Origin of the sequence: Rothia nasimurium (assembly GCF_928391935.1) — a bacterium.
GTDB lineage: Bacteria > Actinomycetota > Actinomycetes > Actinomycetales > Micrococcaceae > Rothia > Rothia nasimurium_D.
Window position 1 is genome coordinate 1 of the sequence record NZ_CAKMTD010000012.1, and the last position, 57,671, is coordinate 57,671.

47 protein-coding genes and 1 tRNA gene (1 of these 48 running past the window's edge) are annotated in these 57,671 nt (G+C 61.7%); 18 read left to right on the forward strand and 30 right to left on the reverse strand.

Annotated features, from left to right (window positions below; all coding sequences use genetic code 11):
- Nucleotides 1-337 precede the first annotated feature (337 nt).
- Nucleotides 338-1,735 carry a mycothione reductase gene (locus tag L7A15_RS09910; protein ID WP_237208980.1) on the reverse strand — a complete coding sequence of 466 codons (1,398 nt, stop codon included), beginning with the start codon at nucleotides 1,733-1,735 and terminating at the stop codon, nucleotides 338-340.
- Between the two features lie 215 nt (nucleotides 1,736-1,950).
- On the opposite strand from L7A15_RS09910, the gene efeU reads away from it, so the two are divergent.
- The 3 genes from efeU to L7A15_RS09925 are packed head-to-tail and all read left to right on the forward strand — an operon-like array spanning nucleotide 1,951 to nucleotide 5,504.
- A complete protein-coding gene (efeU, locus tag L7A15_RS09915; RefSeq protein ID WP_237208978.1) occupies nucleotides 1,951-2,862 on the forward strand; it encodes an iron uptake transporter permease EfeU in 912 nt (303 codons plus the stop codon).
- Between the two features lie 56 nt (nucleotides 2,863-2,918).
- The gene (efeO, locus tag L7A15_RS09920) at nucleotides 2,919-4,175 is read left to right on the forward strand and encodes an iron uptake system protein EfeO (RefSeq protein ID WP_237200924.1); all 1,257 of its coding nucleotides are present in this window, start codon (nucleotides 2,919-2,921) and stop codon (nucleotides 4,173-4,175) included.
- 36 nt (nucleotides 4,176-4,211) lie between these two features.
- Nucleotides 4,212-5,504, forward strand: coding sequence for a Dyp-type peroxidase (locus L7A15_RS09925; protein ID WP_237208977.1), 1,293 nt, complete (start codon nucleotides 4,212-4,214; stop codon nucleotides 5,502-5,504).
- Here the strand turns inward: L7A15_RS09925 and L7A15_RS09930 are convergent.
- Together L7A15_RS09930 and L7A15_RS09935 are read right to left on the reverse strand one after the other, a co-directional pair.
- Nucleotides 5,501-5,731, reverse strand: coding sequence for a hypothetical protein (locus tag L7A15_RS09930; RefSeq protein WP_237208976.1), 231 nt, complete (start codon nucleotides 5,729-5,731; stop codon nucleotides 5,501-5,503). The genes L7A15_RS09925 and L7A15_RS09930 overlap by 4 nt on opposite strands.
- A gap of 115 nt (nucleotides 5,732-5,846) precedes the next feature.
- Nucleotides 5,847-9,296, reverse strand: coding sequence for a pyruvate carboxylase (locus L7A15_RS09935; protein ID WP_237208975.1), 3,450 nt, complete (start codon nucleotides 9,294-9,296; stop codon nucleotides 5,847-5,849).
- A gap of 245 nt (nucleotides 9,297-9,541) precedes the next feature.
- On the opposite strand from L7A15_RS09935, the gene L7A15_RS09940 reads away from it, so the two are divergent.
- Nucleotides 9,542-10,381 carry a ParA family protein gene (locus L7A15_RS09940; protein WP_237188658.1) on the forward strand — a complete coding sequence of 280 codons (840 nt, stop codon included), beginning with the start codon at nucleotides 9,542-9,544 and terminating at the stop codon, nucleotides 10,379-10,381.
- A 99-nt stretch (nucleotides 10,382-10,480) separates the two neighbouring features.
- Here the strand turns inward: L7A15_RS09940 and L7A15_RS09945 are convergent, their stop codons facing one another.
- The 5 genes from L7A15_RS09945 to L7A15_RS09965 all read right to left on the reverse strand — a co-directional run bounded on the left by L7A15_RS09945 (nucleotide 10,481) and on the right by L7A15_RS09965 (nucleotide 16,906).
- Entirely contained in the window at nucleotides 10,481-11,074 is a 594-nt protein-coding gene (locus L7A15_RS09945) for a MerR family transcriptional regulator (RefSeq protein ID WP_237188686.1), read from the reverse strand.
- Between the two features lie 216 nt (nucleotides 11,075-11,290).
- Nucleotides 11,291-12,061: a MerR family transcriptional regulator gene (locus L7A15_RS09950; RefSeq protein ID WP_237188656.1), complete on the reverse strand. Its 771-nt coding sequence runs from the start codon at nucleotides 12,059-12,061 to the stop codon at nucleotides 11,291-11,293.
- A 2-nt stretch (nucleotides 12,062-12,063) separates the two neighbouring features.
- Complete coding sequence (locus L7A15_RS09955) at nucleotides 12,064-12,465, reverse strand: FHA domain-containing protein (protein ID WP_237188655.1); 402 nt, start codon at nucleotides 12,463-12,465, stop codon at nucleotides 12,064-12,066.
- A gap of 381 nt (nucleotides 12,466-12,846) precedes the next feature.
- Nucleotides 12,847-13,233 carry a glycine cleavage system protein GcvH gene (gene gcvH / locus L7A15_RS09960; protein ID WP_237188653.1) on the reverse strand — a complete coding sequence of 129 codons (387 nt, stop codon included), beginning with the start codon at nucleotides 13,231-13,233 and terminating at the stop codon, nucleotides 12,847-12,849.
- A gap of 187 nt (nucleotides 13,234-13,420) precedes the next feature.
- On the reverse strand, nucleotides 13,421-16,906 hold the full coding sequence (locus tag L7A15_RS09965) for a proline dehydrogenase family protein (protein ID WP_237188651.1): 3,486 nt from the start codon (nucleotides 16,904-16,906) through the stop codon (nucleotides 13,421-13,423).
- Between the two features lie 180 nt (nucleotides 16,907-17,086).
- Between L7A15_RS09965 and L7A15_RS09970 the strand changes: the two genes are divergently transcribed.
- Nucleotides 17,087-18,013 carry a LysR family transcriptional regulator gene (locus tag L7A15_RS09970; RefSeq protein ID WP_237188649.1) on the forward strand — a complete coding sequence of 309 codons (927 nt, stop codon included), beginning with the start codon at nucleotides 17,087-17,089 and terminating at the stop codon, nucleotides 18,011-18,013.
- A gap of 3 nt (nucleotides 18,014-18,016) precedes the next feature.
- Complete coding sequence (locus L7A15_RS09975; protein ID WP_237188647.1) at nucleotides 18,017-18,952, forward strand: hypothetical protein; 936 nt, start codon at nucleotides 18,017-18,019, stop codon at nucleotides 18,950-18,952.
- A gap of 15 nt (nucleotides 18,953-18,967) precedes the next feature.
- Here the strand turns inward: L7A15_RS09975 and L7A15_RS09980 are convergent, their stop codons facing one another.
- The 5 genes from L7A15_RS09980 to L7A15_RS10000 form a co-directional block, all read right to left on the reverse strand.
- Nucleotides 18,968-19,696 (reverse strand): CDP-alcohol phosphatidyltransferase family protein, encoded by a 729-nt coding sequence (locus L7A15_RS09980; RefSeq protein WP_237188645.1) that lies wholly within the window; start codon nucleotides 19,694-19,696, stop codon nucleotides 18,968-18,970.
- 194 nt (nucleotides 19,697-19,890) lie between these two features.
- On the reverse strand, nucleotides 19,891-20,544 hold the full coding sequence (locus L7A15_RS09985; RefSeq protein WP_237208974.1) for a hypothetical protein: 654 nt from the start codon (nucleotides 20,542-20,544) through the stop codon (nucleotides 19,891-19,893).
- A gap of 12 nt (nucleotides 20,545-20,556) precedes the next feature.
- Nucleotides 20,557-21,936, reverse strand: a complete 1,380-nt coding sequence (locus tag L7A15_RS09990; RefSeq protein WP_237208973.1) for a 6-pyruvoyl tetrahydrobiopterin synthase — start codon at nucleotides 21,934-21,936, stop codon at nucleotides 20,557-20,559.
- A 491-nt stretch (nucleotides 21,937-22,427) separates the two neighbouring features.
- Entirely contained in the window at nucleotides 22,428-22,880 is a 453-nt protein-coding gene (locus L7A15_RS09995; RefSeq protein ID WP_237200914.1) for a type II toxin-antitoxin system Phd/YefM family antitoxin, read from the reverse strand.
- Nucleotides 22,881-22,951: 71 nt separating this feature from the next.
- The gene (locus L7A15_RS10000; protein ID WP_336603520.1) at nucleotides 22,952-23,896 is read right to left on the reverse strand and encodes a sugar-binding transcriptional regulator; all 945 of its coding nucleotides are present in this window, start codon (nucleotides 23,894-23,896) and stop codon (nucleotides 22,952-22,954) included.
- Nucleotides 23,897-24,004: 108 nt separating this feature from the next.
- On the opposite strand from L7A15_RS10000, the gene L7A15_RS10005 reads away from it, so the two are divergent.
- The 4 genes from L7A15_RS10005 (at nucleotide 24,005) to L7A15_RS10020 (ending at nucleotide 28,902) form a co-directional block, all read left to right on the forward strand.
- A complete protein-coding gene (locus L7A15_RS10005) occupies nucleotides 24,005-25,768 on the forward strand; it encodes a glycerol-3-phosphate dehydrogenase/oxidase (protein ID WP_237208972.1) in 1,764 nt (587 codons plus the stop codon).
- 76 nt (nucleotides 25,769-25,844) lie between these two features.
- Complete coding sequence (locus tag L7A15_RS10010) at nucleotides 25,845-26,642, forward strand: MIP/aquaporin family protein (RefSeq protein ID WP_237208971.1); 798 nt, start codon at nucleotides 25,845-25,847, stop codon at nucleotides 26,640-26,642.
- Nucleotides 26,643-26,724: 82 nt separating this feature from the next.
- Entirely contained in the window at nucleotides 26,725-28,278 is a 1,554-nt protein-coding gene (gene glpK / locus L7A15_RS10015; protein WP_237208970.1) for a glycerol kinase GlpK, read from the forward strand.
- Nucleotides 28,279-28,392: 114 nt separating this feature from the next.
- Complete coding sequence (locus tag L7A15_RS10020) at nucleotides 28,393-28,902, forward strand: methylated-DNA--[protein]-cysteine S-methyltransferase (RefSeq protein WP_237208969.1); 510 nt, start codon at nucleotides 28,393-28,395, stop codon at nucleotides 28,900-28,902.
- An 87-nt stretch (nucleotides 28,903-28,989) separates the two neighbouring features.
- On the opposite strand, the gene L7A15_RS10025 is transcribed toward L7A15_RS10020, so the two are convergent.
- A complete protein-coding gene (locus tag L7A15_RS10025; RefSeq protein ID WP_237212480.1) occupies nucleotides 28,990-31,185 on the reverse strand; it encodes an HtaA domain-containing protein in 2,196 nt (731 codons plus the stop codon).
- Nucleotides 31,186-31,441: 256 nt separating this feature from the next.
- Here L7A15_RS10025 and L7A15_RS10030 point away from each other — a divergent pair, with 256 nt between their 5' ends.
- The 3 genes from L7A15_RS10030 (at nucleotide 31,442) to L7A15_RS10040 (ending at nucleotide 34,610) form a co-directional block, all read left to right on the forward strand.
- Nucleotides 31,442-32,296, forward strand: a complete 855-nt coding sequence (locus tag L7A15_RS10030) for a VOC family protein (protein ID WP_237208967.1) — start codon at nucleotides 31,442-31,444, stop codon at nucleotides 32,294-32,296.
- Between the two features lie 2 nt (nucleotides 32,297-32,298).
- A complete protein-coding gene (locus L7A15_RS10035) occupies nucleotides 32,299-33,528 on the forward strand; it encodes an Mbeg1-like protein (RefSeq protein WP_237208966.1) in 1,230 nt (409 codons plus the stop codon).
- 179 nt (nucleotides 33,529-33,707) lie between these two features.
- Nucleotides 33,708-34,610, forward strand: coding sequence for a hypothetical protein (locus L7A15_RS10040; RefSeq protein ID WP_237204439.1), 903 nt, complete (start codon nucleotides 33,708-33,710; stop codon nucleotides 34,608-34,610).
- Nucleotides 34,611-34,726: 116 nt separating this feature from the next.
- On the opposite strand, the gene L7A15_RS10045 is transcribed toward L7A15_RS10040, so the two are convergent.
- Nucleotides 34,727-36,382 carry an L-lactate permease gene (locus tag L7A15_RS10045; protein WP_237208965.1) on the reverse strand — a complete coding sequence of 552 codons (1,656 nt, stop codon included), beginning with the start codon at nucleotides 36,380-36,382 and terminating at the stop codon, nucleotides 34,727-34,729.
- 415 nt (nucleotides 36,383-36,797) lie between these two features.
- Between L7A15_RS10045 and L7A15_RS10050 the strand changes: the two genes are divergently transcribed.
- Nucleotides 36,798-36,911, forward strand: coding sequence for an S-layer homology domain-containing protein (locus L7A15_RS10050; RefSeq protein WP_237208964.1), 114 nt, complete (start codon nucleotides 36,798-36,800; stop codon nucleotides 36,909-36,911).
- Nucleotides 36,912-36,998: 87 nt separating this feature from the next.
- Here L7A15_RS10050 and L7A15_RS10055 read toward each other — a convergent pair whose 3' ends face one another.
- From L7A15_RS10055 to L7A15_RS10100, 10 genes are all read right to left on the reverse strand, one after another.
- On the reverse strand, nucleotides 36,999-37,325 hold the full coding sequence (locus L7A15_RS10055) for a hypothetical protein (RefSeq protein ID WP_237189689.1): 327 nt from the start codon (nucleotides 37,323-37,325) through the stop codon (nucleotides 36,999-37,001).
- 357 nt (nucleotides 37,326-37,682) lie between these two features.
- Nucleotides 37,683-37,756, reverse strand: a tRNA-Pro gene (locus L7A15_RS10060).
- A 223-nt stretch (nucleotides 37,757-37,979) separates the two neighbouring features.
- Entirely contained in the window at nucleotides 37,980-39,557 is a 1,578-nt protein-coding gene (gene der, locus L7A15_RS10065; RefSeq protein ID WP_237189688.1) for a ribosome biogenesis GTPase Der, read from the reverse strand.
- 90 nt (nucleotides 39,558-39,647) lie between these two features.
- A complete protein-coding gene (gene cmk, locus L7A15_RS10070; RefSeq protein ID WP_237189687.1) occupies nucleotides 39,648-40,319 on the reverse strand; it encodes a (d)CMP kinase in 672 nt (223 codons plus the stop codon).
- 11 nt (nucleotides 40,320-40,330) lie between these two features.
- A complete protein-coding gene (locus L7A15_RS10075; RefSeq protein WP_237208963.1) occupies nucleotides 40,331-41,494 on the reverse strand; it encodes a prephenate dehydrogenase in 1,164 nt (387 codons plus the stop codon).
- Nucleotides 41,494-42,558: a pseudouridine synthase gene (locus tag L7A15_RS10080; protein WP_237189685.1), complete on the reverse strand. Its 1,065-nt coding sequence runs from the start codon at nucleotides 42,556-42,558 to the stop codon at nucleotides 41,494-41,496. The genes L7A15_RS10075 and L7A15_RS10080 overlap by 1 nt, the downstream gene beginning before the upstream one ends.
- Nucleotides 42,559-42,616: 58 nt before the next feature.
- Nucleotides 42,617-43,489 carry an SMC-Scp complex subunit ScpB gene (gene scpB / locus L7A15_RS10085; protein ID WP_237208962.1) on the reverse strand — a complete coding sequence of 291 codons (873 nt, stop codon included), beginning with the start codon at nucleotides 43,487-43,489 and terminating at the stop codon, nucleotides 42,617-42,619.
- Nucleotides 43,482-44,321 carry a segregation and condensation protein A gene (locus L7A15_RS10090; RefSeq protein ID WP_237208961.1) on the reverse strand — a complete coding sequence of 280 codons (840 nt, stop codon included), beginning with the start codon at nucleotides 44,319-44,321 and terminating at the stop codon, nucleotides 43,482-43,484. Before L7A15_RS10090 ends, scpB begins: the two co-directional genes overlap by 8 nt.
- 152 nt (nucleotides 44,322-44,473) lie before the next feature.
- A complete protein-coding gene (locus tag L7A15_RS10095) occupies nucleotides 44,474-45,334 on the reverse strand; it encodes a ParA family protein (RefSeq protein ID WP_237204440.1) in 861 nt (286 codons plus the stop codon).
- Between the two features lie 208 nt (nucleotides 45,335-45,542).
- On the reverse strand, nucleotides 45,543-47,453 hold the full coding sequence (locus tag L7A15_RS10100; RefSeq protein ID WP_237208960.1) for a propionyl-CoA synthetase: 1,911 nt from the start codon (nucleotides 47,451-47,453) through the stop codon (nucleotides 45,543-45,545).
- Nucleotides 47,454-47,704: 251 nt separating this feature from the next.
- On the opposite strand from L7A15_RS10100, the gene L7A15_RS10105 reads away from it, so the two are divergent.
- The 4 genes from L7A15_RS10105 to L7A15_RS10120 all read left to right on the forward strand — a co-directional run bounded on the left by L7A15_RS10105 (nucleotide 47,705) and on the right by L7A15_RS10120 (nucleotide 52,157).
- On the forward strand, nucleotides 47,705-48,424 hold the full coding sequence (locus L7A15_RS10105; RefSeq protein ID WP_237208959.1) for a GntR family transcriptional regulator: 720 nt from the start codon (nucleotides 47,705-47,707) through the stop codon (nucleotides 48,422-48,424).
- A 23-nt stretch (nucleotides 48,425-48,447) separates the two neighbouring features.
- Nucleotides 48,448-49,965, forward strand: a complete 1,518-nt coding sequence (locus tag L7A15_RS10110) for an MmgE/PrpD family protein (RefSeq protein ID WP_237208958.1) — start codon at nucleotides 48,448-48,450, stop codon at nucleotides 49,963-49,965.
- Nucleotides 49,965-50,876, forward strand: a complete 912-nt coding sequence (prpB, locus tag L7A15_RS10115; protein WP_237208957.1) for a methylisocitrate lyase — start codon at nucleotides 49,965-49,967, stop codon at nucleotides 50,874-50,876. Before L7A15_RS10110 ends, prpB begins: the two co-directional genes overlap by 1 nt.
- 147 nt (nucleotides 50,877-51,023) lie before the next feature.
- A complete protein-coding gene (locus tag L7A15_RS10120) occupies nucleotides 51,024-52,157 on the forward strand; it encodes a bifunctional 2-methylcitrate synthase/citrate synthase (protein ID WP_237208956.1) in 1,134 nt (377 codons plus the stop codon).
- A 138-nt stretch (nucleotides 52,158-52,295) separates the two neighbouring features.
- Here L7A15_RS10120 and L7A15_RS10125 read toward each other — a convergent pair whose 3' ends face one another.
- The 5 genes from L7A15_RS10125 to L7A15_RS10145 all read right to left on the reverse strand — a co-directional run.
- Nucleotides 52,296-53,273 (reverse strand): site-specific tyrosine recombinase XerD, encoded by a 978-nt coding sequence (locus L7A15_RS10125; RefSeq protein WP_237208955.1) that lies wholly within the window; start codon nucleotides 53,271-53,273, stop codon nucleotides 52,296-52,298.
- A complete protein-coding gene (locus L7A15_RS10130; protein WP_237208954.1) occupies nucleotides 53,270-54,016 on the reverse strand; it encodes an NUDIX domain-containing protein in 747 nt (248 codons plus the stop codon). The genes L7A15_RS10125 and L7A15_RS10130 overlap by 4 nt, the downstream gene beginning before the upstream one ends.
- 157 nt (nucleotides 54,017-54,173) lie before the next feature.
- Complete coding sequence (locus L7A15_RS10135) at nucleotides 54,174-55,853, reverse strand: CTP synthase (RefSeq protein WP_272878659.1); 1,680 nt, start codon at nucleotides 55,851-55,853, stop codon at nucleotides 54,174-54,176.
- A gap of 55 nt (nucleotides 55,854-55,908) precedes the next feature.
- Nucleotides 55,909-57,615: a DNA repair protein RecN gene (recN, locus tag L7A15_RS10140; protein WP_237208953.1), complete on the reverse strand. Its 1,707-nt coding sequence runs from the start codon at nucleotides 57,613-57,615 to the stop codon at nucleotides 55,909-55,911.
- A gap of 4 nt (nucleotides 57,616-57,619) precedes the next feature.
- Nucleotides 57,620-57,671, reverse strand: the final stretch of a protein-coding gene (locus tag L7A15_RS10145; RefSeq protein WP_237189817.1) for an NAD kinase. It continues 947 nt past the right edge of the window; 52 of the gene's 999 nt are visible here — the last part of the coding sequence; its start codon lies off the right edge, out of view; its stop codon occupies nucleotides 57,620-57,622.

Sequence of the window (57,671 nt, forward strand, 5' to 3'; positions counted from 1 at the left end):
AACGGTCTTGTCCGGTATGGCTTGAGGTTATTTGTAGAGATTTAACGCTCATATTTTTGCCGCGGGTGGGGCCGTTGTCTAGTTGGTGGGTGTGGGGTGCGTGTCTACTTTTGAATAAGCCTCACTATACGCTGCTTACACCAAGCTGCTTTTTCTAGCGTGTCTACGTTACCGCCATTAAAGTTCTCGATATCGATGAGTACCATCCGTCGCTGCATAGCTCTCAGCCTCCCTCAGTGAAGTTATTTACATAGTACACGACCAATTCACTGTGTACAACATACACAGTGAATTTTGTGTGCAGAAAATTCACTATGAGATAGAGGGTCCCTAAATCTTAGTCGAGTTCAAGCCCCAGCAGGGCGTTCTCCACAACCTCGGTGAGGGCCGGGTGGATCCAGTACTGGCCGCGGGCCATATCGCGGGCGCTCAGACCAAAGCTCATGGCCTGAATCAGGGGCTGAATCAAGTTGGGTGACTCCTCACCGATCAGGTGGGCACCCAGTAGCTCCCCGGTATCCTTGCGGGCAATCAGCTTGCAGACGCCTTCACTATCGTCCATAGCCCAGCCGTAGGCTACATCGCCGAACTTCTGCTCCTTGACGGTCACCTCAAAGCCACCGCGTTCAGCCTCTTCCCGCGCCTGGGCCTCGGTCAGGCCGACAGCGGCAATAGGCGGGTGGGTGAAGACAGCGGCAGGGACGTAGCGGTGGTCGGTAGAGCGCAGCTGGTCAGGGTGGATGATATTCCACTGGACGGTCCGCATTTCGGCGTTGGCCACATGCTTGAGCTGGTAGGGGGAGCTCACATCGCCCAGAGCCCAGACGCCCTTAACCGGCTGGCCGCCTGAGAGCACCCGCTGGTGCTCATCCACCTGGACCAGGCCCCGCTCGTCCACATCAAAGTAGGTGGCAGCATTGAGGGTATCGGAGTTGGGGGTGCGGCCCGTTGCCACCAGTACCAGGTCGGCAGGCACGGCAACCTGCTCACCGGCGTCCTCAAAGATCACCGTGACAGAACCGTTGTCGGCAGGCTCGATAGCCTTCAGGGCGTGGTTGGTGCGTAGGTCCCATTGGCGGGCGGCCTCGCGGGTGAAAATCTCAGCAATGGTGTCGTCGTGACCGCGAAGCAGGCGGTCTGACCGGACGGCCTGGGTCACCTGGGCACCTAACCCTGAGAAGACGTGGGAGAACTCGGCAGCAATGAAGCCACCACCAATGACCACCACGCGCTCGGGCAGCTCGTCGATCCGCATAACGGTATCTGAGGTGTGCACCTGGGGCAGGTCAATCCCGGGAACCTGGGGAAGGGCGACGCGGGAGCCTGTCGCCAGCACAATGTTTTCAGCGGTGAGCTGGACCCCAGAGTCGGTGGTGAGGGTCTTGGGGCCTGTGAACCGGGCGTATTCCTCATAGACATCGACATTCTCCAGGGACTTTCGCCAGGCCAAGCCGCCCTCGCTAATGGCGTCAATCCGGTCAAAAATCCGGTCCCGAATCTGCCGCCAGGCTGTGTGCTTGTGCTCAAGATCCACGCCGAGTCGGGCGGCGTCCTTGGCCCGGGCAACAGTTGAGGCCGGGTAGACATACATCTTGGTGGGAATGCAGCCCACGTTGAGGCAGGTACCACCGAAACGGCCGCCGTCGATGATGGCAATCTTCTTGCCCTCGTAGTCCTCATTAGGCAGGGAGTTACCGGAGCCAGAGCCGATGATGATGAGGTCGTAGGTACGCAGTTGATCCACGGTTTTACCTTTCACGCGCTGAAATCAGCCCTGAACACAAAGGGCTACTACCGACTATAACCGGTAGTGGCACCCCTTTATTCCACTTTATGACGATAGGGTCTTCCCGCACCTTTCACAGATGAACAAGGTTAATCTTATATTTAAATAAGATTAGGCTTACCTAATTATTGAAGTCTGCTGTTGGTTCCCTGAAAGGAGCTCCCTTGTTCCTCGCCACCTTCCTCATTGGCCTGCGGGAGGGGCTAGAAGCCGCCCTGGTCATCGGGATTCTCCTGGCCTTCGTCACCAAGGTCGGCAGGGCCGACACCCGCCCAAAAATCTGGTGGGGAGTAGGCATAGCAACGGCAGTTTCCCTCCTCGCCGGAGCCGCCCTCACCTACGGACGCTACGGCCTCAGCTTCGAGGGCCAAGAACTTCTCGGCGGCGGGCTCTCCCTCCTAGCCGTTGCCATGGTCACCTCCATGGTCTTCTGGATGGCCAAAATCGGCCCCACCCTAAAACAGGAGCTCGAAAACTCAGCCCGGCTCGCCCTCGCCGCAGGAACTGGCTGGGCCATGTTCTGGCTGGCCGCCGTCACCGTCGGGCGCGAGGGCCTTGAAACCACCCTCATGCTCTGGGCCTGGTCGTCCGCCCCCGCCGCCCTCGCCGGGGCCCTCCTTGGAATCCTGCTCGCCGTCGGCCTGGGAATTGCCATCAATAAAGGCATGATGAGGTTCAACCTCGGCCGCTTCTTTACCGTCACCGGGGCCCTCCTCATCATCATGAGCGCCGGAATCCTCGCCTACGGAATCCACGACCTCCAAGAAGCCCGCTTCCTGCCCGGGCCCTTCTCAGGGGCCCCCATCACCCCCACCAATTTCAGGACGGGCGAGGTCCTCGTCGGCTTCACCACCACCCCCTTCTGGGGAGCCTCCTTCCCCTTCGGCTGGGCATTTGACCTCCAAGACCAGATCGACCCGGCAGGCGCCCTCGCCGCCGTCCTCAAGGGAACCATCGGCTTCACTCCCCTCATGTCCTGGCTTGAACTCCTAGCCTGGGCCCTCTACCTTGCCCTAGTTTTCCCCCTGTGGAAGAGGCGACTTCGCCGGGCTACCCCTGCACAGTCGCAGGCATAGTTACCCCGAGCCCGTCCCCTCTTCTGCCCCACCCTACAGCCCAAGAAAGGCACCCCATGACCGCCCGTTCCCTCCCCCTGAGCGTCCTCACCATCGCCGGACTCACCCTCGCCCTCACCGCCTGCGTCGATAAACAAGCACAGCAGCAGGCCGGCGAAGCCATCACCGTCTCGTCCACCACCTCCGACTGTGCTCTCTCAACCAACACCACCAGCTCAGGCACCACCACCTTCAGCATTAAAAACGACGGCGAAAAGACCACAGAGTTCTACCTGCTCGGGTCAGACGGCCTGCGAATCGTCTCTGAAAAAGAAAACATCGCCCCCGGCCAAACCACCGACCTCACCGTCTCCCTCCAGCCGGGCGACTACTACACCGCCTGCAAGCCCGGCATGCGCGGTGAAAACGTAGGCACCGCAGCCTTTACCGTCACAGGCGACCCCATCGAACTCACCGGCGACCAGAAGGAACTCTACGAAGAAGCTGTTGCCAACTACGTCAACTTTGCCAAGAACGAGGTGGGAGAACTCGTACCCCGGGTTGAAGAATTCGCCCAGGCCTACATGGCAGGTGACGACGACACCGCCCGAGAACTCTACGCCTCCACCCGCGTCCACTACGAACGAATCGAACCCATCGCCGAGGCCCTGGGCATCCTCGACCCCCGAATCGACTACCGCGAGATTGACTACCTGGCAGAGGCAGAACTCCTGGCACAAGACGACCCGACCTTCACCGAGTGGCTGGGCTTCCACCGCATCGAAAAGGACCTCTGGGTCCCCGCAGCTGACAAACTCCAGCCCGACGGAAGTTCAGCCCACGAGGGCTGGCAGCCCTCCAGCGAGGCCGACCGCCAGCGCATCGGCCAGACCCTCATCACCGACGTGCAGGCCCTCTACGACGAAATCCACTCCCCCACCTTCATCGACGACCAGCAGCTCAACATCACCTCCGTATCCAACGGGGCCTCAGCCCTACTTGAAGAAATCGCAGTTGGTAAGGTCACCGGTGAAGAAAACTGGTGGAGCCACTACGACCTGTGGGACTTCCAGGCCAACCTCGAAGGCTCCCGGATCGCCTTTGACCTGGTAGCCCCCATCGCCTCTGCCGGGTCTGAGGACAAGGCCCAGCTGGTGAAGACCATCGACGCTGCTTTCACAGAGCTTGAGGCAGAACTCAGCCAGTACGGCTCCTTTGAGGAGGGCTTTGTTCTCTACGACACCGTCAGCGAAGACCAGCGGAAGCAGCTCACCACTAAGCTCGACGCCGTGCGTGAGCCCCTCTCCCAGCTCACCGCTGCCCTGGTTGATTAGCCCCTAGTAGCCCTACCGTCTTTTCGAGAGGACCCCATGACGACCACAGATTCGCCCCGTTCTTCTGGCCCAGCCGGTTTATCGCGTCGGGCTGCCCTGGCCCTGATGGGGGCAGGCTCTGGCGTCTCCCTGCTCGGGGGTATGGCCGCCGGGTACGCTGTCGGGCAGGGAGCTAGCATCCCTGCCCAGCAGCGGGACCTCGTCTTTGACTTTTATGGTCAGCACCAGGCTGGGATTATCACCGAGGCCCAGGACAGAATGCACTGTGCCGCCTTTGACCTGGCCGAGGGGGTGAGCCGGGAGGACCTGATCCTGCTCCTGCAGGACTGGACCTACGCCGCAAGCCGCCTCACCCTGGGCCTGGACGTCACCGCCGCGGGGGCTTTCGGGGGTGGTCCTGCCCTACCCCCACCTGATACAGGTGAAGCAGCTGATTTGGGGGCTTCGGGGCTGACCATCACCTTCGGTTTCGGTAGGAGCCTTTTTGTGGGTGAGGACGGCCAGGACCGCTTTGGTCTTGCCGGGCAGTTGCCGCCGGAGTTCCAGCCCCTACCCAAAATGGTCAATGACTTTATTGACCCTGCCCTGTCAGGCGGTGACCTTTTCATTCAGGCCTGCGCCTACGACCCCCAGGTTGCCGTTCACGCGATCAGGAACCTGACCCGAATCGCCTTCGGGGTTGCTACACTGCGCTGGTCCCAGCTGGGTTTTGGGCGCACCTCGTCCACCACAACAGCCCAAGCCACCCCGCGCAACCTCTTTGGGCAAAAGGACGGAACCTCCAACATCAAGGCTGAAGAAACCGACCGGTTGGCAGAGCATGTCTGGATCAACCAGGGCGTTGCCGCTGGCGGTACCTACCTGATTGCCCGCAAAATCTCCATGACCATTGAGGTCTGGGACGGGGTTCAGCTCCAGGAGCAGGAGAGGGTCACCGGGCGGGATAAGCGCCTCGGGGCACCCCTGTCTGGGGGTGACGAGTTCACCCCGCCTGATTTTTCGGCCCGGGATCAGGACGGCAACCTGCTCATTGATGAGCGGTCCCACCTGGCGAGGGTCCACCCTGACCACAACCAGGGGATCGCCATGCTGCGGCGGGGCTACAACTATGTGGATGGGAACGACGCCCAGGGCCGACTGGCCGCAGGCCTCTTCTTTATCGCCTTCGTTAAGGACCCTGCCCGTTTTGCGGTGGTTCACAAGAACATGGCCCGGGATGATCTCTTCGTTGAGTACCTCAAAACCCGCTCAAGCTCAACCTTCCTGGTCCCCCCGGGGGTGACGAAGGAGGGCGGCTACATCGGCCAGGGCTTCTTTGAGGGGACTTAGGCCTGGGGCTTTGAGTCGGTGCCCTGCTGGGCGGACGCCTGGGCGGCGGCTTCGGCGTTTTCGCGGAAGTTCCGCTGGAGCTGGCGGAAGACCAGCAGGTTACCGACCACAATATGAATGAAGCCCAGGGCCATCACGTAAATGTTCCAGCCGCCCTGCGGGGCAAGCACCCCCACCAGGAGCAGGATCGCGCCAAAACCAATGATCATCAGGTGAGTTACGTTCATGCTACCTAGCCTAACAGGTGGCTACTGGGGAACAGGAGAGACAAGGACGGACGCCCCACCCGGCAATTCCTGCCGGGTGGGGCGTCCGTTTGTGTCGTTTGACCGTGGGCTGGGGTTACTTGACCTTGACCACGATCAGGAGGTCACCGCCAGCTACCTGTGAGACTTCGTTGTAGACAACGCGCTCAACGGTACCTGAGACAGCTGAGGTGATGGAGGCTTCCATCTTCATGGCCTCAATGGTGGCTACCTGGTCACCGGCTGAAATCTCGTCACCGGGCTTGACGGTGATTGTGACACCACCGGCGAAGGGGGCTGCGATGTGGCCGGGGTTGGAGGCGTCAGCCTTCTCTGCTTCCTTGACGTTGGACTCTACTGAGTTGTCACGGACCTTGACGGTACGCTGCTGGCCGTTGAGGGTGCAGATGACCTCGCGCATGCCCTTTTCGTCGGGTTCTGAGATTGCCTGCAGGGTCGCAATGAGGCGAACGCCCTTACCCAGGGAGATGACATGCTCGCGCTTGAACATCATGCCGTAGAGGAAGTCACGGGTGTGCAGGATAGACAGGTCGCCGTACTCTTCGGTGGCCTTCTCGAACTCGCGGGTGGGGGCGGGGAAGAGCAGGCGGTTGAGGGTGGCGCGGCGGGTGGCTGAGTCCCCGTTCAGGGCTTCCAGGTCTTCAGCTGACAGCTCGTTGACCGAGGGCTTGGAGAGCTTGCGGCCCTCCAGGGCGCGGGTGCGGAAGGGCTCGGGCCAGCCAGCAGGCGGGGTGCCCAGCTCGCCGTTGAGGAAGCCGATGACGGAGTCGGGGATATCGAACTTCTGGGGGTCCTTCTCGAAGTCCTCGGGGGACACGCCCATACCGACGAGCTGCAGGGCCAGGTCACCAACAACCTTCGATGAGGGGGTTACCTTGACGATGTGGCCCAGCATGCGGTCAGCTGCGGCGTACATGTCTTCGATGTCCTCGAAGCGCTCCCCCAGGCCCAGGGCGGTTGCCTGAGCACGCAGGTTGGAGAGCTGGCCACCGGGGATTTCGTGGGTGTAGACGCGGCCGGTGGGTGAGGACAGGCCCATCTCGAAGGGCTTGTAGATGGCGCGGACGGCCTCCCAGTAGGGTTCCAGGGCACAGGCTGCCTCCAGGGAGATGGAGGGGGCACGGTCGGTGTGCTGGAGGGCGCCAACCAGGGCGGAGAAGGAGGGCTGGGAGGTAGTACCTGCCATGGAGGCGGTTGCTACGTCGACGACATCCACGCCTGCCTCAACGGCAGCCAACAGGGTGCCGATTTGGCCACCTGCGGTGTCGTGGGTGTGCAGGTGAACCGGCAGGTCGAAGCGCTCACGCAGGGCGGTGACCAAGCGGCGGGCAGCTTCTGGACGCAGCAGGCCAGCCATGTCCTTAATAGCAAGGATGTGGGCGCCGGCTTCTACCACCTGGTCAGCCAGGTTCAGGTAGTAGTCCAGGGTGTAGGTCTGCTCGTTAGGATCCAGCATGTCGCCGGTGTAGCAGATGGCAACCTCGGCAACTGCGGTGCCGGTGGCACGCACGGCCTTAATGGCCGGGGTCATCTGAGAGACGTCGTTGAGGGAGTCGAAGATACGGAAGATATCGACACCGGTCTCAGCGGCTTCCTTGACGAAGGCGTCAGTAACCTCAGTGGGGTAGGGGGTGTAGCCCACGGTGTTGCGGCCACGCAGCAGCATCTGGATGGGCAGGTTGGGCATAGCCTCACGCAGCTGGGCCAGACGCTTCCAGGGGTCTTCCGTCAGGAAGCGCAGGGCCACATCGTAGGTTGCCCCACCCCAGGCCTCCACAGAGAAGAGCTCGGGGGTGGTGTGGGCTACGGCAGGGGCTGCTGCCAGCAGATCACGGGTACGGACGCGGGTGGCCAGCAGGGACTGGTGGGCATCGCGGAAGGTGGTGTCAGTAATCAGCACTTCCTTGGTGTCGCGCACAGCCTTGGCAAAGCCTTCGGGGCCCAGCTCCAACAGGCGCTGACGCCAGCCCGCAGGGGGCTCATGGGTGGAGGCGTCAAAGGGTGAGCGGTAGGGCTCAGAGGTCTTGTCGCCGGGGAAGGCAGGTAGCTTCCAGCGGGGGTCCAGGCCCTCGATACGTTCGCCGTGGGGCTTGTTGACGGTGACGTTGGCCAGGTACTGCAGGGCCTTGGTGCCACGGTCTGCTGAGGGCTTCTTGGTCAGCAGTTCGGGGTGCTCGTCAATGAAGGGGGTGGAGACGTCGCCTGCCCGGAAGGTCGGGTCTTCCAGCACCGCCTGGATGAAGGGGATGTTGGTGGCAACGCCGCGAATACGGAACTCGGCCAGGGCGCGGGAGGCGCGGCGGACGGCGTCCTCGAAGGTTCGGCCACGGCAGGTCAGCTTGACCAGCATGGAGTCGAAGTGGGGTGAAATCTGGGCACCGGTGTAGACGGTACCGCCGTCCAGGCGGATGCCAGAACCACCGGCTGAGCGGTAGTAGGTGACCTTGCCAACGTCGGGGCGGAAGCCGTTGGCCGGGTCCTCGGTGGTGATGCGGGACTGCAGGGCAAAGCCACGCACGCGCAGCTCGTCCTGACGGATACCCAAATCTTCCAGGGTCTCACCAGCTGCAATACGCATCTGGGACTGAACCAGGTCAACGTCGGTGACCTCTTCGGTCACGGTGTGCTCCACCTGGATACGGGGGTTCATCTCAATGAAAACGTGCTGGCCTGCGCGTTCACCGGCGGTATCAACCAGGAACTCCACGGTACCGGCGTTGACGTAACCCAGTTCCTTAGCGAACTTGACGGCGTCACGGAAGAGGGCCTGACGGATCTCTTCGTCCAGGTTGGGGGCGGGCGCAATCTCAACGACCTTCTGGTGACGGCGCTGCAGGGAGCAGTCACGCTCAAAGAGGTGAACAATGTTGCCCTCAGCGTCAGCCAGGATCTGAACCTCAATGTGACGGGGACGCAGAACAGCCTGTTCCAGGAAGACGGTAGGATCACCGAAGGCGGTGTCAGCCTCGCGCATAGCAGCTTCCATGGCCGGACGCAGGTCTTCCCGCTTCTCAACGCGGCGCATACCGCGTCCGCCACCACCGGCAACAGCCTTGACGAAGATGGGGAAGCCAATTTCCTCAGCCTCAGCCAGGAGCTTGTCGACATCAGCGCTAGGCTCGGTGGACTTCAGGACGGGGATACCAGCCCTCTTAGCGGCCTTGAGGGCCTCGACCTTGTTACCGGCCAGTTCCAGAACTTCCGGGGGAGGGCCGATGAAGGTAATACCGGCTGCCGCAGCGGCGCGGGCCAGATCGGGGTTCTCGGAGAGGAAACCGTAACCGGGGTAGATTGCGTCTGCGCCGGCTTCTTTGGCGACGCGGATAATCTCATCAATGTCTAGGTAGGCACGGACGGGATGGCCTTCTTCACCAATCGGGTAGGCTTCATCGGCCTGCTGACGGTGAATGGAGTGGCGGTCTTCGTAGGGGAAGACGCCGACGGTCTTGGCGCCGAGCTCGTAGGCCGCGCGGTAGGCGCGGATTGCGATTTCGCCGCGGTTAGCGACCAGGATCTTTGAAAACATTTTTTTCCGTTCCGTCTCGTCACCTGGGAGGTACGAGACTAAGCCACAGTGCGTGTGTGAACACCTCAAATATAACCTTGAACACGAGGCAGGGTCTGCTTAAGTCCGATTTTTGAGCTGAATGGCGTAACTTTTAAATTTTATTGTGAATATAGCAACACTCAGGAAATTGGCTTGTAGGGGGAACCTTTTTCGGGGGAGGTCAGGACGCCTGCCCGGCAGGTAGCATAGACGGGTAAGTTTTGATGCAGATCAGGCAGGGGCGTATGGGCCAGGTAGTGAGCGTTTCAAGTTTGAAGGGCGGGGTGGGTAAGACCTCCGTCATTTTAGGGTTCGCTTCGGCAGCCCAGGCAGCTGGTTTGCGTTCACTCATCATTGACATTGACCCCCACGGGGATGCCTCTACAGGCCTGGGTGCCCCGTCTTCCTCCCCGGAGGTGGGCGAGCTCCTGCTCTCCCCTAACTCTGCGTCTCTTGAGGACGCCGCTGCCCCCGCCTCCTGGTCGGCTTTAGGTTCCCTGGGTAATGCCTCTGTCACCGGGCTTGATGCTGGCACCTGGGTAGTGCGCGGTTCAGCCCGCTCTATGGCCTTTGAAAACCTCCCCTACGCCCAGGCCCTTGGGGCCCTCCCCAGCCTGGTGGATCCCGTCCGCCCCCTCTTTGACCTGATTCTGGTGGACTGCCCACCCACCCTGGGCCGCCTGACTGAAACCGCCTGGGCCGCCTCCGACCGGGTGGTATCGGTTGCGGAGCCCTCCCTCTTTTCGGTAGCAGGCACCGAACGAACCTTACGGGCCATAGCCCGCTTTGAGGCGTCCACCGACTACTCCGTCGGGTCAGCCTCCGTATTGATCAATAAGGTACGCCCCACCGACCCGGAACACATGTACCGGGCCGAAGAAATGAGGGTCCTTTTTGGTGATTTGGTTGCCACCCCCACCATCCCTGAAACCCCTATTTTCCAGCGCATCCAGGGGGCAGCCTACCCGGTACACTACTGGCCTGAGGCCGCAGCCCAGCCCGTTGCCTCAGCCTTCACCCTCCTGCTCTCAGGCCTCATGTCCTCAGTGTCCTCAGCGTCCTAAGCATTCTCAGTGTCCTAGCGCCGCTGATGAGCACGCCCCCTGACAGCAAAGAACCCAAACGCTTACTAGCGTTTGGGTTCTTTGCTAAGACTAGATAGTTTAGGCGCCGGCCTTGCGGGCCCGCCGGGCAGAAAGTTCGTCATGAACCTCTGCGGTTTCTTCAACAGCGCCAGCGGTATTTTCGCCCGGAAGTGCGCTCAAAGACACCTCAAGCTCACGCCAGACACGGCCGATAGCGATACCGAAAACACCCTGACCTGCCTGGACCAGATCAATCACTTCCGTAGCAGAAGTACACTCATACACTGAGGCGCCATCTGACATCAGGGTAATCCCTGCCAGGTCCTCAACGCCACGGGCACGCAGGTGCTCAACTGAGGTGCGAATCTGTTGCAGGGACACCCCGGTATCCAGCAGGCTCTTGACAATTTTCAGCACCAGAACATCACGGAAGGAGTAGAGACGCTGGGAACCAGACCCCTGGGCTGAGCGGACAGTCGGCTCCACCAGGTGGGTACGGGCCCAGTAGTCAAGCTGGCGATAGGTAATACCAGCAGCCTTACAAGCGGTAGGGCCCCGGTAACCCAGGTTTTCATCAACCAGGGAGACGGGATCATCAAACAGGACACCCTGTTCCCCCACCGGCGAGGTACGGGGCATGACGTCCTCAAAGCCGAGCAGGGGCTCGTCCATGGGGGCAGGCACGCCTCGGAGGGCGCCAAGAGCGCCGTGCTGTTCATCGTGGCTGTTCACGGTGTAGCGTTTCCTTCCCTCACAGTTTGGTTGACTTACCCAATACTACCTGCCAGCGGCACCTTTTTCTGAGTTATTGGCACCGCCGGAACAGGCGTTTTAACGTGCTGTTTGTCATTAAGCAGAAACACCTTTTTTCTGCCCACCCTACTCCGACTAGGAGGTAGGGCCCTGCTCATAGCTAGGCATAGACCCTGCAACCAGGGCCATGTGCAGGCGCAGCAGCAGGTTAGCGATGTCCCCTGCCAAAGCAGCGGCCCGGGCCTGGGACTCTTCATCCTTCCGCAGGGCCAGGGGGCCAACAGCTGTTTCTACTAGGTCAACCTCGCGGTCAGCAGCGGCCCGGAAGGCACGCAGGTGGCGGGGGTGGAGGCCGTGGGCTGTTAGCTGGTCACTGACCCGGGTGACGGCAAGGTCATACTGGTCGTATTCTTCCTTCCCTTCAGCCAGCAGGCCGTAGGTCATCAGTTCCCGTAGTAGGGGCATGTCCACTCCTGCGGCAACTCCCAGCTCCCTCAGGGTATAGGTGACTCCGGGGTCGGCAAGGGTAGCTTCCTCCCGGGGCAGCTGGGGGGCTGAGGGGGCGGACGGCGTCGCCCCACTCCCCTGCCCACTGGCAGCCGGGGCAGCTGAAGTGTCAGAAAGAGGGAGGGTGACCCGGCCAGCATCCACGTCGTCCAGACGTTCCCGTATCACTTTGAGGGGCAGGTACTGGTCGCGTTGTAGCTGAAGCACGTAGCGAAGCCGCTCAATATCAGCGTCGGAGTACTTGCGGTAGCCGGTGTTGGTACGCTGGGGGCTCACCAATCCCTTATCTTCGAGGAACCTAATTTTTGAGGCGCTAATGCCCTCAAATTCCCCCTCAAGGGCAGAAAGAACCTGACCGATAGTCTTGTTCTTTGCTGCAGTTGATTCGGCCTGCGACATGCTTAGTTACCCTGGCCCAGGTAGAAGGCAAAGTGGAACTTGCCGATGTAAATTTCGTCGCCGTTCTTCAGGTAGGCCTCGTCAACGCGGTCGCCATTGACGTAGGTACCGTTCAGGGAGTCAGCGTCAGTCAGAATGTAGCTACCGGCATTGGGAATGAAGAGGGCGTGACGGCGGGAGACAGTCACATCGTCAAGGTATATGTCTGACTGGGGGCTACGGCCAGCGATGGTAATGCCGCTTTCGTCATCGGTGTCGGGGGTGATGAGGAAGCGGGCGCCCTTAAACTGCCCGTCAAGACCAATCAGAATAGCTGAACCTGCAGGCAGGGTTGCCAGAAGGTTACTCTCTTCGCTCGTGGGAGTGTGGGCATCAGAAACACCCAGGGTGCTCACGAGGTTCATTACACTGGTGGCGGGATGTGCGGCGTTATTCTGCGACATGGGCGACAGTTGGTCCTAGGGTTGATCGACGGCCCCAGTTTCAGGGCCGGGGGATGACTCAGGGTTCGTTGTTATTTTGTGATGGTTCCCGGTTCAAAGGTCACGAAATGGTAAACAGTGAACCGTTTGTTCAATCTTAGCTAGTTCAGCCCCATTCTGCCCAGGTTGGGTTCGTGTTCTTCCCGCAAATTTTCACGAATTTTACACATATCTCCCCGCCCAGGCTCCCGGATAGCTCCCGGCAGGCTCCCGGTAGCACGCCGTCCTGAACAATACCCCTCACACAAACTGCCCCTCCCCGCGCTGGGCGGGAAGGGGCACTAGAACAAGGGGGAGGCCAGACTAGGCGATTTCAGCCTCGTAGTCAGAAGCGGAGAGCAGGCCGTCCAGGTCAGCTTCGTTGGCAGGACGAACCTCAATCAGCCAGCCAGCACCGTAGGGGTCGCTATTGACAGTCTCAGGTGAGTCAGCCAGGTCTTCGTTCACGGCAACAACCTCGCCTGAAACGGGGGCGAAGAGGTCAGAGACGCTCTTGGTGGACTCGATTTCGCCGAAGGTGGCCTCGGCTTCAAGGGTCTCGCCCACCTCGGGCAGGTCAACGTACACGACGTCGCCCAGGGCGTCCTGGGCGTGGTCGGTGACGCCAACGCGGACGGTGCCGTCGGCGGTCAGGGCGCCTACCCATTCGTGTTCTTTGGTGTACTTGAGGTCGGCAGGTACGTTGCTCATCGGGGTTTTCCTTATCTGTTGTGGGATGACCGATCGAGGTGCGTGAAAACTCGATGTGGGGTGGGCTAACAGTTGAGGGAGGTGCCAGCCCTTAGTCACGATTATATGACACAGGGTACACAGGTGAGTGCCGCAGGTTACCTGCGTGTTGCACCTGTGTACCCTGATCGCGCGGGGTAGGTTCCGCTTAGATGACGCCCTCGGAGTACTTGTAGGGGTTGCCGAAGCGGTGGGCGGTGATGGAGACAGCCTGTTCGCGCACGAAGGGCAGCATTTCGATGCGGCCAGCCTCGGTGACGGGCTGGAAGTAGACCGCGATGTCGGGGCGGCCGTCCAGGGCCTCGTAAATGCTGGTGACGTCCTGGCCGATGTAGCGGATACGGGCGCCTTCCAGGGCGGTTCCCTCCAGCTGCTTGGAGGGGGTCTTGGCAATCTTAGCCAGGGAGGCCCGGTAGGCCTCGTCGCTCTGGGCCAGCAGGGTTACGCCTGCTGAGCGCAGGGCACCAGCGACAGCTACAGGCAGGTCCTGGCCGTGGCTGAACTCGATGGTGGCACCGGCTGCCAGGCCAGCGAGCAGGACGCGCAGGGCGCGGTCGCGGTCGCCGTCCTCGTCCAGACGGACCTGGACGGTGGTGGGCAGGTAGCGCAGGATGTTGCGCTCAACGCCCAGCTGGCTGGGGTCGTGGCCGACACCGAATTCACTGGCCCAGGCGGCGGCATCGGAGCTGGCGGCGCGGGTGAGCAGGGCCAGACCGGCTTCGTCGGTGGCGGTGGGCTCGCGCAGGGCGGCCAGCAGGTTGCGAACGGCGGCGCTGGTGGGGGCGGCAGAGGCGGTGGCTTCTGTGCTCTTCCAGTCGGTGAGGGCAACCAGGTAGTTGGGGCCACCGGCCTTGGTGCCGGAGCCTACGGTGGACTTCTTCCAGCCACCGAAGGGCTGGCGCTGCACGATAGCGCCGGTGATACCGCGGTTGGCGTAGAGGTTACCTGCCTGGACCTTGGAGAGCCAGAGCTCAAGTTCGGCTGAGTCCAAAGAGTGCAGGCCAGCGGTCAGACCGTAGTCGGTGGCGTTCTGCAATTCGATAGCCTCTTCGAGGGTGGCGGCCTTCATAATGCCCAGGATGGGGCCGAAGTATTCGGTCAGGTGGTATTCGCTACCGGGCTTGACACCAGCGCGGACGCCGGGTGACCAGAGTCGGCCAGTCTCGTCCAGCTGCTTGGGTTCGATGACCCAGTTTTCGCCGGGGCCCAGGGTGGTCAGACCGCGCTTGAGCTTGCCCTCGGGCTTCTCAATGACGGGGCCCATCTCAGCTTCGATGTCCTGGGGGTGGGCAACGTGCAGGGAGGTGACGGCGTCCACCAGCTGGTTGTAGAAGCGCTTGGACTCCCCGACCGAACCAACCAGGATCACGGTGGAAGCCGCCGAGCACTTCTGGCCTGCGTGGCCGAAAGCTGAGTAGACGACGTCCTTGACCGCCAGGTCGAGGTCGGCGTTGGGGGTGACAATGATGGAGTTCTTGCCGGAGGTTTCGCCAAAGAGAGGCAGGTCCTTACGCCAGGAACGGAACATTTCGGCAGTCTCGTAACCGCCGGTCAGGATCAGGCGCTCAACGGCGGGGTGGGCGATCAGATGGGAACCGGCGGCGCGGTCGGTGACCTTGACCAGGCGCAGGGCCTCGCGGGGAACACCGGCCTCCCACAGGACCTCAGCGATCAGGGCACCTACGCGGGCGGTCAGGGTTGCGGGCTTAAAGACGACGGCTGAACCGGCGGCCAGGGCAGCCAGGACACCGCCGACGGGGATGGCGGTGGGGAAGTTCCACGGCGGGATCACCAGGGTCAGCTTGACCGGCTGGGCGGTGGCCCCGTCCATCTGGTCAAGGCGCTCAGCCAGCTGGGCGTAGTAGTAGGCAAAGTCAACTGCTTCTGAGACTTCAACGTCGCCCTGTTCCAGGGTCTTACCAGCCTCGTGGGCCATGATTTCCATGAAGTCGCCACGGCGAACGGCTAGGCCAACGGCAACCTTCCGCAGGATTTCAGCGCGTTCAGCAGCCGGGCGGGCACCCCACTCGGCACCTGCAGCTACGGTTTCTGCGACCAGGGTTTCAGCGGCCTCGGTGGAGCCCAGCTCGTTGGCGGCCAGGGTTTCGATACCGATCTGGGTGGTCTTGGAGCGTTCCAGGATGGCCCGGCCCCACTCGCGGTTGGGGGCGAGGGCGGCGTCGGTGTCGGGGGTGTTTTCGAAGGTGCCTGCGGCGGGCTTGAAGACGGTGTCTGCGGTTTCGGTCAGGCGGTTCTGGGTGCGCTGGGGAGGCTGAACCTCGTCGGTCACGGCCTCAAGTGAGCGCAAGAAGCGGGTCTTTTCGCGTTCGAAGAGGGCCGGGGAGGAATCCAGGTCGAAGACGGCACTCATGAAGTTCTCGCTGGAGGCGTTCTCTTCCAGGCGGCGCACCAGGTAGGAGATAGCCACGTCGAATTCTTCGGGGCGCACAACGGGGGTGTAGAGCAGCAGGTGCCCTACGCGGCGTCGGATCACCTCGGCCTGCTGGGCGGCCATACCGATCAGCATTTCGAATTCGATGTCCTTTTCAACCCCGCGGTCTTCAGCCAGCAGCAGGGCAAAGGCGACGTCGAAGAGGTTGTGGCCTGCTACGCCCAGGCGGATGTTCTTGGTGTGGGCGGGCTGCAGGGCGTAGTTGAGAATACGCTTGTAGTTGGTGTCGGAGTCCTGCTTGGAGTCGCAGGTGGTCAGAGGCCAGCCGTGCAGGGCTGCTTCGACCCTTTCCATGGAGAGGTTGGCGCCCTTGACCAGGCGGACCTTAATACGGGCGCCGCCTGCTTCAACGCGGGCGGCAGCCCAGGCCTGGAGGCGCTGCATAGCGGCCAGGGTGTCGGGCAGGTAGGCCTGGAGGACGATACCGGCTTCGAGGTTCTTGAGCTGGGGCTGGTCCAGGATCTTGGTGAAGACCTCGATGGTCATATCCAGGTCCTTGTACTCTTCCATGTCCAGGTTGATGAACTTGGGGGTGGGTGAGTTTGCGGCCAGTTCGTAGAGGGGGGTGAGGCGGCGGACGGCCTCGGCAACGACCTCGTCGAAGGCCCAGTGGGAGTGGGGGCCGGAGACGGAGGAAACCTTGATGGAGACGTAGTCGACGTCGTCGCGGGCCAACAGGCGCTTGGTTTCGCTCAGGCGGCGTTCGGCTTCGCGGTCACCAAGGACTGCTTCGCCTAGGAGGTTGATGTTGAGCTTGTTGCCGGTTGAGGTGAGGTGCTTGATGGCGGGGCCCAGCTTGTTGTCGCGGGCGTCGACGATCAGGTGGCCGACCATCTGGCGCAGGACGGTGCGGGCGATCGGCACGGTGGGCCAGGACGCCTTGGAGGCCAGCTTGCCGCCTAGGCCTACGGCACTCTTCATGTACCAGGGCAGGAAGGCCGGGACGATGGGGGCAATGCGGGCAAGGTTCTTACCGGCGACGGCCTGGTCTTCGGGGCGCACGACGCCGTCGACAAAGCCGACGGTGAATTCGAGGCCATTGGGGTCTTTGAGGACGCCTGCTAGTTTTTCGGCGGCGGGATCTGCCGGGATTGCCTGGGCGTCTTTGACCCAGTCGGCTACGAGCTGGACGGCTTGGTCTGCCAGCTGCTGGTGGTGGGCATCGCTAAAGGGGTAGGCCATGGGGGTGTCCCTCCTGGTTGGTCCGCCGTGGGTGGCGGAAGAACTCTTGTTGTAACCTATTTCACCACCTTTGAGTCAAAAATACACCATTAGCAAAAGTGAATCTTTTTGAGCAGATAGCTTTAGTTCTGCTAACCTTTTATGTAACCCCTGCCACCAGGCCCAAGGAAAAGAGGCACCGTGTACGACATCCGCCGACTAGCCATGCTCCTCGAGATTCACGAGCGCGGAACCCTGGCCGCCGCCGCCAAAACCCTCCACCTGACGTCCTCAGCGGTATCCCAGCAGATCACCACCCTGGAAAAAGAGGTGGGAGTCCCCCTGCTCCGCAAGGTGGGCCGCCGGGTCGAACTCACCCCCGAAGCCCTCGTCCTGGTGGAAAGCGCCCGCAACATCCTCAAGGAGCTGGACGCAGCCCGCACCCGCATAACCCTGCTCGACGGCGTCCCCGCTGGCCAGATTCGTCTGGCGATTTTCCAGTCAGCCGCCCAGGCCCTCCTGACTGCCACCCTGGCCCACCTTGCCGAACACGCCCCCCTGGTGCAGTTGCACGTGGTGCAGATTGACCCCGAAAGCGGTCTCTCCCTTACCCGTTCCCGGGAGTTTGACCTGGTCATTGCCGAGTCCTACCCCCACCATTTCATCCCGGAATACCCGGAACTCACCTCAGAACTGCTCACCGAAGACAACCTGAACCTGGTCGTGGCAGCCGACGCTGAGGTAACCAGCCTAGCTGAGGCCGCCAACCTACCCTGGGTCTTTGAGGGGGAGCACAATACCTCCCGAACCTGGGGCATTAATCAGTGCAGGGCGGCCGGGTTCGAGCCGCAGGTGCGCTATGTGATTGACGATTTGAACACCCACCTGAGCCTGGCGGCAGGCGGGGCGGCGGCCATCATGCCCTCCTTTGCCCTGCCCGCAACAGGTGAAGATCTAGCCCGCGTCCACGGGGTCAAGGCCCTCCCCCTCCCCGGCGCCCCCTTCCGCGAGATTTATGTAGCGACCCGCACCGAAAGCGCTGCCCAACCTGCAGTCCGCGCGGTCAAGGCAGCCCTCCAGGCCGCCGTGGCCTCTCCCCCGACCCTCAACCACACGAGCGGGCAATAAACCATGTTTACCCTGTTTTCTGTTGCCGAATCACCGATCGCCCTTGATTTTTCCCTCGACCCTGCGGTGCTTGCTGAGGTATCAGGCACCCCGCGCCTGGGCTCCCTGCTGAGCTCCCACGTCCTTGAAGTTGAATCCCTCAGCCACCTTGATGTCAACGCCCACTCCCCCTCCGTGGAGGGCCTGATGCTTGCCCTGAGGGAGTCACTTGAACGACGCATCTGCCTGTGGCTCGGGGTGGTGGATGCGGGCAGGCTCCACCAGGTGCAGGCAATTCTCGGCGACGCCTGCCAGATAGCAGGTGCCAGGCGGGAGCCCCACAAGGACTGGGCCCTGCGCCTACCTGGGGCCACAAGCCTGGTCCCCCTCGCTGTCAGCCCCCAGCGGCTCCTCCGAAACATGCTGGCCCCGTCCAGCCCCTTCCGTGCTATTGCCTTGCAACATCTCGAAGGTCTTGACCCAAAACGCGTGGCAAACGCCGATCTCCTTGAGCTTCGCCGCAACGGTGTCAGCATGGTCCCCCGGAGCCTCATCTTCAGGCTGGCCCATTCGCCGGTCATGTGGGCCTACGCCATCGTCATGCTGTATTCGATATGCAGGGCAATTCCCGTAGCTTACCTACCTGGCTTCCACGGCAATATCTGGGTGCTGTGGGGGCTAGACGTTGCTGGCGCCTTCCCCTACGCCTGGGGTGTCATCGCCATGTTTACAGCCTCACGGCTCATGGTGCGACTGCTTGCCCTCCTGGTCGCTGTCATTACCTTCGTCGCCCCCTACGCCTATTTCTGGACGCACGGCCACCACTACCCCTTCTACGTGGATGTCATTGTGGGCTGCTTTATTGCCAGCGCCCTGGGCTTTGAGATTTTCCGCTATGTACGTGAAAAGCGGGTGCGCACCCGGTTAGCCCGGGCGGGCGCTCCCGCTTCACGTCAGTAAAAACTAGCGGCCCCGTTAGACCGAGTTAGTTGACCTGGCCACCTGGTCACGACCAAAGATGGTCCTCCAGGCGCAGGTGATGGCAAACCAGCCGCCACTTACCCAAAAGGCAACCAAAATCCAGAGGGGCTTTGCTGGGGCCAGAGCAATGAGGGCTGCTGTGGCCGTGATCCAGACCGTAATGGCTGCAATATTAATCCCCATCCATTTCTTCACCCGGAAGGGGTGGGTGTAGTAGGTGGGCGTCAGGGTCAAGACCGCCAAGACCAGGATGGCAATGATATTAAATGTCGCCCCGGTACCCATGAGGTACATGACCACTGCCACGATGTTCCAGGCTGCAGGGAAACCAACGAAATAGTAATCACTGGATTTCCAGTGTTCATTGGCGTAGCAGAACATGGAGGACATCAGGATTAGGATGACTAGGCCCAGGGCCAGTGGTTTGGGCCCTAGGGGAAGGGCCAGGTACATGAAGAGGGCCGGGATGAAGGTCCAAGTAAGGTAGTCGACGGCGATATCGACGATTCCGCCGTCGAACCAGGGGATGACCTCCTTGACCCGGGCCTTACGGGCCAGGGTGCCGTCCACCGCGTCGACGACCAGGGCTATGCCGAGCCACAGCCACATGGCAGTGTAGTCGCCCTCGATGAGGGCCACCCCGGCGAGGGTTGCCCAGGCAAGTCCTGTGAGTGTGAAGGCATGAACAAGCCAGGCGGCTAGTCGCTGAGTGGCAGTGGGCACGATGTTCCTTTCTAGGGCACCTTGTGACTGCAGAGACCAAGAGACTCAGCCTCTACTGTAGCCGGTTTTGCAGGAGGCTTACGCTATGAGGGCCCGCCTAACGTACGAAAGTCTACAGCAGACAGGGACTCTCGAAAGAAAGGTGGGCCCTCAAAGCCTCTTCACCCTGAGCCTTCAGGCCCCTACCCTGGCTCCTATTGGCGGGTCAGAAGCACCTCGCGGGATTGGGCCTCATAGTAGCCGGTGGTGGCAGAAAGCAGCACGGCTGTGGCACGTAGCTGAACCTGCGGGGTTTCTGCTTTTTTCAGGCCACCGGCGAGCTGCCAGGTGACGTCCACCGCCAGCTGGGTGCCTGCTGGCAGGTTCTGGCTAAGAGTCAGTAGGGAGGCATCAGCTTGCTGGGTTATGGTCAGCCAGGAGCGCACATTGTTGCTAGCTCCTGTGGCCAGCACCGGCTGGCGTCGGCCGGTGAGGAGGCCAGCCCCGTCCAGCACCGCTGTTTTGATGCGGACGGCTGTTCCGGCAGGCACCACAGTAGTACCCCTGTTGGCAAGGGTTAGCCGGGAGGGAACGGATCGCAGGGTCAGGTCCTGGGTGCGTTCCATGTCGCTGAGCGTCCGGGTGGCTCCCTGCCCCCAGGTCAGTTCAAGGGCCAGCCCCTGTTCGGTGACGGGCACCGGGGAGGTTGCAGGTGGGGCGGGTGTGGTTCGGGTACGGGGCTTGACGCTAGCCCCGGGTGGTAGGGCTGGGCCGGGCTTGGCAGGTAGGGCGGAAGCTGCGCTGGCCCCCAGGACGAGGGCGCCTGCGGCTCCCAGCCCCACTGCGGTCCGTCGGGTGTAGTGTGCCATGAGGTGACCTTTCTAGGCTGAGATTCGGTAGACGCCGCTGATGGTTCCCTGCCACCAGGTGCCGTAGGAGTCGATGGTTCCGACCATTTGCAGGGTGTCCCCGCCACCGAGGACGATACTGACATGATCAGGCAATTGCTGGGAGTGCAGGGTCCTACCAGTTGCCATGTCGATTGCTACCGCGTGGGCATAGGCTCCGTCTGCCAGGCCGGCGGGGCCGCGTCGCCTCTCGCAGGTGTAGATGATTCCGTCGGCGGTTGAGTAGCGGGGCACCGCTGACGAGTAAACATCGGGGCGATTCCAGACCTGTGTGAGCCCGGTGGGGGTCAGGTCCCAGCGTTCCATGCCCGGGGCGAAAAGGGCGCTAGCGGGCCGGGAGGGCCCGGCACCATCAGGGTATTTGGGGTAGGGGTAGCCAAAGGTATTGGCACCGATGACGGTGTTTCCGATTCCGATCATGGAGTTCTCGGTTCCGGATGCCCCCGGGGTAAAGAGGGGTGCAGAGCCCACGAGGGTGCCGTCGCTGGTGCGGTAGATGAGGACGTTTTCTTGCCTGTCGGCGTTGTCAGTCAGCATGACATAGTCGGAGCCGTTAGGGCCGAAAAAGGTGGGGGACGCCCCGGATCCCCAGGCCAGCTTGCCCGGTTTGCGGGCGCTGCCCCGGTCGTAGGTGCGACTCCAGAGGATCTGTGGGGAGCCGGTTGCGTCGGCGGTGAGCATGTAGATGGCGTGGGAGGTCACGACGCTGACGCCGGTGGGGCAGGCTGAGATGGAGTTGTCGATTCGTTCTACCCCCGGGGCCCCGCCGGAGCGCAGGAGGGTGGCTCGTACCCGTCCTTTCACGGTGTCGATGACGCCGATAGCCCCGTTCTTGGAGGCCACCCAGACCCTCCCCTGCCAGTCGGGCACTAGCCCGACGACCTGGTCGCCGGGAACTAGGGAGAGCATACCGGTCAGGTCGGTGCGGGAATCAACCCAGATACGACGCCCATCGGGCGAGTGCGCTAGGCGCAGGAGGGTGTTGGTGCCGTCGACGAGGACCATGCGGTTGTGCTGGTCGAGGTAGGCGTAGACGCCACCGAGGAGGGCACCCTTGGGGAGGTCGAGTTTGGCGAGTTCGGTGCCGTCGGGGTGCAGGATGACGATTTTGGGCACGAGCATTTCGAGTTTGTCGGAGAAGACCTGGGTGCAGAGGACCTGCACGAATTTGTCGGTACCGACGAGGACGGTGGGGCAGGCACCGCCCAGGGGTGTTTTGCGGACGCGCCAGGGCCGGGCCCCGGGCCCCGGCAAGGGGGTGCAGTCAGAGGCTTGGGCGTCACCGTGCATGGTGGTGACGCCGGGAAGTCCAAGGTGAGGGTTCACCTCAGCGTTATATACATGTAGGCTCATAGTGAACATTATGACCTAAGCAATAGGTTTTCTGCACGTTCACTGAATGAGGGCTGAGTGAGTTTTTATGCATGGGCTTCCCGCTGCCCATACGCTGCCCAAATATCCAGCTAGGACCAGACTTTACCCACTTCAAGACCTTCACTTCGTCTCATTCGGGTGCCGTGTAAACACCTGCGTTATATACACACGCTTTTGTTTTTCATCGACACAAAACCAGATACGAGCACCATGAGATAGATGGCGAAATTGCCACTGCGTCAACTGCGTACCGTTCACGACAGCATGCCCCAATTCTCCCTTTAACGGATAGTTCCGTTCAGGGTGAAAAAGTAGCGGATTATTCGTTAAATAGTCCCAGGCGTCGGCAAGTTTATTTGCCTGGACAGCTTTTAAATCCTGCCAACTTTTCACGACATCACGACTGACAGGAACCAACTCAAACTCGGTACTTTTGACCGGCCGTGTAATGTTCCGTGGCTTACTCATGACTAGGGACGCCCCAAAGGCACAGCATTTTCGACGACTGTATACCTTCCGCTCCGATAACCAGCAGCGAGCGCCTCTGCGGTATCCTTCCAAGCGTTGATGGTACCCATAATCAAATCTGGCTGGCGCAGTGAAAAACTTGCTCGGGCATCGTCGATGATGTCATGGGCACACTGAACCTGGTCGGTTTTTCTCAGGGCAAGCATCCAGGGGAAATGTTTTGTCATCTCAGATACCAGTTCGGAGTCCTCAGTTGTGAATACCGAGACTGCAACGATCTGTGCAGCCACGGCCAAAAGGGCCTGTTGCCTATTCAGTTCGCCCTCAGTCATGAGAACTAGATTTTCCCCGTCTCTGCGGGTAATACGAACTGGCTCTTCAGTGGCTGCTGCAAATACTTTCGCGGCAGATCTACTCAGGTCAGATGAGGCAAATTGAGTGGTTACAACAGTCATACCCACAGTCTAATTCTGAATATATTCAGAAGTAAATAGGTGATGCCATTTCACGAGCCCCTCAGGCGCTCCTAGAGCAGCCTCTCTGCCAGGTCTGCCTCTACCACCAGGTCGGTGATCGCGCCGGTGGCTAGGGCGGCACGCAGGGCAACGGCGCGGTGGCGGCCAGCAGCCGCGCACACCCGTCGCCCTATCTTCACCAACTCCGCCGGGGTGGGGCCCGTCGCCCTCTGATTCACCGCTAAATCAGCCCAAGTGCCATCCTCCCGAATCATGACGGTACACAAGTCCCCCACAATCCCCTCAGCCTGCAACTGCCGCATCTGCTCGCCATCAAAATAGCCACCGCTATAGACATGCGACTTGAGCTCACCACCAAAAGCGCCCACACCAAAGAGGGCGACATCAACCTGCCGCTGCACCGCCAGCACACCGCGGACAGCCCGCTCCCGCCACATAGCAGCCTTAGTATCGGCAAAATCAAAAAAGGCAGGCACCGGAAAATGAACCATCTGGGCCCCGTAGGCAGCTGACACCTGCCCTAAAATCGCCCCCGAATAGGGAATACCCGTATGCACCGCATTGCCCGCCCCGTTGAGCTGAACCACAGTGACACCGGTCAAAGGACGCTTGGGGAGGAACTGGGCAACCTCGGTGACAGTAGAGCCCCAGGCGACCCCCAAGGTAGTACCGGGAACCATCAAAGAATCCACCAGGTTCGCTGTTGCTATAGCCACCCGGCGCATCCGGGCCTGCTCAGTTGCATGGCCGGGAGCCCTCACGACCGTAGCCCTCACCCGGTACATGTCTGAAAGTCGTTTTTCGAGGGGGTCGGAGCGGTAGGCGCGTTCATGAATTTGAATGGTTACAACCCCGGTTTCACGAGCCGTTTTGAGCAGACGGGATACCGTTGGCCGAGACACCCCTAGGCGGCTGGCAATGGCAGCCATGGTTTGATGTTCCCCGTAGTAAAGGTGGGCTGCCTCCACCACCTGATTCTGACTTTTGTTCATCATTATTCAATACTAAATGAAATTCTGTTCACTCAGCTAGCCTAACCTGCACCAAGTAGTTGAAATAGTGTCAAAGACAATAACAGGCACCCCGTCGCAAGGAAGATCCCCATGACTGCCACCTTCACCACCCAGTCCCACCTCACCGCAGAGACCCGCACCCAGGCCCTAGCCGCCATGACCGATGAAGCCGGCGTAGACGTCCTGGTCATCGGCGGCGGCGTCACCGGCGCAGGCATCGCCCTGGACGCCGCAACCCGCGGCCTACGCACTGCCATCGTCGAGGCAGGCGACTGGGCGGCAGGCACCAGCGCCTGGTCCTCCAAGCTCGTACACGGCGGCCTGCGCTACCTCTACAACCTGGACTTCAAGCTAGTTGCCGAAGCCCTCAAGGAACGCGGCCTGCTGCTCGAACGCACCGCCCCGCACCTAGTCAAGGCCCAGCCATTCCTCTGGCCCCTCAAGATGCCCGTCATTGAACGCGCCTACTCGGCTATTGGCATCGGCATGTACGACACCATGGCCTTCGCCGGGGCTGGCGGCCACCGCACCGTGCCCGCCCAGCGCCACTTCACCAAGGAAGGCACCAAGAAGGTCTTCCCCGGTATCAAGGATTCAGCCTTCACCGGCGCTATCCAGTTCTACGATGCCCGCGTGGACGACGCCCGCCTCGTCATCGACCTGGTCCGCACCGGCGCAGGCTACGGCGCCCTGGCAGCCTCCCGCACCCAGGTCACCGCTATTAACAAGGACGCCGCCGGGCGAGTCACCGGCGCCCAGATTGTTGACCTTGAAACCGGCGATGAGAAGACCGTCAAGGCCGCCCACATCATCAACGCAACCGGCGTGTGGACCGAAGAATCCGAGTCCATGGCAACCAAGGACCAGGGCCTGAAGGTGCTGGCTTCTAAGGGCGTCCACATCACCGTGCCCCGCGACCGTATCAAGGCAACCAGCGGTATCTTCACCAAGACCGAAAAGTCCGTGCTCTTCATCATCCCCTGGCAGCGCTACTGGATTATCGGCACCACCGACACCCCCTACACTGAGGACCGCGAGCGCCCCGTCGCCACCAAGGCTGACATCCGCTACGTGCTGGACCAGGCCAATAAGCTGATCGCTGATGAGCTGACCGAGGCTGACATTATTAGCTCTTACGCTGGTCTGCGCCCCCTGCTGCAGCCGGTGGCTAAGAAGGGTGAAAACGCCGCTTCGACCAAGGTGTCGCGTGAGCACACCGTCATGGAAATCGCCCCGGGTATGAGCGCTATTGCCGGTGGTAAGTTGACCACCTACCGGGTTATGGCTAAGGACGCCGTGGACTTTGCCCTGGGTGACCGCGCCAAGACCCTGCCCTCTGTCACCGAGAACATCAAGCTGGTCGGTGCTGAAGGTTATGAAGCTTTGGCTGCCCGCGCTGGTGCGCTGGCTGCTGAGAACGGCTGGGATGCTGCCCGTGTGGAGCACCTGCTGGAGCGCTACGGCGCTGAGCTGGCCGATATTATCTCCCTCATCAAGGAAGACCCTGCCCTGGGTACTCCCCTGGCGCAGGCCCCCCAGTTCCTGCGGGCCGATGTGGCCATGGCGGTGCGTGCTGAAGGTGCCCTGCACCTTGAGGACGTGCTGGTGCGCCGCGTCCGCCTGGATCTTGAGGCTACCGACCGTGGCTTGTCCGCCGCCGACGAAATCCTTGAGATCATGGCCGCTGAACTTGGCTGGGACGAGGCCACCGTGGCCCGCGAAAAGGCGATTTACGCCGAGCGGGTTGAGGCTATCGCCGCAGCTGAAACCCATACCGAGGACGCAGACGCCGCGGCTGAGGTTCTCGGGGCAACCCATGTGGCGCCCCGCCGTCCTGTCACTACTCTCCACTAACACCATCTTTTATCACTAACAACCGCCAGGTGTCCGTATCAGGCACCCGGCCCGCACAGAAAATACGAGGTCAACGATGAGCTCACTACTGGCAGCTGGTGCTGACGCTAGCATTCAGGCAAGCGCCCTTTTCACAGCAGACGGTTCTGCAACCCTGCTCGGCGCTTTTGTTTCTGAAATTATTGGTACCGGCATTCTGATTCTGCTGGGTGCAGGTGTCTGCGCCGCAGTCACCCTGCCCAAGTCAGCAGCCAAGAACACCGACTGGCTGACTATTGCCTTCGGTTGGGGCTTTGCAGTGTTTGCCGCCGTTTACATGTCAGCCCCCTCCGGTGCTCACCTGAACCCTGCTGTTACCCTGGGCCTGTTGATTGCCGGTAATGACTTTGCCCCCGGTATTGCCCCCACCGTTGGTCACTTCTTCGTTTACGTAGCAGCCCAGATGATCGGTGCCTTCCTGGGTGCCTGGGGCGCCTACCTGGTCTACAAGAAGCACTTTGACGAGGCAGAACCCGGAACCACCAAGGGTATCTTCTCCACCGGCCCCGCTATTCGCTCCTACGGCTGGAACACCCTGACCGAGGCCTTCGGCGCTTTCGTCCTGGTCGGCTTCGTACTGGCTTCCGGCAGCACCCCCTCAGGCCTCGGCCCCCTGGCGGTCGCCTTCATCGTCGTCTCCATCGGCCTGTCCCTGGGTACCCCCACCGGTTACGCCATCAACCCCGCCCGCGACCTGGCACCCCGCCTGGCCCACGCCCTCATGCCCATCAAGGGCAAGGGCTCCTCTGACTGGGCCTACGCCTGGGTTCCCGTCGTAGGTCCGCTCCTCGGCGCCGCAGCTGCTGCCCTTCTCGTCCCCGCCCTGCTGGGCTAAGCCGAGCACCGGCGTCCGCCCCCTAAACTAAAGACAACCCCTCACCGCGCCAAGGAAGGCGCACTCACGAAAAGAGAAAACCATGTCACAGCTCCCCGAGCGCAAGAAGTACGTCCTCTCCATCGACCAGGGCACCACCAGCTCCCGCGCCATCCTCTTCACCAAGACCGGTGAAATCAAGAGCGTCGGCCAGTACGAGCACGAACAGATCTTCCCCAAGGCCGGCTGGGTTGAACACAATCCGTTGGAAATCTGGGAGAACGTCCGTAAGGCCGTCGGTGAAGCCCTCACCAAGGCGGAAGTCAACCACCACGAAATCGCCGCCGTCGGTATCACCAACCAGCGTGAAACCGCCGTCGTCTGGGACAAGAACACCGGCAAGCCCGTCTACAACGCCATCGTCTGGCAGGACACCCGCACCCAGAAAATCTGTGACGAACTGGCAGGCGAAGACGGCCCCGGTAAGTACCACGACATCGTCGGCCTCAACCTGGCCACCTACTTCTCAGGCCCCAAGATTAAGTGGATCCTCGACAACGTCGAAGGCGCCCGTGAGAAGGCAGAAGCAGGCGACCTGCTCTTCGGTAACACCGACACTTGGGTCCTGTGGAACCTGACCGGCGGTGTTGAGGGCGGCGTACACGTCACCGACGTCACCAACGCTTCTCGCACCCTGCTGATGAACATCAAGACCCTGGAATGGGACGAATCAATTGCCGCTGACATGGGCATTCCCATGAGTATGCTGCCCGAAATCAAGTCCTCCTCCGAAATCTACGGTTACGGCCGTTCCAAGGGTCTGCTCAACGGCACCCCCATCGCCGGTATTCTGGGCGACCAGCAGGCAGCCACCTTCGGCCAGGCCTGCTTCGAAAAGGGCAAGGCCAAGAACACCTACGGCACCGGCAACTTCATGCTCATGAACACCGGTAACGAGCCCGTCATTTCAGAAAACGGCCTACTCACCACCGTAGCCTACAAGCTGGGCGACGCCGACCCCGTCTACGCCCTCGAAGGCTCTGTCGCCGTCTCCGGCTCCCTGATCCAGTGGCTGCGCGACAACCTCAAGATGATCGACAACGCCGCCGAATCAGAAGAACTGGCCACCAGCGTTGAAAACTCCGGCGGCTGCTACGTCGTCCCGGCCTTCTCCGGCCTCTTCGCACCCCACTGGCGATCCGACGCCCGCGGCGTCATCGTTGGTCTGACCCGCTACGTCAACCGCGCCCACATCGTCCGCGCAGCCCTTGAAGCAACCGCCTTCCAAACCCGCGAAGTTCTGGACGCCATGAATGCCGACGCCGAAGCAGCAGGCACCAAGGTCTCCCTGGAAGAACTGCGCGTCGACGGCGGTATGACCGCCAACGAGTTCCTCATGCAGTTCCAGGCCGACCTGCTGGGTGTACCCGTTATCCGCCCCAAGGTCATCGAAACCACCGCCCTGGGTGCTGCCTACGCCGCCGGTATCGCCGTCGGCTTCTGGGAGGGCGAGCAGGACGTCATCGACAACTGGGCCGAGGACAAGCGCTGGGAGCCTGCCATGGACAAGGACGAAGTCGAGCGCCAGTACCGCCTGTGGAAGAAGGCCGTCTCTAAGACCCTGGACTGGGTCGATGAAGACGTCGAGCAGGACTAGCCCCTAGCCTCCTTCTATTACTGACTACTGAACCGCATGATGGGTCCTCTCTTCACTTTGGGGTGAAGGGAGGGCCTTTCTTATCACCAACTGCTGATGAGATAGGCTTGTGACATGACCTACCACGCCCACACCACAACCCCTTTGGGGGAGATGATTTTAGCTTCGGACGGCACCTCCCTCACCGGCGCCTGGTTTCTCGGCCAGGCCCACGCCCCGAAGACTGAAGTGCTGGGCCACCGGGTTGAGGTCAGCGACTGCGATGTTCTGACGGACGCAGCAGCCCAACTTCTTGAATATTTTGAGGGGAGCCGCCAGGAATTTGAGGTGCCGCTCAAGCCTGACGGCACTGATTTTCAGCTAGCCGTGTGGGAGGCTCTGCTTGATATTCCCTACGGATACACCACCACCTACGGGGCGATCTCAAAGATCGTGGGCCCAGGTGCCCCCGCCCAGGCGGTTGGCCAGGCCGTAGGCCACAATAAACTGTCAATTTTCATTCCCTGTCACAGGGTTCTTTCTGCAGATGGGAAACTTACTGGTTACGCCGGTGGGCTGGAGCGCAAGCAATTCCTGCTCACCCTTGAAGCCCCCAGTGCTGCCGAGGAAGGCCGCCTCTTCTAACGGTCTTGAATAGGCCAGGACGACCCCGCCCCGCTTACCAACCGTGAGATTGGTAAGCGGGGCGGGGCCGTTCTTGGGAGTTAGAGTTTACTTGCGGTTCAGACCGATGCGCTGGGCTGCAACCATTGCAAGTCCAGAAGCCAGCAGGCCAAAAGCTGCGAAGCTATTGACGACGATGTCTTTAGCAAGACCAGTTGCGGCAAGATTTTGGGAAGGGCCGCCATAGGTTTTATGTGTATTCATAGTTGAAACTGTATCGGTTGAAGGTGAAGGCTTGATGAAAGGCGTCTGAAGATTTCCGGTGTTTTCTTCATTCTTCGGAGCCGTTAGATCAGGGGCTGCCCGCTCAGGGCTGACTACATCGGCCTTGATGAGGGTATCAGTCTTGTGGACGTCGGTGGCAGCTTGATCGGTTGGTTCAGCGGTTGGTTCGGGTGCAGTCTCTGGCGTTACCTCCTGGGTAGGTTCGGGGGTAGGAACAGGCGTGGGCTCGGGGGTCGGCTCAGGGGTCGGCTCAGGGGTCGGCTCAGGGGTCGGCTCAGGGGTCGGCTCAGGGGTCGGCTCGGGAGTAGGTTCCGGAGTGGGCTCGGGAGTAGGTTCCGGAGTGGGCTCGGGAGTAGGTTCCGGTGTCGGCTCGGGAGTAGGTTCCGGTGTCGGCTCGGGAGTAGGTTCCGGTGTCGGCTCGGGAGTGGGCTCAGGGGTAGGCTCAAGTGCTGCTTCAGCGGCGTCCTCTTCGGCATCCCGGGCCAGCAGGTCTTCTAGTTTCTCGGGGTTCGTCTCGTTGACTTCGCCCCAGGCAGGGTCAGCAACGTCAGTCCGGCTGATACCAGAGAGGCAGCTCCAATCCTCAAAGGAGTTGTACTGCAATTTCAAGCTCAGCAAATCTGAGTTATCCGCCCAGACCGCAAGTGCACAGGGGTCAGAGATGAAGTTATTGCGCAAATCAACCCGCTGAATCTTTTCAATTTCAGGGAGAGTCTGGACCCCGGTCAGCCGGTTATGGCGGAGGGAGATGTCAATGAGGTAGGGGGTATTTTTGAAGCTCACCCAGCTCAGGTCAGCCACCCTATTGTTATCGGCTTGGACAGTCTTGACCCGGTAGGGCAAGCCGGTGAGGTGGGTGAGGCGATTGTTGTTGACCTTGACGACGGTAAGTTCTTCGAGGCCAGCTAAGGGTTCAAGGCTGCGAATCTTGTTGTTTTCAGCGGTGAGGCTACCCAGGGAAGGAACCTGGGCCAGGGGGGTGAGGTCTTTTACCTGGTTGTGAGAAACGTCGATACTATGCAGCTTGGTCAGGCCAGCCAAGGGGCTGAGGTCGCTGACTGCCTGGTAAGGAATGCGCAGCCAGCTGAGGTTGCGGGCGTGCTCAAGGCCGGTGAGGTCAGTAATTTTTTCGTCAGCTGGAGTGCTGTATCCAATGCAGGGCAGGGTCTGGATCTGCTGCAGAACCTTATTGACAATTGCGGTATCTTCGGGAATTCCCAAAGTGGTGAAGATGCACTTGCGCAGGGCCGGATCAGGCACGTTGACTTCGAAGACCGCTTCGTCAGGATCAGTGAGGGGCGGGCGGAAGAAGGGGTCCTCGTAGAGGTCGGGGAAAATCTTCCAGAAGATAGGCAGAGGACGGTCAGCTGCTGTGGGGTCACCCCCGGCTAGCTCGAAGGTAGCAAGGATAGGCGCTCCCTTATCCCCCTTATAGAAACCGACGATTCGTTCTGACAGCTCGGCAATCACGGGTGCGTGTGAGTAGACCAGCAGGGTGTTACCGCGGATTTCCCAGGTGAGGTCGGGCAGGTCGGCAATAGCTTCTTGGGTTGCCTGGGCCGGCCCGGTGCCTGCCATAGTGTTGGCGGTGGTTGCATCGACAAGCAGCTGCTTGTTGGCGAAGTCAATGGTGGGGTTTTTGAAGTGGACGTCAAGGTAGCCGTTGTATTTGCTCCAGTGGACGTGGCCGGTGAAGTGCAGTTTGCCGGGGTTGGCCGGGTCGAAGGTTTGGCCGGGGGCCGCCTGCCATTCGAGGTCCTTGGTGCCGGGAAGAATGCGGTTACCTTCGAGGTGGGTTTCAGCGCCTGGCCCGAGGTAGCTGCGCCAGCTGTTGACGTAGTTCCAGTTAGCTGAGCCTTCCACGAGGCTAACGGGCTGATTTGCTTCTGCAGGTGAGGACACAGCCGGTGCGGCTTCAAGGGCCTGGTCGGGGGTTGCGTAGGCAATGGTGGGGGCTGCCGCTGCTGAGCCGACGATGAGGGCAGCTGCAAGAGCTGTCACTGTGTGGGGTGTTTTCAACTCGATCATCCTTGATGGTGTTGGAAATAAAGGCGATGTGTGGCCTAGTCAAACTTATTTATTAGTATTACCTAAGTTTGAGCTTTGTGTACCCATTTATCATAGTGAGGCCTACCAGCTTAATCGAGAATATTAACCTATTAAGACATACTTTTTTAACTTATTTGCTATTTTTAGCCCGGATTGCCGTCACCCTGCCAGGACGTACTCCCCTAACCGGCCCCGCGTCCTACCCCCTCCTGGCAGAATAGAAAGTATGACTTCCACCTTCGCTCCCTCAGCCACCCCGGCCGCCTGCGTTTGGATCGACGCTGATGCCCAGGAGGCCACCGACTACTACAGCCAGGCCCTTCCCCTCACCACTGCGTCCCCCAACCCCATGCTTTCAACCCTCAGCATCGACGGAACCAGCCTCTTTCTTCTGACGGCAGGCAACACCTACTCGCCCAATCCGTCAATCTCCGGTTTCCTCCGCTTCTCCGCCGACAGGTTTGGCAGCCAGGACCAGGCCGAAGAAGCCCTGCGGCGCACCTACCAGGCTGTAGGCGAAGGCGGGGATCTTATACCCCTTCAGGCCTACCCCTTTGCCCCACTTTTTGCCTGGGTACGCGACCGCTACGGCTTCACCTGGCAGCTCATGCTCGAAGAAACCCCCAGCGACCTACCCTTCTTCACCCCCTGCTTCATGTTCGGCAATATCGCCCACGGCCACTGCGAGAAGGCCACCGACACCTGGATGAGCCTGCTGGGCGGCGAGCGCCTGAGCCTGACCCGTCATGGGGAGGGCTCCTACTTAGAACCTGAAGCCGTCCAGCTCACCACCTTCACTCTGGGTGACGGGGTGTTCTCTGCAATTGATGCCGGTACCTTCCACGATTTCACCTTCTCCCCCGGGGTCTCAATCGTCCTCTTCTACCAGGACCAGGCGGGCATTGACGGGGCCTGGAAGGTTTTGTCCCAGGTTCCGGACGCCGAGCGGTGCGGCTGGTGCGTGGATTCTTACGGGGTTTCCTGGCAGGTCCTGCCCCAGAACATTGGGGAGTTGATGGCCGACCCGGATACCCTTTCGTCCGTTCTCGCGATGGGAAAAATTGACCTCAACCAGCTGTAGCCATGAACCTCTTAACCTACGCCCAGCGGTGCCTGGGGGCTTCTTTCGACGAAAGGCCCCTGGCCCCGGCAGATCTGTGCCTGCTGAACGAACTAGCTTATCTTCCCCTGGATGCCCTGGCTGAGCACCATGCCGGTTTTGTTCACGGCATTGGGGTGGGCCAGCTGGCCCAGGAGTTTATAACCGATAGCAGCTTGCGGTCTAACTGGTTTTTAGCCACCGGCCAGCGTCTCCAGCTCCTGAAGCTGGTGGCAGCTTCCCAACGGTTTTCTGGGCTTCGTTTTTATCACTATGCGGCCCGGCAGGACGCCTCAGAGCAGGTGCAGTTTGCGGCTTTAACTCTGGTTATTCCGGGGGTTCACCGTCAGGTGGTGTTCCGGGGAACGGACGATACCTTAATCGGTTGGAAAGAAGATTTTCATCTGGCGGCCCGGCAGGATATCCCAGCCCAGGCTTTGGCGGTGGAGTATTTAAGCCAGGCCCTGGCCTCTAAATCGCCTGAGCCTGTGTATGTAACCGGCCATTCTAAGGGTGGGCATCTTGCAGTTCACGCTGCTAGCGTGCAAAGTACGCAGGGGCAGGACGGCATCACCCAGGTACTGGCCTTTGATGCGCCGGGTTTTGTGGAAGGTTTCCTAGACCACCCCGGGTATCAGAGGATCCTGGGTAAGCTCGTGGATATCATCCCGGTCGATAGTATTGTGGGCCGCCTGATGTATAAGAGGTCAACCCCTGAGGTTGTGACTAGCGGTGCTTTCGGTTTGATGCAGCACTCTATTTTTCTGTGGCGGTGTACGCCCGAGGGCGAGTTCATGCGTGCAGGGCACCCGACTCCGTCCAGTGACCGGGTGGAGCAGGTCACCCGCGCCTGGTTGAACCGTCACACCCCGGAAGAAATCCAGCAGGTTGTTGATATCTGTTTTGCGCTGGCGCTGGATGAGGGTTACACCAGTCTTCTTGAGATTACCCAGAATGTTGTGCCTTTTGTTCAGCGGATGAAAGCCAAGTCTGCCGAGCTAGACCCTGAATCCTACGCCCTGGCTCAGGAGTGCTTGGAGGATTATTTGGCCTTGTGGAGGCAGGTTCGGAGTGAGCAGAAATCTACCGCTGAGACGTCCCGGCTCGTCCAGTTTGAGGCAGGTTTGCGGGCGTCCTTGATGACCCGTTTCGGCTCAATGTGGGCTGGGCAGAGGACGGACGGGGCCCCGGTCACCGAGGACGGCGAGGCGTAGACCCCCTGACGCCCCGTCCCTGCTGGCCCACCGTCCTCAAGGGCAAGGGGTACCCAGGAAGAGTTTCTGGAGTATTCTCCTGCAGAGCACAGAACAAGGGGTGCGATAGGCCCTTCATGAGAGTTTCCTTGGGGTAAGCTGGGCGTCACATACCATTAATCACTCGTGAGGGAACCCTTATGTCTACCACCTTAAGCAAGGCATCTGCTATCTCAGCAGTTTGTGCCGTCCTCCTTTTGTCAGCCTGCGGGAGCCAGGGAAACACGGAAGCCTCAACCACTGAAGCCAGCCCGACAGTCTCAAGTGCCGCGGCTTCTCCGGTAGCAAGCAGCGCACCCGCGACCTCAGCCAGCCCCAGCGCCCAGGAAACCTCCCCGGCCCCAAGCCCCACTGCTGAAGCCAGCAGCGAGCAAGCCAGCCCCACCCCTGAGCAGCCCACCCCGGAACCCACCCAGGATGCTGAACCTCTCGCCCAGGCCGGCACCAACTGCGGCCCCAGCAACACCGGACGCACCACCCTCGTCCTCGCAGAAGGATCAGCAAGCTGCACTGAAGTCCAGCAGGTCTTCGCAGACTTCAACGCCCAATTCACCGGATCCACCGACCCGGTCAATATCAATGGGTACACCTGTAACTCCTACTCAGAGTTTGCCACCACCTTTATGGGTCGAACCGTCACCTGTGAAGGCAAGGGCAACCGACTTGAAGCCATGACTGACTACCGTTTAGGGGGAATCCCGATCGGCGACCCCCTCCCCTACTCCCTGACGTCCCTCACCGGCCACTTTTCTATCACGGCCCAGGCCCACGGGGTGAGTTGCTCCTTCGGTGAAGGCAACCACTTCATTTGTGTGACCCCCAGCGGTGGCAATACCAACCTAACGATTCGTTTCGATGAAAACGGCTCAATAGTCCAAAACACCACTAAGGAAAGCACTGTGGTCACAGACGTTGAGCCTCTCCCTACCGGGTATTCCATTAATACAGCAACAGCCTCCTGCCTCAACGACGGCACCTACCTGGTCTGTTCCAACGGAACGACCACCTTCCGCTTTAACGCCACCGAATTTACGGAATTGTAGAGTCCCGCTCCCCGCCCCGGGAAGTAATGAACGCCCGCCCCACTCGTCCTTGCCAGAGGCAGGATGGGTGGGGCGGGCGTCCTTTATGCCTTGAGTGCCGAGTGGAACTTAGCGTCTTAGGCGGGCATGACCAGTGAGAGGACGTAGACCCAGACGCAGAGGATGACCAGCAGGGCCAGCGAGTACTTGATCGCGGCATTGGTGATCTTGGATTCCTGGCCAGACATGTTGACTGACGCGGCTGCAATTGCGATGGACTGCGGGGAGACGACCTTAGCCATGACACCACCTGCGGTGTTCGCAGCAACCAGCAGGCCGGAGTTGGCGCCAATCTGGCTTGCGGTGGTGGCCTGCAGGCCGGCGAAGAGGGTGTTGTTGTTGACCACGGAGCCGGTGACGAACACGCCGATCCAGCCGATGATGGGCGAGAAGAGCGGGAAGATGGAACCGACAGCTGCCAGGGCCAGGGCCAGGGCGGAGGACATGCCACCGAAGTTCATCACGTTCGCAACAGCCATAACCAGGCAGATCAGCAGGATGGGCTGCCACAGCTGCTTCCAGGCGCCGCCGAGTTCTTCGAAGGCAGCCTTCCAGCTGATGTTTGAGATAGCAATGGTGATGAGGGCGGCCAAGAGGATAGCGGTGCCCGAGGCGCCGAGGAGGTTCCAGTTCCAGACAGCTTTCATGGCGGTAGGTTCAGCCACGATGGGAGAAACCTGGGAAATCTGGCCGTGCAGGGCGGGCATCTTGACGGGGATGGTGGTCCAGTTCAGGGCGCCTGCTGCTGCAGTTTCAGTTGCGGGTTTGACCAGGTTCTTGACCACGGGGGTGGACCAGAGCAGGATCATGATGGACAGGACGATGAAGGGGCTCCAGGCCTTGACGACACCAGAGAAGGTGAAGCCGCTGGGGCTCTTTTCAAGTTCTTCAAGGGAGGGGGCGCCGGGCTCACGGTAGATGTGGGCGGGCTGCCACTTCATCATGGTGACGGCCAGCAGAATCAGACCGAGCAGGAAGGGGATGATGTCAACGAGTTCGGGGCCGATTGCCAGCAGAACGCCTGCCTGGGCGGCGGAGACGACGATGCCTAGGCCCAGGGCAACGAGGCCGGTTTCCTTGAGGCCGCGCAGGCCGTCCAGCATCATGACGAGCAGGACGGGGACGAAGACGGTGATGAGCTGCAGGACCCAGACCATCATGGAGTTGAGGTCAGCATGGGGTACGCCGGAGACGGTGGAGCCGGTGAGGACGGGGATGCCGATAGCACCGTAGGCGCCGGACGCGACGTTTGATACCAGGGCCACGAGACAGGCCTTGATGGGGTCGAAGCCTAGGGTAACGAGCAGGGCGGCACAGATGGCGATGGGGATACCGAAGCCTGCAGCGCCTTCAAGGAAGCCACCGAAGCAGAAGGCGATGAGCAGTACCTGGATGCGCTGGTCAGCGGAGACTGCTGAGACGGAGCCTCGAATGACGTCGAAGTTACCGGCGCGGACGGTGATGCGGTAGAGCCAGACGGCCATGAGGACGATCCAGCCGATGGGCCACATGCCGGAGAGGAAGCCGTATCCGATCGCTGAGATCGAGGAGGCGAAGGGCATGCCGAAGACAAGGACGGCGAGGCCGACAGCCGCTGCGAGTGCGACGAGGGCGGCGTGGAGGCCCTTCATTTTGAGGACGGTGAGCCCGAGGAGGAAGACGAGGATCGGCACGGCTGCCACGAGGGCTGAGAGTGCCTGGTTGTTCAGTGGGTCGTAGACCTGCTGCCACATAGGATTAGTTTTCCTTCACTGCGGGCTGTTATCCCGCGCTTGTGTTTATGTGCTTTTAGCACTTCGTTCTCTTCTAAAATACCACTGATTCACACACAAAACACAGGAAAACCAACACAGGGCCTGTTCAGCGCTTTTGGTCTATTCCCCCTGAAGACAGACAAGCCTGCCCACCATCCAACCCCGGATCACAAAAACCAGCATTTATGCAAGTCACAAGAGGTTTTTTAAACCCTAGATCTGGGCTTCACTCCCCTTATTTCACCCCTTACCTTAAGGCCGTGTACTTGCTTACACTCCCAGACAACAGTAAGACTGCCCCCTACCGGCCCACCCCACAAACCCCACAGAACCCACACAGCCCTGAAGCTAAACATCATGCCATCGCAAACCACTAATCTATGTTTCTGCATGGATGCGCTCACGCGGCATCACCACGGGCTGGTCAGACCAGACCTTCCGCCCGGTAGAAACGGTTAAACGAGATGCCATGGCCGCCTTCATCTACCGCTTCGAGATCCTGACCTAGGAAGACCTACCCCAGCCCCCTATGGGGAGCCTACCGGGTAGCATGAGCCGGTTCCACCCTCCTGGGTGGGGCCGGCTCTTATGTTGCCTACAAGCTCACGAGGTAGCGGTGGCTTGGACGGTCTGCCAGGTCAGCTAGGGTACGTTCCAGGCTAGTTACGCGAATTCCCGGGCTGAACACGGTGGTGTCAGTGGGCAAGTACAGTTCCCCATGGTGAACGGTGAACCCCTGGGCGCGGGTACGGTGATAGGAATAGACGTGCAGGGTCTCTGGCACATCACTGTAGGGCAAGCCGTGCAAGATGGCGGCGGTATGGTGCGAAAAAATAAGATCAGGGGTAGAAGCAGTCTGGGCTACGATACGGGCCAGGTACTGTTCTTCAGCAGTGAGCCGCTCCCAGTCCTTACTGTGCATGTAGGCCCCCCGAACCACTCTCCTGTAAACCCCTTTATTCAAGGCAGCAGATAGCTGGTGGGTATGTGCGTAGCGGTGGGCCAAGCTGTGATAGGTCAAAAGTTTGGTGCTGAGTTCTTCAAGGTTCGTCATACTGTCCAGGGTAGAAAAAACCTACCGGCCTGCCCAGACCACCAGGGCCCTGTGGAAAACCCTTCACCACCCCTCGGCCTTGCCCTTGCAGGGGAAAAGAGGGGGAAGGGCGTCCTAACCCACCACGTTTAGTGAAGCTACTACTCACCTGGCAGAAATATGACGCTACCAGGGGATACAAAAAAGCTCTGTTCACTAGTTTCCTAGTGAACAGAGCTTACTCTGTCGGGTTGACAGGATTTGAACCTGCGACCCCTTGACCCCCAGTCAAGTGCGCTACCAAGCTGCGCCACAACCCGATTGTCTCTTGTGAACTTTCCGTTCCCTTGAGCACTCGTATAACTATACACACCTTCTGAAGGGAGTGCAAAATCGAAAACCGGGTTTTTGGGGCTTTTTTGAAGCGTTTTAGGTCACATTCTTGGTGTGGCCAGTTTCCAGCCAGGCTCCAGCTAGGCCACGGGGCGGGGCAGGTGCCTGCTGGCCCTACCCCGCCCCGTCCTGGAGCCCTAGGCTACACGGTTAGCGACGACCGCCCTTGCCGGACTTCCCGCTCTGACGCTCCCCCAGGCTGCGGCGCTCACGCACGCGCATGGTGATGTCAATGGGGGTGCCGGTGAAGTCGAAGGTTTCACGCAGGCGGCGGGCGATGAAGCGGCGGTAGCCGGGATCAAGGAAGCCGGTGGTGAAGAGGACGAACTTGGGCGGGCGGGAGGACACCTGGGTGCCGAAGAGGATACGGGGCTGCTTGCCACCGCGCAGGGGGTGGGGGTGGGCGGCCACGATTTCACCCAGGAAGGCGTTGAGACGGCCGGTGGGGATACGGGAGTCCCAGGATTCCAGGGAGCGTTCCAGGGCGGGAACCAGTTTGTCCTTGTGCCAGCCGGTCTTGGCTGAGATATTGACGCGGGGGGCCCACTTCACGTGGGCCAGGTCGCGTTCAATTTCGCGTTCGAGCATTTCGCGGCGGTCTTCGTCCAGGGTGTCCCACTTGTTGAAGGCCAGCACCATGGCTCGGCCGGAGTCTACAGCCATCTGCACAATGCGGACGTCCTGCTCGCTCAGGGGTTCTGAGACGTCCAGGAGCACTACGGCAACCTCAGCACGCTCAATGGCGGTCTGGGTACGCAGGGAGGCGTAGAAGTCTGCGCCCTTGGCCATGTGCTGGCGGCGGCGGATACCTGCAGTATCGACAAAACGCCAGGGGCGGCCGCCCAGTTCAACGATTTCGTCCACGGGGTCGCGGGTGGTGCCTGCCAGGTCGTTAACGACGGCGCGTTCTTCCCCGGCCAGCTTGTTGAGCAGGGAGGACTTGCCCACGTTGGGGCGGCCGATCAGGGCGATACGACGGGGGCCGCCCAGGGCCTCGGGTTCGGCGTACTGGGAGTGTTCGGGCAGCACCTCCATCATGGCGTCAAGCATGTCAGCCAGGCCGCGGCCGTGAACACCGGAGACGGGGTGGGGCTGGCCCATACCGAGTGACCAGAGGGCGTGAATTTCTGCTTCCTGGTGTTCGGTATCAACCTTGTTGGCAACCAGCAGAATCGGCTTATCGACGCGGCGGAGCATGCGCACGATGGCTTCGTCGGTGGCTGAAATACCAACCATGGCGTCGACCACGAGCAGGACGACGTCCGCGTGGGCAACAGCGATTTCAGCTTGGGCTGCTACCTGGGCGTCAATACCCTTGGCGTCAGCTTCCCAACCGCCGGTGTCGACCAGGGTGAAGTCCTTGCCGTTGTGTTCGGCCTTGTAGGAGACGCGGTCGCGGGTGACGCCGGGCTTGTCTTCAACGACGGCTTCGCGGCGGCCCAGGATTCGGTTGATGATGGTGGACTTACCGACGTTGGGGCGGCCAACGATGGCGACGACGGGGTCAGCTTCCTGGTTGTCGTCCTCGTCGATGTCGAAGCCCCAGGAACCCAGCAGGGCGCGGTCTTCGTCGTCCAGGTCGTAGTCTTCGAGGCCGGCCAGTAGGGCTTCTGCGCGTTGGTTGGCGGTTTCGTCGTCGATTTCGGCCAGGCGGTCCGATACGTCATCGTCGCCGCCGCCGAGGAACTTGACCTCGTAGTCGTCGTGGGGGGTGAGTTCGTCGCTCATGCGATTCCTCCTGTGGTGCGGGCCCGGCGGGTGCCGGGGTGTGGTCTTAAGTCTAATGAATGGGGCGGACGCGGGCCGCCCGGGCTGGTCTTAGCTGTTGAGTTGGGCTTCTACAGCGTCGATGACGGCGGCGATGGTCTCTTCAAAGTTGAGGTCTGACGAGTCAACGAGGGTTACTCCATCGGCGGCTTCGGTGAAGCTGGTGACCTTGGAGTCCTTGGCGTCACGGGCTGAGACTTGGGCTGCGAGCTGTTCGGAGTTCTGGGTGCCTCCCAGCTGCAGACCGCGGCGGGCCAGGCGGACTTCTTCGCTGGCGGTGAGCAGGACGCGGGCGTCGGCGTCGGGGGCAACGACGGTGGTGATGTCGCGACCTTCTGCCACCATGCCGGTCTGAGAACGGGCGATGAAGTCCCGCTGCAGGTCAATCAGGATCTGGCGGACGTCCATATTCGAGGCAACCGCTGAGACGGCCTCTGAGATGCGGGGCTCACGGATAGCCTCGCGTACGTCCACTCCCCCGACTTCGATGACCTCTTCGTCGGGGCTGGTGCCCTGCACATAGGGGAAGCTGCGGGCAGCAGCAACCAGGGCGGCAGCGTCGGAGGTGTCCACCTGGGTGTCCAGGCAGTACCAGGTTAGGGCGCGGTACATGGCGCCGGTGTCCAGGTATTCGAGCCCGTAGTGGCGGGCCACGGCCTTAGACACTGAGGACTTGCCGGAGCCAGAAGGGCCGTCAATGGCGATCACGAGCTTGTCAGACATGGTTTTCTTCCTTACTTGACGACCTTCCAGCCGCGGCTGGTGAGGTCTTCGATGAGTTTTTCGTGTTCGTTAGGGTTGACCGACAGCTCAGCCATACCCACCTGGGCGCCGGGTGAATGTTCTAGGCGCAGGTCTTCAAGGTTGACTCCGAGTTCCCCGATCTCAGCCAGCAGGCGGGCCAGGGTGCCGGGGGCGTCGTCCACCAGCACGGTGAGCTGGGCAAAGGCGGACGGGGAGCCGCCGTGCTTGCCGGGTATGCGGGCCACGCCCGAATTACCCTCGCTCATCAGCTGGGCGATATCGAGCCTAGCCCCGGCAGCGGTGGGCGCTTCCAGGGTGCTGATGAGGCGCTCTAGGTCTTCGCGTACCCCGTAGAGGGTCTGCACCACGGGCTCGGCGTTGGCCGAGAGGATCTGCACCCACAGGCCGGGGTCTGAGGCCGCGATCCGGGTGGTGTCACGCAGGCCCTGCCCGGCCAGGCCGAGGGCGTAGAGGGGGGTGTCCTGCAGGCGGGAGGCCAGCAGGGAGCTCATGACCTGGGGAACGTGGGAAATCAGGGCGACGGTGCGGTCGTGCTCTTCGACGTCCATGTGGGTGATGGTGGACCCCAGTTCGGTTGCCAGCTGTTGGGCGACCTTGACCAGTTCGGGGCGCACAGCCTCGTGGTCGCAGAGCACCCAGGGGCGGGCGGAGAAGAGCTCCCCGCGGGCAGCCACGGGGCCGGACTTTTCACGTCCGGCCATGGGGTGGGTGCCCAGGTAGCGGCTCACATCAGCCCCAGCTGCCCGCACCTGCTCTAAGATCCCTGACTTCACCGAGGCAATATCAATGACGAAGGAGGCCGGGTAGTCGGCGAGCGCCCGCACCACCAGATCGGCGGTAACGTCCGGGGGCGCTGCCACGACGACCAGCTGGGGGGTCAGGACGAGCCGATCACCGGCGTCCTGCCCGGGCTTGTCGCTGGTGGCTACCCACTCGGCGTCGAGGGCCCGCAGGGAAATACCGGCGCCGATGTCTTCAGCGACGGCTTCGGTGGTGGGTGAGATGTCGCTGATGTAGACGGTGTAGCCGCAGTGGCGGAGGCCCAGGCCAATGGAAGCGCCCAGCAGACCCGCCCCGATCACCAGGACGGGGCCGTGCAGGTGGGAGTCAAAAACGGTGGGTGAACCGCTCATTACATACCTACCGAGGCCAGCAGCTTGCCGATTTCAACCTTGGAGAGGTTGCGTACGGTGCCCTGCTTCTGGGAGCCGATGTGGATGGGGCCCATCTCAACGCGCACCAGCTTCTCGACGGGGTAACCGACGTGCTCGAACATGCGGCGGATAATGCGGTTCTTGCCGGAGTGGATGGTGACCTCAACCAGGACGTGGCCGGGGGTGGAGTCAACCAGCTTGAACTCGTCGACGCGGGTGACGCCGTCCTCCAGACGCAGGCCCTTCTTCATGGCTGCGCCGATACCGGGTTCCATGGGGCCGGGTACCTGTACCAGGTAGGTCTTGGGGACCTCATAGGAGGGGTGGGTCAGGCGGTTGGCCAGTTCTCCGTCGTTGGTTAGCAGCAGCAGACCTTCGGTTTCGACGTCCAGGCGGCCCACGTGGAAGACCCGTTCGGTCATGGATGAGCGCAGGAAGTTGGAGATGTTGGGGCGGCCGTCGGGGTCGTCCATAGCGGAGACGACGCCGGCGGGCTTATTCAGAACCATGTAGACCAGCTTGTCGTTGGTCTGGATGGTCATGCCGTCGACCTGGATAGAAACCTGGTCGGGGTTGACGCGCACGCCCAGCTCAGTGACCAGAACATCGTTGACGGTCACGCGGCCTTCTTCAATCATTTCTTCGCAGACGCGGCGGGAGGCCACACCGGCGGACGCCATGACCTTCTGCAGGCGGACGCCCTCGTGGTCGTAGAAGGGGTAGTGGTCGACGGGCGCGTTCTTGGGTCGGCGCGGACGGTGGGGGCCAAAGTTCTTGGTGCCACGGTTGGCCGGGCGGAACTCGCCCATCTCCTTGGCAAAGGGCTGGCCTGAGCGGAACTTGGGGCCCTTGCCGGTGCCTGCCTTGCGGGGGCCTCCGGGGGTGCCGGGTTTGGCCCCCTTGTTGCCCTTAAAACCACCCTTACCGGCGCCGCCCTTGCCTGCGCCAGCAAAGCCCTTGCCGCCGCGTGACGCACCAGCCTTGCCAGCGCCGGGGCGGCCGCCGCGTCCTGCGTTGCCTCGTGAATTGTTTCCGTATGCCATATCTTTTTCCTCTTCTTCTGTGGTCTAGGTGGGCCGTGGTGGGCCCCGTGGTGTCTATTTAGTCTGTGGTGATGTCCAGGACGGCCCCGCTGCTGACCTCTTCAGGGTCGGGCAGGTAGGGAGCTAGGGCGGGCAGCTCGTCGAGGGAGTTGAGCCCTAGTTTTTCCAGGAGGGTGTCGGTGGTGATGTACTGGGTGGCGCCCTTCTCGTCCGGCACGGTTTCGGTAATCAGCCCGCGATGGAGCAGGTTCCGCACGGCTGCGTCCGCCGATACCCCGCGCACCTGGGCGATGTAGGCCCGGGTGGCTGGCTGCTGGTAGGCGATGACGGCCAGGGTTTCGAGGGCGGCCCGAGTGAGTTTGGTGGTTTGGGCCCCCACCACGAACCGGCCAACCCAGGGGGAAAAGTCCTCCCGGGCATAGAGCCGCCAGCCGCCAGCGATTTGACGGAGTTCAAAGCCCCGGGGTTCGTGGGTGCCGGTGTCGTCGTCGTAGCCGTTGTAGTCGCGCACAAGCTCGTCGAGGGCCGCTTCAATGGCCCGCTCTGAGACGATCAGGGCTGCGGAGAACTCACGCACGCTCACCGGGACGTCAGCTACCGCCAGGATCGCCTCGATGGCAGCTTTCACGCCGCCCGGTTGCAGTTCCACGCGGGCTATGTCTGCGGACGAGGCCGCCACCACCGGCTTTGTGCGGGCAGCCCGGGCGCGGGGCTGGGGCCTGGTGGCCTGCGGTTCAGGCTCGGGGGCCGGTTCCGGCTCGGGGGCTGGTTCCGGTTCAGTCTCGGACTCAGGCTCAGCGGCTGACTCAGACTCAGCGGCTAGCTCCTGTTCGACGGTTTGATCCCCGTCGGGGGCTTCTTCTGCCTCTGCTCCCCAGGTGTCGGAGAGCAGGATTTTCAGGTCGTCGTCGCTGTAGTCAGGGTTAGACATGGGCGGCCTCCTCCGGGTGCTCGTGGCGGGTGAGGGTCAGGGTGATGGGACCGAGGGTGACGTCTTGGCTCACGTCGAGCAGGCCCTGCTTGTAGAGTTCGAGGACGGCCAGGAAGCGGACGGCGATAACCTCCCGGTTGGCTGCCCGCTCACAGATGTCTGTGAAGGTCAGGGGTGTGGTGGCCTGCTGTAGCCGGCTGAGTATTTCTGCTTCTTCCACGGCGATGGTGGTGGCCGGTTGGTAGATGTGGCCGGTGTCGATCTGCTCTGGTTCTGGATCTGTGTCGGCTGCTTCGTGCAGGCGCAGGGCGCGGGCGGCAATCTCGGCGAACCCTTGTGGGGTGAGGTCGAAGACCAGTTCGGGTAGCACCTGGGCGAAGGCTGGTTCGAGGGCGACGGTGCGGGCGAAGCGGTGGGATTCTGCAGCGAATTTTTCGGCCAGGACGGCTGTGACCTCCCGGTAGGCCCGGTATTGGAGCAGGCGGGCAAAGAGGAGGTCGCGGGCTTCAAGGAGTTCGGGGTTGGCCTGGATGGCCTTGTCTCCGCGCGGAAGGAGGCGGGCGGTTTTGAGTTCTATCAGGGTGGCGGCGGTGACCAAAAATTCGCTGGCGGTGTTGAGGGCGACGTCGTGGCCCCGGGGGTGGTCGGTGTCGAAGGCGTCCTTGATGTAGGTGAGGAATTCGTCGGTGACTTCAGCCAGGGCAATGTCGGTGATGTCGAGTTTACGGCGGGAAATCAGAGTGAGGAGGAGGTCGAAGGGGCCTTCGAAGTTGCTCAGGGTGAGCGTGAAGGGCGCGGGGGCGCCTGCGTCTAGTGTGTTCGGTACCGTCACGGCAGCGAGTCTCCTGTGGGTCTTTGAGCCAGGATTCGGCGGCTTCTCATGAGCCGTTCTTTTTACTGTGTTTTAACTATTCTGCCCGCCTACCCCGAGGTTCTTCAAGGGCAGACGGGCAAAAGTAGCCTAGAGCATAGGGGCAGACGCGTTTAGGGGGCACCGCCACGGGAGATGAGTTCGCGGGCCAGCTGGCGGTAGGCTTCTGCGCCGGGGTGGTTGGTGGCGTAGGAGAGGATGGGTTCAGCTGACACGGAGGCGTCGGGGAACTTGACGGTGCGCTTGATGACGGTGTCAAAGACCTTGTCGCCGAAGGCGTCGATAATACGGGCCAGGACTTCCTTGGAGTGCAAGGTGCGGGAGTCAAACATGGTGGCCAGCACACCGTCGATTTCGAGCTTGGGGTTGAGGCGGTCTTGCACCTTTTCGATGGAGTCCACCAGCAGGGCTACCGCACGCAGGGCGAAGAACTCGCAGATGAGGGGGATAATGACGCCGTGGCTTGCGGTCAGGGCGTTGACGGTCAGCAGGCCCAGGGAGGGCTGGCAGTCAATCAGGATCACGTCGTAGTCGTTTTCGACCTTGCGCAGGGCGCTGGCCAGGACCTGCTCGCGGGCAACCTCATTGACGAGCTGCACTTCGGCTGCGGAAAGGTCGATGTTAGCGGGGAGCAAGTCGATGTTGTCGAATTCGGTGTCTTGGATGACTTCGCGGATGTCGACCTTGCGGTCCATCATGACGTTGTAGATGGTGAGGTCGAGTTCGTGGGGGTTGACGCCGAAACCGGCAGACAGAGCGCCCTGGGGGTCGAAGTCGACGAGGAGGACGCGGCGTCCTGCTTCTGCGAGCGCGGCACCGAGGTTGATGGTGGAGGTGGTTTTTCCGACGCCGCCTTTTTGGTTGACCATGGAGATGATGCGGGCGGGCCCGTGGGTGGAGAGGGGGGCGGGGTCTGGGTAGACGCGCAGGGGGCGGCCGGTGGGGCCGAGTTGTTCAGCGCCGGTTTCAGTCACTGTGTTCTCACCTTTGGTTGGGTTCGTAGACGTTTATCTACCAGTTTAGCCGGTGGGTGCAAGTCTTCTCCGCCAGCTCCGCCCAGTCTTCTTTCTCTTGCCTGTTGCCAGGTGCTGGTGAGGGGTGTGGAGGGTAGGACGCCGCGCCCCACTCCCCTGCCCCTAGGTAGGAAAGCGGAGGGCGGCGTCCTCACCGAAAGTTAACCGGCTAGCTACGCAGCACCTTGGCGATATCGTCCAGCACGCTCATATCTTCAATGGTGGAGGGCACGGTGTACTGCTCGCCGTCTGCAATCTGACGCATGGTCTTACGCAGGATCTTGCCGGAGCGGGTCTTGGGTAGGCCATCCACGATCTTGACGTCCTTGAAGTCGGCGACCGCCCCAATATCGTTACGCACACTGGCGATCAGCTCAGCAGCTAGCTGCTCTTCACTAATATTAGCACCGGCCTTGAGCACCACATAGCCTGCGGGGCGCTGGCCCTTGAGCTGGTCAGCCACACCGATCACGGCGCACTCAGCGACAGCCGGGTGACCGGCGAGCACCTGTTCCATAGCCCCAGTGGAGAGGCGGTGGCCCGAGACGTTAATAACGTCGTCCGTCCGGCCCATGACGAAGACGTAGCCATCCTCGTCCAGGTAGCCGGAGTCGCCGGTGGTGTAGTAGCCGGGGAAGGCATCGAGGTAGGAGGAAATGTAGCGGTCATCGTTGCCCCAGAGGGTTGGCAGGGTACCCGGAGGCATAGGCAACTTGATGGCCAGGTTACCCTCTTCGCCAGGGCCGACGGGCTCGCCGAAGGGGTCAAGCACCTGCAGGTTGTAGCCGGGCGAGGGCACCGACGGGGAGCCGGGCTTCAGGGGCAGGGCTTCCAGGCCGCGAGGGTTAGCGGCAATAGCCCAGCCGGTTTCGGTCTGCCACCAGTTATCAATAACGGGCACGCCTAGTTTCTCGGTGGCCCAGTGGTAGGTTTCGGGGTCCAGGCGCTCACCGGCCACGAAGAGTAGCTGCAGGGAGGAAATGTCGTAGTTCCCCAGCAGCTCAGCCTCGGGGTCAGCCTTGCGGATGGCTCGCAGGGCAGTGGGGGCAGTGAAGAGGGACTTGGCACCGGATTCCTGAATGACGCGCCAGAAGGCACCCGCGTCCGGGGTACCCACAGGCTTACCCTCATAGAGCACGGTGGTTGCCCCGGCCAGCAGGGGGCCGTAGACGATGTAGGAGTGGCCCACTACCCAGCCCACATCCGAGGCGCACCACATGACTTCCCCGGGCCCTACGTTGTAGATGTTTTTCATGGTCCAGCTCAGGGCGACGGCGTGCCCGCCGTTATCGCGCACAACCCCCTTGGGGGCGCCGGTGGTGCCGGAGGTGTAGAGAATGTAGAGGGGGTCGGTGGCCTTGACCGCAACCGGGCCGTGGGGCTCAGCCTGGGCGACTGCCTGCCCCCAGTCCAGCCAGGTCACACCGGTGGAGTTCTCGTCAGCCCGGCGCACCGCGTCAGCCACCGTGTTTTCAAAGCCATCCCGCTCAAAAACCAGCACGGTGGCAGGCTTGGTCTGCGACAGTTCTATTGCTTTTTCAACAGCCGGGATGTATTCAATGCGGCGCTTTGGTTCAACACCGCCCGAGGCGGTCAGCACTACCTTGGGTGAGCAGTCGTTGATTCGGCTGGCCAGCTCATTGGGGGCAAAACCACCGAAAACGACCGAGTGAACAGCGCCCAGGCGGGCAACTGCCAGCATGGCCATGGCAGCCTGGGGAATCATGGGCATATAGATGAGCACACGGTCGCCTTTTTCGACCCCGGCGGACGCGAGCGCCCCGGCAATTTTTTCCACCTCTGCTTTGAGGTCGGCGTAGGTGATGTTTTGGCGGGTGCCGAGCATGGCGGAGTCGTAGGTGATGGCGGTGCGGTCGCCGTGACCAGCTTCTACATGGCGGTCGACGGCGTTGTAGCAGGTGTTGAGGGTGCCGTCGGGGAACCAGCGGTAGAGGGGGGCGGCGCTGTCATCGAGGGCACGGGTGGGTTTGGTGTCCCAGGTGATGGCTTCTGCTTGTTCGAGCCAGAAGTCTTCGGAGTGTTCGATACTGCGGGTGTAGGTTTCGCTGTAGGTTGCCATGTGGGGTGCTCCTTACGGACGCTGGGGTGGGGTTGGGTGGAGGGAGTTGTTTTTAAGGTAGTGCCCTGCGTCACCCAGGGCAAGTGTTTGTATACATAAATTTGAATTACCCCCAATAATGACGCAATATTTCGGGAATCTTCCGTAATTTTTTCCGGCTCTGTATACAAAACCGGTGCGACTGTTCTAGAGTGATACCAATCCCATTGTTGGTGGGATGAATCACACGGCAGATCTGAGAGGAGAGACTGGTGAGAGCTGGCGAACTGGCTTATCAGAGCCTACGCAGCGACATCATGGAGGGTATGCTCGCCCCCGGGTCTGTTATTGCTGAAGTTGAGCAGTCAGAGCGTTTGGGTGTCTCCCGCACACCGGTGCGGGAGGCGATTTCCCGGCTCCTGGCAGAGGGGCTGGCTGAGCCTGCCCCGGGGCGGGGCGTGATCGTCGCCCCGATTTCCCTAGCGAACGTGTATTCCCTGTTTGAGCTACGCACGGCACTCGATAGCACGGCAGCTGCCCTAGCCGCCCGTCGGGGTAACCCTGAAACCTTTAGCCAGCTGGCTAAGGCTTTCGAGGCGGCCTCCCTTGACCTGCACCAGGGCACAGCCAAACTGGCCGAATACTACGCCCTGGTTGACGAGCTTGATAGTGCCATCGACCAGGCTGCCGCCAACCGCTACCTGCACCAGGCGCAAACGTCCTTACGCACCCAACTGACGCGAATCCGCAAGCTGTCCAAGGCCAACCCCATCAGGCTGGCCCAGGCCGCTGAAGAACACGCCCAGATTGCCCGCTGTATCGCCTCCGGCGACCCCCAGCTGGCTGAAGCGGCCACCCGCCTCCATCTGGCTAATGCTCTCTACGCTATCGAAGAGGCTGCTGCCTCCCAGAGCCAGCACAGTATTTTCGAGCACCCAAATCTTTCCCCGTCCTCATCCCCAACAGCCGACGCGAGCGCAGACGCCCGCTAGGCACCACCCTGAAAGGAATACCCGTGACTAAGCTCCATTCCGTTCGTGTTTACCGTTCTGAGGAGAACCTGCCCCGCGAGGAGCAGCTGGCCTACAAGCTGGCTCAGGTAGCCACCGACCCCGTTGAGGTCCTGCCCGAGGTTGAAGAGATGGTGATCAACCGCATTATTGATAATGCTTCTGTGGCTATCGCTTCTCTCAACCGCGGCCCCATTATCTCCGCCCGCGACCAGGCCCTGACTCACGCCCACTCCCCCAACGGCAAGGGTGCCGCTATCTTCGGCGTTGCCGCTAGCACCAAGGTTTCCCCCGAGTGGGCTGCCTGGGCTAACGGTGTGGCCGTTCGCGAACTGGACTACCACGACACCTTCCTGGCTGCCGAGTACTCCCACCCCGGCGACAATATCCCCCCGATTCTGGCGGTCGCCCAGCATGTAGGCTCCACTGGCCGCGACCTGATTCGCGGTATCGCCACCGGCTACGAGGTTCAGGTTGATCTGGTCAAGGCCATCTGCCTGCACAAGCACAAGATTGACCACGTCGCCCACATCGGCCCGTCCGCCTCCGCCGGTATTGGCACCTTGCTGGGCCTGGACACCGAAACCATCTTCCAGGCCATCGGCCAGGGCCTGCACACCACCACCGCCACCCGCCAGTCCCGCAAGGGCGAAATCTCCACCTGGAAGGCCCACGCCCCGGCCTTTGCAGGCAAGATGGCCGTTGAAGCAGTTGACCGTGCCATGCGCGGCCAGACCTCCCCCGTGCCGATCTACGAGGGTGAGGACGGCGTCATCGCCTGGATGCTGGACGGCCCTGACGCCCACTACGAGGTTCCCCTGCCCGAGCCCGGCGAGCCCAAGCGCGCTATCCTCGATACCTACACCAAGGAACACTCCGCTGAGTACCAGGCCCAGGCCTGGATTGACCTGGCCCGCAAGCTGCACCGGGAGCACCCCGAGTTCGCCAACCCCGAGAACATCGAGTCGATTGTTCTGCACACCTCCCACCACACCCACTACGTCATCGGTTCAGGCGCCAACGACCCCCAGAAGTACGATCCCACCGCTACCCGCGAAACCCTGGATCACTCTATCCCCTACATCTTCACTGTCATGCTGCAGGACGGCGAGTGGGACCACGTCGGCTCCTACGCCCCCGAACGTGCCCAGCGTGAAGACACCGTAGCCCTCTGGCACAAGGTCACCACCGCCGAGGACGCCGAATGGACCCGCCGCTACCACTCCAACGATCCGGCCGAAAAGGCCTTCGGTGGCCGCGTTGAAATCAAGCTGGCCAACGGCGAAACCTTCAGCGAAGAAATCGCCGTAGCTGACGCCCACCCGCTCGGTGCCCGTCCTTTCGCCCGCGAAGACTACATCGGCAAGTTCCGCAAGCTGGCCGAAGGCAAGGTCTCCGAAGAAGAGCAGAACCGCTTCATTGAGGCCGCTGAAAACCTGGCCAATCTGGGTGCAGGTGAGCTGGACGCCCTCAACATCACCGCCTCCATCGAGCTGGAAACCGGCAAGAAGGGTATCTTCTAATGCTGTACGCCTCAAAAACTGCCGCCCAAAAGCGCAAGGACCTGCGTGACATGCTGGCCAGCGGCCAGATTCGCCAGTTCCCCGGCACCTACACCCCCATCTCAGCCCGCCTGATTGAAGAAAAGGGCTTTGACGGTATCTACATCTCCGGTGCGGTGCTGGCCAATGAGCTGGGTTTCCCGGACGTCGGCCTCACCACCCTCTCTGAGGTTGCCCAGCGGGCCGGGCAGATTGCCCGCGTCACCAACCTGCCTGCTATCGTGGACGCCGACACCGGTTTCGGTGAGCCCATGAACGTGGCTCGCACTATCCAGGAGTTCGAAGAGTACGGCCTGGCTGGCTGCCACATTGAGGACCAGTTCAACCCCAAGCGCTGCGGCCACCTGGACAACAAGAACATGGTTGACCTTGAAACCGCCACCAAGCGCATCAAGGCCGCCGCTGAGGCCCGCCGGGACGAGAACTTCCTGATCATGGCCCGCACCGACCTGCGCGGCACCTCCTCCCTGGAAGAAACCATCGACCGCATCAAGGCCCTGGTGGACGCCGGTGCAGACGCTATCTTCCCCGAGGCCATGAAGAACCTGGACGAGTTCAAGGCCGTCTGCGACGCCGTGGACGTGCCGGTTCTGGCCAACATGACCGAGTTCGGCAAGAGCGAGCTCTACACCAAGGAGCAGCTGGCTGAGGTAGGGATCAACCTGATTATCTACCCCGTCACCCTCCTGCGTTCCTCCCTGGGAGCTATGGAGCGCGTCCTGGAAACCATCGAGCGCGATGGCACCCAGGAGGCCTACGTGGACCAGATGTTCACCCGCTCCCGCCTCTACGACCTGGTTGATTACGAGGCCTACAACCAGTTCGACACCGGTATCTTCAACTTTGAAGTACCGGGCAAGTTCCAGGCCTAGGGCTTGCCCACCCAGGACGGCCGCCACCCGGCCCCGGTGCTTCCGGCGGCCGTCCTGCCCCACCATCATTGAGCACTGAGCCACACCTATCAACCCATTGCAGATTCGGGTGCACCGTTGCACCCTCGTGTTGAGGAGAGACCCACCATGACTGACACCGACGTCAAGAAGGGCCTAGCCGGCGTTGTAGCCGACTACACCGCAATTTCCAAGGTCAACGCTGAGACCAACTCCCTGCTCTACCGGGGCTACCCGGTGCAGGAGCTCGCCACCGTCCCCTTCGAAAAAGTAGCCCTGCTGCTCTGGAACGGGGAGCTTCCCACCGACGCTGAACTGGACGAGTTCACCGCCTTTGAGCGGGCCCACCGCGCCCTGCCCGACGCCCTCAAGGCAGTGATCGACTCCCTACCCACCGACTGCCACCCCATGGACGTCTGCCGCACGGCAACCTCCTTCCTGGGGGCTGCCGATCCCAAGAGCGAGGACCTCTCCCCCGAGACCGAACTGCTCAAGGCTAAGGAACTCTTCGCGGTCATGCCGGCTGTCGTCTGCTACGACCAGCGCCGCCGCCGGGGCCAGGACATCATTGCCCCCCGCGAAGACCTGGACTACTGCGATAACTTCCTCTACATGGCCTTCGGCGAAGTCCCGGCCCCCGAGGTCAAGACCGCCTTCAACGTCTCCATGGTCATGTACGCCGAGCACTCCTTCAACGCCTCCACCTTCACCGCCCGCGTCATTACTTCCTCCCTCTCAGACCTGCACTCAGCCGTCACCGGTGCTATCGGGGCTCTCAAGGGCCCCCTACACGGTGGTGCCAACGAGGCAGTGCAGCACACCTTCGATGAGATCGGGGTGATTGAAGGCGAGTCCCAGGCGGATGCCAAGGCCCGCGCTAAGGCCTGGATGGAAGCTGCCCTGGCTGAGAAGAAGAAGATTATGGGCTTTGGCCACCGGGTCTACAAGAACGGCGACTCCCGCGTGCCCACCATGCAGAAGTCCTTCTTCGACATGGTCGAATACTACGGCCGCCACGACATCATCGGCCTCTACCAGGGTCTAGCTGAAGCAATGGACGAAGCCAAGGGAATCAAGCCCAACCTGGACTACCCCGCTGGCCCCACCTACCACCTGATGGGCTTCGACACCCCCACCTTCACCCCCATCTTCGTGGCTTCTCGAATCACCGGCTGGACCGCCCACATCCTGGAGCAACGCGCAGCCAACTCCCTGATTCGCCCGCTCTCCGCCTACAACGGTGTGGACGAACGCCACCTCTAAACCTGCCCCTTTCGGCACCTAGGCTCACTCGCCCTCGGTGAGGTAACTCACCGTATCGTTGCGTAACCGTGAGTTAGCCATAAAACCGGGCCTGCCCTCATTCCTGAGGGCAGGCCCGGTATCTTGTTTCTCTGGCCTCTAACGGGCGCGGGGGTGGCTGGCGGCGAAGACCTCGCGCAGGGTCTCAGCTGTGACCTTGGTGTAGACCTGGGTGGTGGTGACAGAAGCATGACCGAGCAGTTCCTGCACCACCCGGATGTCAGCCCCGCCCTCCAGCAGGTGGGTGGCAAAGGAGTGGCGGAGGGTGTGGGGGGAAAGCTCTGCCCGAATCTTAGCTTTCTCGGCGTGGGTCTTCAGAATCAGATAGGCCCCCTGGCGGGTTATGCGTCCGCCCCTGGCGTTGAGGAAGAGGGCCGGGGTTCCCTTCCCCTTGGCAGCGAGGGCAGGACGGCCCCGCACCAGGTAGTCCTCAATGGCGCGGGCGGCGTAGGAGCCCACGGGCACAACCCTTTCCTTGCTCCCCTTGCCAAAGAGGCGGGCGACTGCGGGCAGGGTGGGGGTTGCATCGTCCTTTTCGATGATGATGTCGTCAAGGTCAACGGTGATTGCTTCGCTGATGCGGGCCCCGGTGGAGTAGAGGAATTCGAGCAGGGCCCGGTCGCGCAGGCCTGCCGGGGAGGAGATATCTGGGCTTTCGAGTAGCCGGGTGATATCGGGGAGGGCTACGGCCTTGGGCAGGCGGGCAGCCGGAGTGGGCGGACGTACCGTGGCTGCGGGGTCGGTGGGGGTGGTGCCCTCGGTGTACCAGAAGCGGTGGGCGCCCCGTACCCCGCTGATGATTCGGGCGATGGACCGCTGGGCTAGGGGCTGGGCCCCGTCCGGCCCGGGTTCAGCGCAGGAGGCCGCGAAATCTCGCACGTGTTTCTTGCTGATGATACGAGGGTCGATGACGCCTTGGCTGGCCAGGTAGGTGGCGTAGCGGGTGAGGTCGCGGCGGTAGGAGGCCAGAGTGTTGTCTGCCAGGCCCCGCTCGATGGCCAGGTGGTTGAGGTAGACCTCCATTGCCTGGGTCAGGGGGGTGGGGGTGTCGTCTGGCCCCGGGGGTACGGGTTTCATGAGAGGCCTTCGGCAGGGCGGATGTCGCCTCGGTAGTTGGCTTCGCGTAGGGCGGGGTGGGCGGTAAAGGGGGCGTCTACCGGGTAGAGGGTTTCAAAGTTTCGGGCGGCAGCTGCGGCGGCGGCGAGAATCGCGTTGGTGGCTGCAGCATTGTGGATTCGCCCGGTAAGTACGGCCTGGACGGCTTCGTCGAGGGGGACCCAGCGGAGCACGATTTCAGCTTCTTCGTGGACGCGCTCTTCCCTCTGTTCGGCGGGGATTTGGCTGAGGTTGCGGGCCAGGTAGATCCGGCAGGTTTCGCCCATGCCGCCGGGTGAGTTGTAGAACTCCATGAGGGTATCCCACTGGCCTGCTTGGAGGTCGGTTTCTTCGGCGAGTTCTCGGGCGGCTGCCTGGTGGGGTGGTTCCCCGTCGATGTCGAGCAGGCCGGCTGGGATTTCCCAGAGGTTGGCGCGGACGGGGTGGCGGTACTGGTTGATGAGCAGGATTTCGTTTTTGTCGTTGAGGGCGAGGACGGCAACGGCCCCGGGGTGCAGGAGGAAGTCCCGTTCGAAGGGTTCAGCTCCTTCGGTGAGGGCGATGCCTTCACGGATGACGTCCCAGATGTAGCCTTCGAACTGGGTGCTCCGGCTGGTCACGAATCGGGGGTTGGCAATGTCTGCGATGGTCTCTTGGGCGGCGGCGAGCGCCGGGGCGTTGAGGCGGGGGGCGTCCCCTATGTCATAGGTGAGGTGTTGGCGCATGGGGTTCTCCTGTGTGGGCGGTTTTCCTTACCTGCTCACTTTACCGCCCCTGCCTGTATCAGGTTAGGCTCACCGGTGTCTTGCAGCTCTCTTGGAGCCGGGGGCCGGGGACGGCTGAGGGGGCCGGGTAACCGGCCCCCTCCGGGGTGAGTGTGTTTTAGCCCTTGCGGTTGTCGAGGGCTGCCTTGATGAGCCCTGCGAAGAGGGGGTGGGGCTTGGTGGGTCGAGAGCGGTATTCGGGGTGGGCCTGGGTGGCGATGTAGTAGGGGTGTTCGCTCACAGGTAGCTCAACGAACTCCACCAGGGATGAGTCGGGTGAGGTACCGGAGATAACCAGGCCGGCCTCTTCGAGCTGCTGGCGGTAGTCGTTGTTGACCTCGTAGCGGTGGCGGTGGCGTTCTGCTACCTCGGTTGCCCCGTAGACGCTTTCGGCCAGGGAGCCTGCAGCCAGAGTGGCCGGGTAGAGGCCCAGGCGCATGGTGCCGCCCAGGTCGCCTGCGCCGTCCACAAAGGCCTTCTGCTCTTCGATGGTGGCAATCAGCGGGGAGGCGGTGTCGGGATCGAACTCGGTGGAGGAGGCGTCCTTGATGCCCAGGACGTTACGGGCGTACTCAAGCACCATGGACTGCAGCCCGAGGCAGATACCCAGGGTGGGGATCTTGTTCTCGCGGGCGTGGCGCAGGGCCCCGATCTTGCCGTCGAGGCCACGGATACCGAAACCGCCGGGGACGAGTACGGCGTCCATGCCGCGCAGCTGGTGGGCGGCGTCCTCGGGGCTGGCGCAGAGGTCAGCGGCAACCCACTTGACGTTGACCTTTGCCTGGTTGGCGAAGCCGCCTGCCCGCAGGGCCTCGGTGACGGAGAGGTAGGCGTCGGGCAGGTCGATGTATTTACCCACCAGGGCGACGTTGACTTCGGTCTTGGGGGTGTGGACGGCAGCCAGTAGTTTATCCCAGGCGGTGAAGTCTACCTCCTGGGCCTCTACACCCAGGTAGTCCAGGATGTAGGAGTCCAGGTTCTGGCTGTGCAGGGTCTTGGGGATGTCGTAAATGCTGGGGGCGTCGGCGCAGGAAATCACGGCTTCTGGTTCGACGTCGCAGGCGTGCCCAATCTTGATCTTGTGGGATTCGGGTACTTCGCGTTCGCAGCGCAGGATCAGGCCGTCGGGAATAATGCCGAGCCCGCGTAGGGCGGCGACGGAGTGCTGGGTGGGCTTGGTCTTGAGCTCACCGGAGGGCCCGATGAAGGGCACCAGGGAGACGTGCAGGAAGAAGACGTTGCGGCGGCCGATGTCCCGGCGCACCTGGCGGGCTGCCTCCAGGAAGGGCAGGGATTCGATGTCTCCGACGGTGCCACCGATTTCGGTGATGATGATGTCGGGGGCGTTCTCGCCCTCTGCGGGAAGGCGCATACGGCGCTTGATTTCGTCGGTGATGTGGGGAATGACCTGCACCGTATCCCCCAGGTACTCGCCGCGGCGTTCCTTGGCGATGACGTGGGAGTAGACCTGGCCGGTTGTGACGTTGGCGGCCTGGGAGAGGTTTTCGTCCAGGAAGCGCTCGTAGTGGCCGATGTCGAGGTCGGTTTCTGCCCCGTCGTCGGTGACAAAGACTTCACCGTGCTGGAAGGGGTTCATGGTGCCGGGGTCGACGTTGAGATAGGGGTCGAGCTTCTGCATGGTGACGGACAGGCCACGGGAACGCAGAAGACGGCCAAGGGAGGAGGCCGAGAGGCCCTTGCCGAGAGAAGAAGCTACACCGCCGGTGACAAAGATCTGGCGGGTGATTTTACCGTTGTTTGATGTTTTTGTATCTACCACGGAATTCCAGCCTATCATTCTTTCTGTTTCGGGTGTGTAAACAGTCTCGGCAGGGGCCTTTCCCCGGGTGGCTTTAGATTTGCCCGGCTGCTTCCAACAGTTCCCGGGCGTGTTCCTGGGCGGCAGCGGACTGGTCGTGGCCTGAGAGCATACGGGCCAATTCTACGACCCTCTCTTCGGTGGAGAGTACCTGCACCCGGGAGAGGGAGCCGTCGTCGTTCTTACGCACCAGGATGTGTTGGTCGGCGAAAGCGGCCACCTGGGGCAGGTGGGTAACCACCAGGACCTGCACGTTCTTGGCCAGCATGGCAAGGCGGCGGCCAATCTCAATAGCGGCTTTACCGCCAACACCGGAATCAACCTCATCGAAGATGAAGGTGGGCACGGGATCGACTTCAGACAGCACGACTTCTAGGGCCAGCATGACGCGGGAGAGCTCACCGCCTGAGGCTCCCTTACCCAGGGGGCGGGGGACGGCCTGGGCGTGGGAGGCCAGCATGAAGGTCACAGAGTCCTTGCCGAAGCGGTGGAATTTTTCGGTTTCTTCAACCTGCACGACCAGGGAGGCGTTGGGCATGGCCAGGGCTGAGAGTTCCTCGCTGACGGCAGCTGCCAGTTTGCGGGCGGCCTTTTCGCGTAAGGCGGTGAGCTGGGCTGCCTGCTCCCCCAGGGTGTCGCGCAGCTGGCGGAGTTCGGCTTCGAGGGCCTCCTGCCGGGCGGGGTCGTCCGAGAGGGTGCCGAGCCGGGCCCGGGATTCTTCAGCCCAGGCCAGGACCTCTGCGATATCGGCCCCATACTTGCGGGTTAGGGTTTTGAGCTGGGAGCGGCGGTGTTCAACCTCAGCGAGGCGTTCGGGGCCCTCGGTGTCCAGGCCGGAGGTATAGGCAGAGATTTCTTCGGCTATGTCGGTGACGGTAATGAGGGCCTCATTCAGGCGCCCAGCCAGGGCTCCCAGGTCGGCGTCGTCGGCTGCTTCGGCGGCCAGGGCTGTGCGGGCGGCGTCGAGCAGTCCGAGGACATTGGGCTCGTCCGCGTCCCCATATTCGGTGCCTGACAGAGCGGCGGACGCCGTCGCCGCCGCTAGACGCAGGGACTCGACGTTGGCCAGCTTCTGGCTTTCAGCTCTCAGGGCTTCTTCTTCGCCCTCAACCGGGTTGACGGCGTCAATTTCGGCCAGGGCCCCCTGGAGGGTTTGGGCTTCCAGGGCCCGGGCCCGGGTATTTTCGCGGACGTCCCGCAGCTCCCCGGCGGCCTGCTTGTACCGCTCATAGTTGGCGGTGTAGTTGGCCAGTAGCTTTTCGAGTTTCTTCCCGGCGTAGGAGTCCAGGGCCTGACGCTGGGCGGCGGCGTCCTTGAGGCGCAGCTGGTCTGACTGGCCGTGGACGGCAACCAGGGTGTGGCCGATTTCGGCCAGGGTTCCGATGGGGGCCGATACCCCACCGACGTGGGCCCGGGAACGGCCGGTAGCTGAGACGGTGCGAGCCAGGAGCAGTTCGGCTGATCCGCCGTCCAGTTCCTCGACGGACCCGCCAGCGTCTTCAGCCAGGCCCAGGGCCTGGTGCCCGTGGGGCAGGCGGATCACGGCTTCGGCCAGGGCGTTTTTGGCCCCGTTGCGGACGGAGCTGGCGTCTGAGCGGGCACCTAAGAGCATGCCCAGGGCGGTGACGACCATGGTTTTACCGGCACCCGTTTCGCCGGTCAGGACGGAGAAGCCAGGTTCCAGGGGCAAACGGGCATCGGTGATGACGCCGAGGTCGCGCAGGTGAATTTCTTCAATCACGGGCTTAGTCTTTCTTCCCTTGGTCGGTTCCGAGGACGGGCAGGGCGGTGGTTGCC

Excerpts from the sequence above, each read along its gene's own strand:
- efeO (WP_237200924.1), top strand. The coding sequence starts at position 2,919 with ATGACCGCCCGTTCCCTCCCCCTGAGCGTCCTCACCATCGCCGGACTC.
- L7A15_RS09925 (WP_237208977.1), top strand. The coding sequence starts at position 4,212 with ATGACGACCACAGATTCGCCCCGTTCTTCTGGCCCAGCCGGTTTATCG.
- L7A15_RS09930 (WP_237208976.1), bottom strand. The coding sequence starts at position 5,731 with ATGAACGTAACTCACCTGATGATCATTGGTTTTGGCGCGATCCTGCTC.
- L7A15_RS09935 (WP_237208975.1), bottom strand. The coding sequence starts at position 9,296 with ATGTTTTCAAAGATCCTGGTCGCTAACCGCGGCGAAATCGCAATCCGC.
- L7A15_RS09940 (WP_237188658.1), top strand. The coding sequence starts at position 9,542 with ATGCAGATCAGGCAGGGGCGTATGGGCCAGGTAGTGAGCGTTTCAAGT.
- L7A15_RS09945 (WP_237188686.1), bottom strand. The coding sequence starts at position 11,074 with ATGGACGAGCCCCTGCTCGGCTTTGAGGACGTCATGCCCCGTACCTCG.
- L7A15_RS09950 (WP_237188656.1), bottom strand. The coding sequence starts at position 12,061 with ATGTCGCAGGCCGAATCAACTGCAGCAAAGAACAAGACTATCGGTCAG.
- L7A15_RS09955 (WP_237188655.1), bottom strand. The coding sequence starts at position 12,465 with ATGAACCTCGTGAGCACCCTGGGTGTTTCTGATGCCCACACTCCCACG.
- gcvH (WP_237188653.1), bottom strand. The coding sequence starts at position 13,233 with ATGAGCAACGTACCTGCCGACCTCAAGTACACCAAAGAACACGAATGG.
- L7A15_RS09965 (WP_237188651.1), bottom strand. The coding sequence starts at position 16,906 with ATGGCCTACCCCTTTAGCGATGCCCACCACCAGCAGCTGGCAGACCAA.
- L7A15_RS09975 (WP_237188647.1), top strand. The coding sequence starts at position 18,017 with ATGTTTACCCTGTTTTCTGTTGCCGAATCACCGATCGCCCTTGATTTT.
- L7A15_RS09985 (WP_237208974.1), bottom strand. The coding sequence starts at position 20,544 with ATGGCACACTACACCCGACGGACCGCAGTGGGGCTGGGAGCCGCAGGC.
- L7A15_RS09990 (WP_237208973.1), bottom strand. The coding sequence starts at position 21,936 with ATGAGCCTACATGTATATAACGCTGAGGTGAACCCTCACCTTGGACTT.
- L7A15_RS09995 (WP_237200914.1), bottom strand. The coding sequence starts at position 22,880 with ATGACTGTTGTAACCACTCAATTTGCCTCATCTGACCTGAGTAGATCT.
- L7A15_RS10000 (WP_336603520.1), bottom strand. The coding sequence starts at position 23,896 with ATGATGAACAAAAGTCAGAATCAGGTGGTGGAGGCAGCCCACCTTTAC.
- L7A15_RS10005 (WP_237208972.1), top strand. The coding sequence starts at position 24,005 with ATGACTGCCACCTTCACCACCCAGTCCCACCTCACCGCAGAGACCCGC.
- L7A15_RS10010 (WP_237208971.1), top strand. The coding sequence starts at position 25,845 with ATGAGCTCACTACTGGCAGCTGGTGCTGACGCTAGCATTCAGGCAAGC.
- glpK (WP_237208970.1), top strand. The coding sequence starts at position 26,725 with ATGTCACAGCTCCCCGAGCGCAAGAAGTACGTCCTCTCCATCGACCAG.
- L7A15_RS10020 (WP_237208969.1), top strand. The coding sequence starts at position 28,393 with ATGACCTACCACGCCCACACCACAACCCCTTTGGGGGAGATGATTTTA.
- L7A15_RS10030 (WP_237208967.1), top strand. The coding sequence starts at position 31,442 with ATGACTTCCACCTTCGCTCCCTCAGCCACCCCGGCCGCCTGCGTTTGG.
- L7A15_RS10035 (WP_237208966.1), top strand. The coding sequence starts at position 32,299 with ATGAACCTCTTAACCTACGCCCAGCGGTGCCTGGGGGCTTCTTTCGAC.
- L7A15_RS10040 (WP_237204439.1), top strand. The coding sequence starts at position 33,708 with ATGTCTACCACCTTAAGCAAGGCATCTGCTATCTCAGCAGTTTGTGCC.
- L7A15_RS10045 (WP_237208965.1), bottom strand. The coding sequence starts at position 36,382 with ATGTGGCAGCAGGTCTACGACCCACTGAACAACCAGGCACTCTCAGCC.
- L7A15_RS10050 (WP_237208964.1), top strand. The coding sequence starts at position 36,798 with ATGCGCTCACGCGGCATCACCACGGGCTGGTCAGACCAGACCTTCCGC.
- L7A15_RS10055 (WP_237189689.1), bottom strand. The coding sequence starts at position 37,325 with ATGCACAGTAAGGACTGGGAGCGGCTCACTGCTGAAGAACAGTACCTG.
- der (WP_237189688.1), bottom strand. The coding sequence starts at position 39,557 with ATGAGCGACGAACTCACCCCCCACGACGACTACGAGGTCAAGTTCCTC.
- cmk (WP_237189687.1), bottom strand. The coding sequence starts at position 40,319 with ATGTCTGACAAGCTCGTGATCGCCATTGACGGCCCTTCTGGCTCCGGC.
- L7A15_RS10075 (WP_237208963.1), bottom strand. The coding sequence starts at position 41,494 with ATGAGCGGTTCACCCACCGTTTTTGACTCCCACCTGCACGGCCCCGTC.
- L7A15_RS10080 (WP_237189685.1), bottom strand. The coding sequence starts at position 42,558 with ATGGCATACGGAAACAATTCACGAGGCAACGCAGGACGCGGCGGCCGC.
- scpB (WP_237208962.1), bottom strand. The coding sequence starts at position 43,489 with ATGTCTAACCCTGACTACAGCGACGACGACCTGAAAATCCTGCTCTCC.
- L7A15_RS10100 (WP_237208960.1), bottom strand. The coding sequence starts at position 47,453 with ATGGCAACCTACAGCGAAACCTACACCCGCAGTATCGAACACTCCGAA.
- prpB (WP_237208957.1), top strand. The coding sequence starts at position 49,965 with ATGCTGTACGCCTCAAAAACTGCCGCCCAAAAGCGCAAGGACCTGCGT.
- L7A15_RS10120 (WP_237208956.1), top strand. The coding sequence starts at position 51,024 with ATGACTGACACCGACGTCAAGAAGGGCCTAGCCGGCGTTGTAGCCGAC.
- L7A15_RS10125 (WP_237208955.1), bottom strand. The coding sequence starts at position 53,273 with ATGAAACCCGTACCCCCGGGGCCAGACGACACCCCCACCCCCCTGACC.
- L7A15_RS10130 (WP_237208954.1), bottom strand. The coding sequence starts at position 54,016 with ATGCGCCAACACCTCACCTATGACATAGGGGACGCCCCCCGCCTCAAC.
- L7A15_RS10135 (WP_272878659.1), bottom strand. The coding sequence starts at position 55,853 with ATGATAGGCTGGAATTCCGTGGTAGATACAAAAACATCAAACAACGGT.